The 51034-nt window shown below is 72.5% G+C and carries 43 protein-coding genes (1 of these 43 running past the window's edge); 18 read left to right on the top strand and 25 right to left on the bottom strand.

The features are described from left to right. Both ACFYYH_RS27275 and ACFYYH_RS27270 read right to left on the bottom strand, forming a co-directional pair. The coding region (locus ACFYYH_RS27275; RefSeq protein ID WP_388556179.1) for a cation transporter at positions 1-124 on the bottom strand (124 nt) is incomplete at its 3' end. 74 nt (positions 125-198) lie between these two features. Further along, positions 199-489, bottom strand: a complete 291-nt coding sequence (locus ACFYYH_RS27270; protein WP_388556150.1) for a heavy-metal-associated domain-containing protein — start codon at positions 487-489, stop codon at positions 199-201. Between the two features lie 180 nt (positions 490-669). Between ACFYYH_RS27270 and ACFYYH_RS27265 the strand changes: the two genes are divergently transcribed. Continuing rightward, positions 670-1677: a hypothetical protein gene (locus ACFYYH_RS27265; protein WP_388556147.1), complete on the top strand. Its 1008-nt coding sequence runs from the start codon at positions 670-672 to the stop codon at positions 1675-1677. A gap of 96 nt (positions 1678-1773) precedes the next feature. Here ACFYYH_RS27265 and ACFYYH_RS27260 read toward each other — a convergent pair whose 3' ends face one another. Then, positions 1774-3033: an MFS transporter gene (locus ACFYYH_RS27260; RefSeq protein WP_388556145.1), complete on the bottom strand. Its 1260-nt coding sequence runs from the start codon at positions 3031-3033 to the stop codon at positions 1774-1776. Positions 3034-3064: 31 nt separating this feature from the next. On the opposite strand from ACFYYH_RS27260, the gene ACFYYH_RS27255 reads away from it, so the two are divergent. The 3 genes from ACFYYH_RS27255 (at position 3065) to ACFYYH_RS27245 (ending at position 5740) form a co-directional block, all read left to right on the top strand. Next, on the top strand, positions 3065-3760 hold the full coding sequence (locus ACFYYH_RS27255; protein ID WP_388556143.1) for a DeoR/GlpR family DNA-binding transcription regulator: 696 nt from the start codon (positions 3065-3067) through the stop codon (positions 3758-3760). Between the two features lie 288 nt (positions 3761-4048). After that, the gene (locus tag ACFYYH_RS27250) at positions 4049-4495 is read left to right on the top strand and encodes an SRPBCC family protein (RefSeq protein WP_388556141.1); all 447 of its coding nucleotides are present in this window, start codon (positions 4049-4051) and stop codon (positions 4493-4495) included. A gap of 249 nt (positions 4496-4744) precedes the next feature. After that, positions 4745-5740, top strand: a complete 996-nt coding sequence (locus ACFYYH_RS27245; protein ID WP_388556138.1) for an aldo/keto reductase — start codon at positions 4745-4747, stop codon at positions 5738-5740. Between the two features lie 139 nt (positions 5741-5879). Here ACFYYH_RS27245 and ACFYYH_RS27240 read toward each other — a convergent pair whose 3' ends face one another. The 3 genes from ACFYYH_RS27240 to ACFYYH_RS27230 all read right to left on the bottom strand — a co-directional run bounded on the left by ACFYYH_RS27240 (position 5880) and on the right by ACFYYH_RS27230 (position 8094). Further along, positions 5880-6236 (bottom strand): DUF397 domain-containing protein, encoded by a 357-nt coding sequence (locus tag ACFYYH_RS27240; protein WP_388556135.1) that lies wholly within the window; start codon positions 6234-6236, stop codon positions 5880-5882. Next, the gene (locus tag ACFYYH_RS27235) at positions 6196-7044 is read right to left on the bottom strand and encodes a helix-turn-helix domain-containing protein (protein ID WP_388556132.1); all 849 of its coding nucleotides are present in this window, start codon (positions 7042-7044) and stop codon (positions 6196-6198) included. The genes ACFYYH_RS27240 and ACFYYH_RS27235 overlap by 41 nt, the downstream gene beginning before the upstream one ends. A gap of 246 nt (positions 7045-7290) precedes the next feature. After that, positions 7291-8094, bottom strand: coding sequence for an SDR family oxidoreductase (locus ACFYYH_RS27230; protein WP_388556177.1), 804 nt, complete (start codon positions 8092-8094; stop codon positions 7291-7293). A gap of 157 nt (positions 8095-8251) precedes the next feature. On the opposite strand from ACFYYH_RS27230, the gene ACFYYH_RS27225 reads away from it, so the two are divergent. Further along, a complete protein-coding gene (locus ACFYYH_RS27225; protein ID WP_388556130.1) occupies positions 8252-9904 on the top strand; it encodes an alkaline phosphatase D family protein in 1653 nt (550 codons plus the stop codon). A gap of 203 nt (positions 9905-10107) precedes the next feature. Here ACFYYH_RS27225 and ACFYYH_RS27220 read toward each other — a convergent pair whose 3' ends face one another. Beyond that, positions 10108-11136 carry a Gfo/Idh/MocA family protein gene (locus ACFYYH_RS27220; RefSeq protein WP_388556127.1) on the bottom strand — a complete coding sequence of 343 codons (1029 nt, stop codon included), beginning with the start codon at positions 11134-11136 and terminating at the stop codon, positions 10108-10110. Between the two features lie 79 nt (positions 11137-11215). Here ACFYYH_RS27220 and ACFYYH_RS27215 point away from each other — a divergent pair, with 79 nt between their 5' ends. Next, positions 11216-12628 carry a Bcr/CflA family multidrug efflux MFS transporter gene (locus ACFYYH_RS27215; protein ID WP_388556125.1) on the top strand — a complete coding sequence of 471 codons (1413 nt, stop codon included), beginning with the start codon at positions 11216-11218 and terminating at the stop codon, positions 12626-12628. A gap of 397 nt (positions 12629-13025) precedes the next feature. Here ACFYYH_RS27215 and ACFYYH_RS27210 read toward each other — a convergent pair whose 3' ends face one another. After that, entirely contained in the window at positions 13026-14339 is a 1314-nt protein-coding gene (locus ACFYYH_RS27210) for a hypothetical protein (protein ID WP_388556123.1), read from the bottom strand. A 194-nt stretch (positions 14340-14533) separates the two neighbouring features. Between ACFYYH_RS27210 and ACFYYH_RS27205 the strand changes: the two genes are divergently transcribed. Continuing rightward, positions 14534-15769: a small ribosomal subunit Rsm22 family protein gene (locus tag ACFYYH_RS27205; RefSeq protein WP_388556120.1), complete on the top strand. Its 1236-nt coding sequence runs from the start codon at positions 14534-14536 to the stop codon at positions 15767-15769. A gap of 115 nt (positions 15770-15884) precedes the next feature. Here ACFYYH_RS27205 and ddaH read toward each other — a convergent pair whose 3' ends face one another. Continuing rightward, complete coding sequence (ddaH, locus tag ACFYYH_RS27200) at positions 15885-16724, bottom strand: dimethylargininase (protein WP_388556174.1); 840 nt, start codon at positions 16722-16724, stop codon at positions 15885-15887. A gap of 151 nt (positions 16725-16875) precedes the next feature. On the opposite strand from ddaH, the gene ACFYYH_RS27195 reads away from it, so the two are divergent. Further along, complete coding sequence (locus ACFYYH_RS27195; RefSeq protein ID WP_388556117.1) at positions 16876-17577, top strand: TetR/AcrR family transcriptional regulator; 702 nt, start codon at positions 16876-16878, stop codon at positions 17575-17577. A 380-nt stretch (positions 17578-17957) separates the two neighbouring features. Further along, positions 17958-18710: a bifunctional DNA primase/polymerase gene (locus tag ACFYYH_RS27190; protein WP_388556114.1), complete on the top strand. Its 753-nt coding sequence runs from the start codon at positions 17958-17960 to the stop codon at positions 18708-18710. Positions 18711-18818: 108 nt separating this feature from the next. Here ACFYYH_RS27190 and ACFYYH_RS27185 read toward each other — a convergent pair whose 3' ends face one another. The 7 genes from ACFYYH_RS27185 to ACFYYH_RS27155 all read right to left on the bottom strand — a co-directional run bounded on the left by ACFYYH_RS27185 (position 18819) and on the right by ACFYYH_RS27155 (position 26539). Next, positions 18819-19763 (bottom strand): hypothetical protein, encoded by a 945-nt coding sequence (locus ACFYYH_RS27185; RefSeq protein WP_388556172.1) that lies wholly within the window; start codon positions 19761-19763, stop codon positions 18819-18821. After that, entirely contained in the window at positions 19684-20652 is a 969-nt protein-coding gene (gene efeU / locus ACFYYH_RS27180; protein WP_388556111.1) for an iron uptake transporter permease EfeU, read from the bottom strand. The genes ACFYYH_RS27185 and efeU overlap by 80 nt, the downstream gene beginning before the upstream one ends. Positions 20653-20702: 50 nt before the next feature. Continuing rightward, entirely contained in the window at positions 20703-22013 is a 1311-nt protein-coding gene (gene efeB / locus ACFYYH_RS27175; RefSeq protein ID WP_388556109.1) for an iron uptake transporter deferrochelatase/peroxidase subunit, read from the bottom strand. A gap of 26 nt (positions 22014-22039) precedes the next feature. Further along, complete coding sequence (efeO, locus tag ACFYYH_RS27170) at positions 22040-23179, bottom strand: iron uptake system protein EfeO (RefSeq protein ID WP_388556106.1); 1140 nt, start codon at positions 23177-23179, stop codon at positions 22040-22042. Between the two features lie 172 nt (positions 23180-23351). Continuing rightward, positions 23352-24224 (bottom strand): heme ABC transporter ATP-binding protein, encoded by an 873-nt coding sequence (locus ACFYYH_RS27165; RefSeq protein ID WP_388556103.1) that lies wholly within the window; start codon positions 24222-24224, stop codon positions 23352-23354. Positions 24225-24297: 73 nt separating this feature from the next. Continuing rightward, the gene (locus ACFYYH_RS27160; protein WP_388556100.1) at positions 24298-25467 is read right to left on the bottom strand and encodes a FecCD family ABC transporter permease; all 1170 of its coding nucleotides are present in this window, start codon (positions 25465-25467) and stop codon (positions 24298-24300) included. Between the two features lies 1 nt (position 25468). Further along, positions 25469-26539 carry a hemin ABC transporter substrate-binding protein gene (locus tag ACFYYH_RS27155; protein WP_388556097.1) on the bottom strand — a complete coding sequence of 357 codons (1071 nt, stop codon included), beginning with the start codon at positions 26537-26539 and terminating at the stop codon, positions 25469-25471. A gap of 243 nt (positions 26540-26782) precedes the next feature. On the opposite strand from ACFYYH_RS27155, the gene ACFYYH_RS27150 reads away from it, so the two are divergent. The 3 genes from ACFYYH_RS27150 (at position 26783) to ACFYYH_RS27140 (ending at position 30912) form a co-directional block, all read left to right on the top strand. Further along, complete coding sequence (locus ACFYYH_RS27150; RefSeq protein ID WP_388556095.1) at positions 26783-28261, top strand: HtaA domain-containing protein; 1479 nt, start codon at positions 26783-26785, stop codon at positions 28259-28261. Between the two features lie 162 nt (positions 28262-28423). Continuing rightward, the gene (locus ACFYYH_RS27145) at positions 28424-30067 is read left to right on the top strand and encodes an HtaA domain-containing protein (protein ID WP_388556092.1); all 1644 of its coding nucleotides are present in this window, start codon (positions 28424-28426) and stop codon (positions 30065-30067) included. Positions 30068-30258: 191 nt separating this feature from the next. Continuing rightward, the gene (locus ACFYYH_RS27140; protein ID WP_388556090.1) at positions 30259-30912 is read left to right on the top strand and encodes a PhzF family phenazine biosynthesis protein; all 654 of its coding nucleotides are present in this window, start codon (positions 30259-30261) and stop codon (positions 30910-30912) included. A 239-nt stretch (positions 30913-31151) separates the two neighbouring features. Here ACFYYH_RS27140 and ACFYYH_RS27135 read toward each other — a convergent pair whose 3' ends face one another. Beyond that, positions 31152-31283, bottom strand: a complete 132-nt coding sequence (locus ACFYYH_RS27135) for a hypothetical protein (protein WP_388556088.1) — start codon at positions 31281-31283, stop codon at positions 31152-31154. A 231-nt stretch (positions 31284-31514) separates the two neighbouring features. On the opposite strand from ACFYYH_RS27135, the gene ACFYYH_RS27130 reads away from it, so the two are divergent. Then, a complete protein-coding gene (locus tag ACFYYH_RS27130) occupies positions 31515-35789 on the top strand; it encodes a hypothetical protein (protein WP_388556085.1) in 4275 nt (1424 codons plus the stop codon). A gap of 78 nt (positions 35790-35867) precedes the next feature. On the opposite strand, the gene ACFYYH_RS27125 is transcribed toward ACFYYH_RS27130, so the two are convergent. Together ACFYYH_RS27125 and map are read right to left on the bottom strand one after the other, a co-directional pair. Continuing rightward, entirely contained in the window at positions 35868-36533 is a 666-nt protein-coding gene (locus tag ACFYYH_RS27125; RefSeq protein WP_388556083.1) for a heme oxygenase (biliverdin-producing), read from the bottom strand. A gap of 161 nt (positions 36534-36694) precedes the next feature. Continuing rightward, positions 36695-37552, bottom strand: coding sequence for a type I methionyl aminopeptidase (gene map, locus ACFYYH_RS27120; protein ID WP_388556081.1), 858 nt, complete (start codon positions 37550-37552; stop codon positions 36695-36697). 59 nt (positions 37553-37611) lie between these two features. On the opposite strand from map, the gene ACFYYH_RS27115 reads away from it, so the two are divergent. Then, a complete protein-coding gene (locus tag ACFYYH_RS27115; RefSeq protein ID WP_388556078.1) occupies positions 37612-37839 on the top strand; it encodes a hypothetical protein in 228 nt (75 codons plus the stop codon). Positions 37840-38616: 777 nt separating this feature from the next. Here the strand turns inward: ACFYYH_RS27115 and ACFYYH_RS27110 are convergent. Both ACFYYH_RS27110 and ACFYYH_RS27105 read right to left on the bottom strand, forming a co-directional pair. Continuing rightward, positions 38617-39933, bottom strand: coding sequence for an MFS transporter (locus ACFYYH_RS27110; RefSeq protein ID WP_388556076.1), 1317 nt, complete (start codon positions 39931-39933; stop codon positions 38617-38619). A 301-nt stretch (positions 39934-40234) separates the two neighbouring features. Next, on the bottom strand, positions 40235-40846 hold the full coding sequence (locus tag ACFYYH_RS27105; RefSeq protein ID WP_388556073.1) for a hypothetical protein: 612 nt from the start codon (positions 40844-40846) through the stop codon (positions 40235-40237). A 95-nt stretch (positions 40847-40941) separates the two neighbouring features. Between ACFYYH_RS27105 and npdG the strand changes: the two genes are divergently transcribed. Both npdG and ACFYYH_RS27095 read left to right on the top strand, forming a co-directional pair. Beyond that, entirely contained in the window at positions 40942-41664 is a 723-nt protein-coding gene (gene npdG / locus ACFYYH_RS27100; protein ID WP_388556071.1) for an NADPH-dependent F420 reductase, read from the top strand. 200 nt (positions 41665-41864) lie between these two features. Then, positions 41865-42065, top strand: coding sequence for a hypothetical protein (locus ACFYYH_RS27095; RefSeq protein ID WP_388556068.1), 201 nt, complete (start codon positions 41865-41867; stop codon positions 42063-42065). A 47-nt stretch (positions 42066-42112) separates the two neighbouring features. Here the strand turns inward: ACFYYH_RS27095 and ACFYYH_RS27090 are convergent, their stop codons facing one another. Further along, positions 42113-42919 carry a site-2 protease family protein gene (locus ACFYYH_RS27090; protein WP_388556066.1) on the bottom strand — a complete coding sequence of 269 codons (807 nt, stop codon included), beginning with the start codon at positions 42917-42919 and terminating at the stop codon, positions 42113-42115. Positions 42920-43123: 204 nt separating this feature from the next. Here ACFYYH_RS27090 and ACFYYH_RS27085 point away from each other — a divergent pair, with 204 nt between their 5' ends. Next, positions 43124-46666 carry a BTAD domain-containing putative transcriptional regulator gene (locus ACFYYH_RS27085; RefSeq protein ID WP_388556063.1) on the top strand — a complete coding sequence of 1181 codons (3543 nt, stop codon included), beginning with the start codon at positions 43124-43126 and terminating at the stop codon, positions 46664-46666. A gap of 52 nt (positions 46667-46718) precedes the next feature. On the opposite strand, the gene ACFYYH_RS27080 is transcribed toward ACFYYH_RS27085, so the two are convergent. From ACFYYH_RS27080 to panB, 3 genes are all read right to left on the bottom strand, one after another. Next, the gene (locus ACFYYH_RS27080) at positions 46719-47573 is read right to left on the bottom strand and encodes an ABC transporter permease (protein WP_388556060.1); all 855 of its coding nucleotides are present in this window, start codon (positions 47571-47573) and stop codon (positions 46719-46721) included. Next, positions 47570-48595, bottom strand: a complete 1026-nt coding sequence (locus ACFYYH_RS27075; RefSeq protein WP_388556059.1) for an ATP-binding cassette domain-containing protein — start codon at positions 48593-48595, stop codon at positions 47570-47572. Before ACFYYH_RS27075 ends, ACFYYH_RS27080 begins: the two co-directional genes overlap by 4 nt. Positions 48596-48914: 319 nt before the next feature. Next, complete coding sequence (gene panB, locus ACFYYH_RS27070; RefSeq protein ID WP_388556056.1) at positions 48915-49826, bottom strand: 3-methyl-2-oxobutanoate hydroxymethyltransferase; 912 nt, start codon at positions 49824-49826, stop codon at positions 48915-48917. A 249-nt stretch (positions 49827-50075) separates the two neighbouring features. On the opposite strand from panB, the gene ACFYYH_RS27065 reads away from it, so the two are divergent. Further along, on the top strand, positions 50076-51034 hold the 5' portion of the coding sequence (locus ACFYYH_RS27065) for an MFS transporter (RefSeq protein ID WP_388556054.1). It continues 655 nt past the right edge of the window; the window shows 959 of its 1614 coding nt (coding positions 1-959); the start codon lies at positions 50076-50078; the stop codon falls past the right edge of the window.

Here is a 51034-nt window from a genome sequence, read left to right as displayed (position 1 = left end):
TGACGGTGGCTACGACACCGTCCATCCGGTTGAGTTTCTTCTCGATCCGCGCGGCACACGAGGCACAGGTCATACCGCCGATGAGCAGCTCGACCACTCTGGATTCGGTGACGTCGGTCGTCATCACTGCTCCTGAACTGGGAGATGGATGCCGGGCCCGCCCGAGCGCACGGGCCCGGCTGGGGCGGGGCGGGAGAGTCAGGCGACCCGGCCGGTGAGTTCGTACCCGGCCTCGTCGACGGCCTTGGCGATCTCCGCGTCGTCCGGCACGCCACCGGTGGCGACGCTGACCTGGCCGGTCTCGATGTCGACATCGACGTTCAGCACACCGTCGACCTCGCCGATGGCCTTGGTGACCGTGCTCCGGCAGTGGCCGCAGGTCATCCCGGCCACCGTGTAGACCGTCGTCCGCCCGTCGGCCTCGGCCGCCGTTCCGCTCTCCGCCGCCTTGGTCGAGCAACTGCCGTCAGGCGTACAGCACTCGGACATGGTTCCTCCTGGAGCAATCTGGGATGATACCCCCTACGGGTACCACGAGCGGCTTGGAATGTATACCCCCACCCCCTATTTTCGGCAAGCTGCGCCACCCGTCGTGAATGTACCCCTGGGGGGTATAAGGTGAGAGGTGAGAGTGAGGCCCGCCGCGAGGAAAGTCCAGAGGAGAGCGCCATGCAGAACACGTTGAGGATCACCGCCTTCGCCGCCGTGCTCGCAGCGTCCTTCGGCGCCGCTTACGGTGTCGGGAACGCCATGGACCCCGTCATCGGGGATCCGGCCCCGGCGGCCCACACCGAACACCGCCCCGCGCAGGAGAAGGAGGACCGGCCCCGGGGGAGCGGTCGCGAGGTCCCCGACGCCCCGGCGGGCGGGCTCCAGATCTCGGAGGGCGGCTACACCCTCGATCTGCGGACCCCTCGCGTCCCCGCGGCCCGCACCACCGAACTGCGCTTCTCGATCCGTGACGACAACGGCCGTCCGGTCACCGGTTTCCAGCGCGAGCACGACAAGGAACTCCATCTGATCCTGGCCGCCCAGGACCTCGCCACCTTCCGTCATCTCCACCCGGCGCGCGCGGCCGACGGCACCTGGAGCATCCGGACCAAGCTGCCCGCCGCCGGTGGCTACCGCCTCTTCGCCGACTTCACACCGGAGGGCAAGGGCGCGAAGAACCTCATCCTGGGGGCGGACCTCGCCGTCTCGGGCGACTACCGGCCCGCCGCGCTCCCCAAGCCCGCCGCGACCACGACGGTGGACGGTTACGCGGTGACCCTGGAGGGCCCGCTGCGCCCGGGTGCGGCGGGCGAGCTGAAGCTGAAGGTCACCAGGGACGGCCGCCCGGTCACCGATCTGGAGCCCTATCTCGGGGCGTACGGCCACCTGATCGCGCTGCGCTCAGGCGATCTGGCCTATCTGCATGTCCACCCCAACGGCGAGCCCGGCGACGGCAGGACGAAGCCGGGCCCCGAGGTGTCCTTCACCGCCACCGCGCCGAGCGTGGGCACCTACCGGCTCTTCCTGGACTTCAAGCACAAGGGAACGGTCCGTACGGCGGCCTTCACCGTGACGGCCGGCGCCCCCGCCGCACCCGGCGAGGGTGGCAGCGACGGGCACGGCAGCGGCGACGGGGGTACGGCCGAGCCGTCGGGCGCCGAGCAGACCGGCGGCCACGGGCACTGAGTACGGCCCGCCCCGCCTCGCCCCGCCTCGTGGCGTGCGGCTCAGGCGGCTCAGATGGCTCAGATGGCTCAGATGGCGCGTACCGCTCGTACGGCCTCATGCGGCGGACGCTCTGACCTCCTGCTGGTCGCCGTCGCCGCTCGCGGGCGCGGGTGTGGTGCCGAGGATCGAGGCCGCGCAGGCCGCGACGGCGCAGAACGCGACGGGGAGGAAGAACGTGAGATTCAGCGGAATGAAGTGGGTCAGGGGCCCGATGACGGCGGGGCCGGCGAGCATGCCGAGATAGCCGAGGCCGGCGACCCGGGAGACATTGGTCCCCGCGCTGTCCCGGTCGGCGTGGCCCGCGGCGCTGAAGAGCTGGGGCACGCAGCCGGAGAGGCCGATGCCGAACACCGTCCAGCCCACCAGGGCCAGGTGGATCCACGGGGAGAGCGCGACCGCCGTCAGCCCGGCCGCGCCCAGGGCCGCGCCGTACCGTACGACGGCCACCGGGCCGAAGCGCGCCGCCACCCGGTCCGTGAGCAGCCGTCCCACGGTCATGGCCGTGGAGAAGGCGCCGTAGGCGAAGGCCGCGGTGGCCGCGGGCGCGTCGAGGATGTCGCGCATCGCCAGCACGCTCCAGTCGTTGGCGACCCCCTCGCACAGCATCAGCATCAGGGCGAGCGCGGCCAGGGCCCAGATACGGGGCGGTGTCCCGCGTCCGGCGGTCGCCTCCGTCCCCCGCCTGCCGTCGCCCGGCCCGGCCGCCGACCCGTCGGCCGCGTCCCGGCCCTTCGTGGCGTCGAGAGGCGGCGGCGTGCCCTGGACCTTCGCGGCGTCGTAAGGGGGCGGCGTCTCCTGCGCTTTCTCGGTAGCGGGACCGGGACGCACCTTCTCGGTATCGGGACGCAGCAGGGCCGGGGCGGCGAGCGCGGTGACGGCGAGGCCGAGCAGGCTCACCAGCGCCAGGGTCGTGGCCGCGCTCCATCCCCAGCTCAGCGTCCGTGCCCCGGCCAGCGCGGCGAGCACCCCGCCCACCGAGAAGAAGGCGTGGAAGGCGGACATGACGGGCCGCCGGTAGCCGCGCTCGACCTGGACGGCATGGGTGTTCATGCTGACGTCCAGACAGCCGTTGCCGAAGCCCAGCACCAGCAGGGCCGCGCCCAGGGTCCAGGCGTGGGTGGACAGCCCCGGCAGCATCACCGCCGCGCTGCACAGCGCCGCGCTCACCGGCACCACCGTGCGGGCGCCGAAGCGGTCGGTGAGCGGCCCGACGAGCTGCATCCCCGCGAACGCCCCGCCGCCGAGCAGCAGCAGGAGCCAGCCCAGCACGGCGTGGCTGATCCCGGCCCGCACAGACCGACTGCGGCGGATCACCGATGCCGTACGCGGGAGCGGACAACTGAGCGTGGCGGAGCTGGCGGCACTGACCGGCGCCTCGGAGATGACGGTCCGGCGCGATCTGGAGGTCCTGAGCGAGCAGGGCGTTCTGGAGCGCTACCGGGGAGGGGCCAGGAGCCTGCTGCTCCGCGGCGAGGAGCCGCCCTTCGCCCTCCGGGCCCAGGAGGGCATGGAGGCCAAGCGGCGTATCGCCGCCGCCGTCGCCGGACTCATCGCGGACGGCGAGTCGGTCGTCCTCGACAGCGGCACCACCTGTCTGGAAGTGGCCCGTGCCCTGGAGGACCGCCGACTGACCGTCATGCCGCTCTCCCTCCACGCCGCCAACGCGCTGACCGGCGCCCCCCGGCTGAAGCTGCTGCTGCCCGGCGGGGAGCCGCGTACGGGGGAACTCGCCCTGACCGGTCCGCTGACCGAGGCCTCACTCGCCGCGCTGCGTTTCGACACCGCCGTCATCGGCTGCTGCGGACTGACCGCCAAGGACGGTCTGACGGCGTACGACCTGGCCGACGCGGCGGTCAAGCGGGCCGCGATCGCCTCGGCGCGGCGTGTCATCGCCGTCGCGGACGCCGCCAAGTTCTCCCGTACCGCGCTCGCCTTCGTCTCGCCGGTCTCCGCGCTCCACGCCGTGGTGACCGACGAGGCGGCTCCGGAGGACGAGACGGGCGCGATGGCCGCGGCGGGCGTGACGGTACGAAAGGTATGACCGGGCGGGGACTGTGACCGGGCCAGGGCCAGGGCTGGCCGGGGGCTGTGACCGGGCCAGGGCCGGGACCGGGCGGGGACTGTGACCGGGCGAAAGGCGCGGCCGGGCGGGGACTGTGACCGGGCGAATGGTGTGACAGTACGAAAGGTATGGGCCTTCTCGGGTGGTGGGGGGAGGCGCCGACCCGTGACAATGGGTGCGCGGCGGTCGGCCCGGTCCGGGCGGCCGGCCCGCACGGCGGGTAGGTGTCCGCGTACCCGACGTCGGTTGACCGATCGAGGAGCGACCATGGCTGGACAGTTCGAGGCGACCACGGAGATCGACCGGCCCATCGAGGAGGTGTTCGCCTTCCTCGCCGATGGCACGAACGACGCGAAGTTCAGCCCCAGGGTCCAGGCGATCGAGAAGACCCCGGCCGGGCCCACGGCGGTCGGCACGGTCTTCCGCAGCACGGTCAAGGACGCCGGAATGACGACCAAGCGGGAGTTCCGTATCACCGAGCTGGAGGCACCCCGCAAGGTTCGTTGGGCCGAGGTCTCCAAGAACACCGTCACGGCGAGCGAAGGCGGCTACGACCTGGAGACCGTCGCGGACGGAAGGACCCGGGTGCGGATCTACAACGTTCTGGAGGGGCACGGCATCGGCAAGCTCCTCGTCCGGTTCGCCGTGGGCGCCGCCAGGAAGGACGCGCCGGCCTTCGGCGAGCGCATCAAGAAGGCCGTCGAAGCCTCCTGAGCCAGGCATACGGACCACGGTGGCCGTGAGCACGCGGAGGCCGTGCCCGCGCAATCCGGACCAGGGGCCCCGGGCGGTGGACACCGCCCGGGGCCCCTGCCGTCGGAAAACGACGCGGATCACGTCGGAAGACGCCCGACAGGAGAGGCGCGTCACGGAGCGTCGATCAGCTCGTGCGGCGGCATCCGGCTCGACGGCTTGTTCCGGGCGGTTGTGTTGGAGTGTGCTTCAACTCCTAGCGTGCGTCCCATGAACTCTCTTGAGAGCAGGACACTGGGGCGGAGCGGTATCACCGTCGGCGCGCTCGGCTTCGGCTGCTGGGCCATCGGCGGCGAATGGCAGGACAACGACGGCAATCCACTCGGCTGGGGCACGGTGGACGACGAGGAGTCCGTCGCCGCGCTCCACGCGGCCATCGACCTCGGCATCACCTTCTTCGACACGGCCGACGCGTACGGCACGGGCCACAGCGAACGCGTGCTCGGCCGCGCGGTGCGCGGGCGACGGGACGAGGTCGTCATCGCGACCAAGTGGGGCAACACCTTCGACGAGACGACGAAGACCCTGACCGGCGCCGACGCCACACCCGCATACGCGCGGCGGGCGCTGACCGCGTCGCTGGACCGCCTCGGCACCGACTACATCGACCTCTACCAGCTCCATCTGTCCGACGCCCCGCTGGACCAGGCCGCCGAACTCCGGGACGCCTGCGAGGAGTTCGTACGGGAAGGCCTGATCCGTAGTTACGCCTGGTCCACCGACGACCCCGAGCGCGCGGCGCTCTTCGCCGAGGGGGAGCACTGCGTGGCCGTGCAGCACGCCTGCAATGTGCTGGAGGACGCCCCGGAGATGCTCGCGCTCTGCGCGGAACGCGATCTCGCCAGCATCAACCGCAGCCCGCTCGCGATGGGGCTGCTCACCGAGAAGCACGGCTCGGGCAGCCGGGGCGCCACGGGCGACATCCGGGCCGTGCCGCCCGCGTGGCTGCGGTGGTTCGGCGAGGGCGGGGTGCCGGCGCCCGAGTGGGCGGCGCGGGTGGACGCGATACGGTCCGTCCTCACCAGCGACGGCCGCACGCTCGCCCAGGGCGCGCTGGCCTGGCTGTGGGCACGCAGCCCGCGCACGGTGCCGATCCCCGGGTTCCGCTCGGTCGCCCAGGCGGAGGAGAACGCGGGCGCACTCGCGTACGGGCCGCTGCGGGCGGACCAGTTGAAGGAGATCGCGGAGCTGACGACCGTCGGCTAGCGCGGCGACCTCAGGGCCACTCGCCCCGGCGATCGAAGGCCTTCCCTGCCGGGGCGGGGCATGCCGATGTGCGGGCCGCGACCGACCGTGGTCGCGACCCGCACGTGCGCGTTGTCGTCCTGGTCCCGGGCGGCCGGGGTCAGTTCGCCGGGGCGGGGGTGGTGCTGAGGTAGGTGGTGAAGGCCGTGAAGGCGTGCGCGGCGACGGTGAAGACCGGGCCTTCGGGGTTCTTCGAGTCGCGTACGGCTACGGCGGCGGCGCAGGCGGCGACCTCGACGCAGTCGCCGCCCGTGTCGGTGCTGTGGCTGGACTTGTGCCAGGCGGCGGTTCCGACGGGTACGCACTCGACGCAGTCGCCGCCGGTGCTGCTGCTGTAGCTCGACTTGTGCCAGGCGGCGGTCCCGACGGGTACGCACTCGACGCAGTCGCCGCCGGTGTCGCCGCTGTAGCTCGACTTACGCCACTGCGCCCCCGTCAGGTACGGCTTGCTCCTCATAGCGCTCCTCCATTACGCGGGCAATCAGTTCCGCCGAGTCCTTGACAGAGAGGGCGGCGGCCTGAAGGTGATGGTAACGGAGCGAACGGTCCCTGACAGCTTGAGGATCGGCCGTCGCGTGCGCTGTCTCGTAGTCCTCGCTATAGGTGATGTCCGGGTCATCGTCGAAGCGGAGAACGTTGAACGAGCCCATCAAGCCTGAGTGCTCTTCGGCCGTGAGGGGGAGGATCTGGATCTGGATCCACTTCGTGTCCTTGAAGGACAGAAGGTGGGCAAGTTGCCTCCGCATGACCTTGCGTCCGCCAATCGGTCGCAGCAACACCGCCTCGTCCAGCACGACCCAGACAAGCGGCGGAGACTTACGCTTCAGAACCTGCTTGCGGTTCATCCGTGCTGCGACCAACTCTTCGAGGTTGTCCTTCGCTACGGCGCCGAGCACGGCCCGCGCGTACTCCTCTGTCTGGAGCAGGCCGTACACGAGCTGTGCTTGGAAGGTGCTGATGTCTGTAGCCCCCGCTTCCATGTGCGCGTACTGCTGGAACCACGACGGCAGTTGGCTCCTCAGCACCAGCGGCAGCAGCCGCGTGAAGGTGCCTCCTGTCCCCAGCGCCGCGTCAATGGCCTCGGAGAACTGCCGAGTCGGCAGCTTGTGGGTCGTCTCGATCTGGCCGATCAGCGAGCCGGTGCAGTAGACGATCTCCCCGAGCTGCCGCTGATTGAGGCCGGCCGCCTCCCGCAGCCGCCGCAGCTCGCCGCCGTAGTAGTCGAGGGGCGAAGCGCTCGGGTCCAGGTCGCGAGTGTTCTTCAAGGCAGCCTCCAACAGCACGAAGAGTTCTCCGAGATTCGTAGCCCAGAGTAGTCATCCGGTTGCGCCGGGGGAGCTGAATCCCGGCGAACCATGCAACGTCCGCAGGAGTTGGGCCGTCAGAGCGCTAAGTGCCCGCCCGAGTACGTGGGTTGAACCTCACCCTCGGTGAGCACTCACCTCGTTCAGCTCCTCCGCCGAGCCCCAGCACCGCCCCCAGCCCCGCCCCCAACACCGTCCCCACACCCCTCAGCCCCGCCCCACGTACGGCATCGCCGTCGCCAGCACCGTCGCGAACTGGACGTTGGCCTCCAGCGGCAGTTCCGCCATGCGTAGAACCGTCGTGGCCACGTCCGCCACATTCATCACCGGCTCCACCGCCAGTTCGCCGTTCGCCTGCTTCACGCCCTGGCGCATGCGCTCCGTCATGTCGGTCGCCGCGTTGCCGATGTCGATCTGGCCGCAGGCGATGCGGTACCGACGGCCGTCCAGCGACAGTGACTTGGTGAGTCCGGTCATGCCGTGCTTCGTCGCGGTGTACGCGATCGAGTCCGGGCGGGGGGTGTGCGCCGAGATGGAGCCGTTGTTGATGATCCGGCCGCCCTGCGGGTCCTGCGTCTTCATCAGCCGGAACGCCGCCTGCGCACAAAGGAACGCGCCCGTGAGGTTCGTGTCCACCACCTTCCGCCAGGCCGACAGCGGGAGATCCTCCAGCGGGATGCCGCCGGGACCGAAGGTGCCCGCGTTGTTGAAGAGCAGATCGAGCCGTCCGTACCGCGCGCTCACCGCCGCGAACAGGGCGTCCACGTCGTCCGGTTGTGAAACATCGGTCCGTACCGTCAGTACGTCGCCGTCGCCGTCGCCGTCGCCGTCGCCGTCGCCGTCGCCGTCGTCGCTCATCGCCGCCGCCGTCTCCTCCAGCGCCTCCACGCGCCGCCCGGCGAGCACCACCGACCAGCCCGCGCCGTGCAATGCCACCGCGACGGCCCGGCCGATACCGGAACCCGCCCCGGTCACCACGGCTGTTCCCCGCTTCGTGTCCTTCTTCCGCATGGCGTCCATGGCCCGGCAGCGTACGTGAGGTAGAAGTAGGACCTTGGCGAGCACGGGGATCTCATCGCTCCGCCATGTGCATGTTGTGTACCCGACAACGGGGCGTCTTCGCCCCCGACTGGAATCTCAGGGACAGCCGCCGTCAGGGGAGGGGCACATGACACCCGTTCACCGCCGTACACAGGGATCCGGAACCCACGCACCCGAGCTGAGGGCCGCCGCCGCGCACCTCGGACGCCGCCGGTTCCTCACCGGTACCGCGGCCGCCGCCGCGCTGGCCTTCTCCGTCAACCTGCCGAGCGCGGGCGTCGCGAGCGCCGCCGCGCTCGACGCGAGGAAGATCGCCGAGAACCCGTTCACGCTCGGTGTCGCCTCCGGTGACCCGCGCCCCGACGGCGTCCTGCTCTGGACCCGCCTCGCGCCGCGCCCGTACGAGCCCGACGGCGGTCTGCCGCCCAACCGGGTCGCCGTACGGTGGGAGTTGGCGCACGACGCGCGCTTCACGAAGATCGTCAAGCGTGGGGAGACCGACGCGCACCCCGAGTTCCACCACAGTGTGCACGTCGACGTCCCGGGGCTGGCCGCCGACCGGGTCTACTACTTCCGCTTCCGCACCGGCACCTGGATCAGCCCGGTCGGCCGCACCCGTACCGCACCGGCCCGCAACGCCAAGGTCAGCTCGCTGAAGTTCGCCGCGGTCTCCTGCCAGGCGTACCACGACGGCTACTTCACCGCGTACAAGCATCTCGCGCAGGAGGACCTCGCCGTGGTCTTCCATCTCGGCGACTATCTGTACGAGTACGCCGTGTCCGCCGTCGGCGGCGCCCGCAACTACACCGAGCCGAGCCTGCCCGCCCACTTCAACCGCGAGACGATAACGCTGGAGGACTACCGCATGCGGTACGGCCTCTACAAGTCCGACCCGGATCTGCGGGCCGCGCACGCCGCGCATCCGTTCGTCGTCACCTGGGACGACCACGAGACAGAGAACAACTACGCGGGGGAGACCCCCGAGAACGACGTCCCGCCGGAGGAGTTCCTGCTGCGCAGGGCGTCGGCGTACCGCGCGTACTGGGAGAACCAGCCCCTGCGCACCCCGCAGCGGCCCACCGGCTCCGACATGAGGCTCTACCGCCGGCTGGAGTTCGGGCGGCTCGCGCAGTTCGACATCCTGGACACCCGGCAGTACCGCTCGGACCAGGCGTACGGCGACGGCTGGCAGGCGCCGGGCCCCGAGTCCGAGGACCCGTCGCGCACCCTGACCGGCCAGACCCAGGAGCGCTGGCTGCTGGACGGCTGGAAGAAGTCGAAGGCCACCTGGAACGTCGTACCGCAGCAGGTGACGTTCTCGCAGCGCCGCAATCTCACGACCCCCGACTTCAAGCTGTCGATGGACTCGTGGGACGGCTACCCGGCGTCGCGGCAGCGGCTGCTGAACGGGGTGCAGGCGGCCGGTCTCAAGAACTTCATGGTGCTGACCGGGGACGTGCACACGTCCTACGCGTACGACATCAAGAAGGACTGGAACAACCCGCAGTCCCGCACGCTCGGCACGGAGATCGTGACCACGTCCATCTCCAGCGGCAAGGACGGCGCGGAGCGGCCCTCCAACTGGTCCACGTTCATGGCGGCCAACCCGCACATGAAGTTCTACAACGGGCGCCGCGGCTATGTGACGGTGGCGCTCGGTGCCAAGCAGGCGCGGGCGGACTTCAGGACGGTCGACGCGGTCACGACGCCCGGTGCGCCGGTGACGACGGCGGCGTCCTTCGTCACCGAGGCGGGCGCCCCGGGCCTCAAGCCGGCCTGAGCCCCGGGCTCCGGGGGCCGGTTCTCCTCCCCGCACCGGCCGTGCCCCGTCCCGCCGGACGGGGCACGCGCCTGTGCGGCCCGTGCCGGCTCATCAGGAGGTCCGGGATCAGGAGGTCCGGGGTCAGGAGTTCAGGGGCCCGGGGTCCGGGGTCAGGAGATCCGGGGTCAGGAGATCCGGGCTCAGGGGTCCGGGGTCAGGGATCAGGAGGTGCGGGCGGCGGCCGGGAAGCGGACGCCGATGCGGTCGCGCACCGCGTCGAGCGTCCGCATCACCGCGAGGGTGCCGTCCAGCGGTACCAACGGGGATTCCGTCTCGCCCGCGCGCAGGCAGCGCATCACCTCGGCCGCCTCGTACTGGAGGCCGTACAGCCCGCCGTCCGCCGTGAACTCCTCGGGCTCGGCGCCGTTCCTGTGCAGAACGAACCGCTCCGCGGAGAAGAAGCCGGAGGGCAGCTCGATGCGTCCCGCCGTGCCGCTCACCGTCGCCGTCACCGGGGTGCCCGCCGCCAGCGAGCAGGACAGCAGTGCCGTCGCCCCCGAGTCCCAGCCCAGCAGCATGCCGGTGTTGAGGTCGACGCCCTCGGGCGAGAGCAGTGCCTCGGCCTGTACGCGGTCGGGCTCGCCCAGCAGGAGGTGTGCGAAGGAGACCGGATAGACACCGAGGTCGAGCAGGGCGCCGCCGCCGAGGGCGGGGTCGCGCAGCCGGTGGCGGGGGTCGGTGGGGCCGGGGAAGCCGAAGTCCGCCTGGACGGTACGGATCTCACCGATCGCGCCGTCCCGTACCAGCTCCACCAGCCGCCGGATCACCGGGTTGCAGTACGTCCACATGGCTTCCATGAGGAACAGGCCGCGCTCCCGGGCCAGCGCGACCAGTTCCTCCGCCTCCCGGACATCGAGCGTGAACGGCTTCTCGCACAGCACGGCCTTTCCGGCCGCGAGGGCGAGTCCCGCCGCCGTCCGGTGCGCGGAGTGCGGAGTCGCCACATACACGACGTCCACCTCCGGATCGGCGACGAGCGCGGCCCACTCCCCGTACGCGCGCGGGATGCCGAACCGGTCGGCGAACTCCTTCGCGGACGCGTCGCTGCGCGAGGCCACCGCGACGATCTCGGCGTCCGCCAGCTCCCGTACGTCCGAGGTGAAGCGCGCGGCGATCCCGCCCGTCGCCAGGACACCCCAGCGCACGGGAGCGTTTCGCGAGTCTGTCTGTGACGTCTGTCCCGTTGCCATACCTGCCCCAAAAAAGGTCTCGACCGCTCCGCCTGAGCTGAGAGCATAGGTAAGGATTCAACGACATGGAGAGACGACGATGCCGGACGGCGGTCAGACCACCGAAGGACGTAAAGGACACATACCGCCCGAGCAGCGTCGCTCGGCACCGATTCCGGAACAGCGGACCGCTCCCTCACAGGACCGGGTGATTGTTCCCACACCTCTGGCCGATCCCGCGCTGGTCCCCGCCCCCGTCGGCGCGCCCGCCGGCGCCCCCGTCGCCGCCGCGCGCCGGGCCGGGCTGCTGGTCACGCTGGTGCTTGGCGGGCTCACCGCGCTGCCCCCGCTCTCGATGGACATGTACCTCCCGGCCCTGCCGGAGGTCACCCGCTCGCTCGGCTCACCGGCGGCGACCGTCCAGCTCACCCTGACCGCCTGTCTGGCGGGGATGGCTCTCGGCCAGATCGTCGTGGGGCCCATGAGCGACAAGTGGGGACGACGGAAGCCCCTGCTGCTCGGCATGGTCGTCTATGTCCTCGCCACCGCGATCTGCGCCCTGGCGCCGACCACCGAACTCCTCATCGGCTTCCGTCTGCTGCAAGGTCTGGCGGGCGCGGCGGGCATCGTGATCGCCCGCGCGGTGGTGCGTGATCTCTACGACGGCGAGGAGATGGCCCGCTTCTTCTCCACCCTGATGCTGATCTCCGGGGTCGCGCCGATCATCGCGCCCGTCATCGGCGGGCAGGTGCTGCGGCTGACGGACTGGCGGGGCATCTTCGTCGTCCTCACCGTGGTCGGCATCCTGCTGACGCTCGTGGTGTGGAAGTGGCTGCACGAGACGCTGGCCCCGGAGCTGCGGCACAGCGGCGGGGTCGGCGCGGCGCTCCGTACGATGCGCGGGCTGCTTGCCGACCGGGTCTTCACCGGCTACATGCTGGCGGGCGGTCTCGCCTTCGCCGCGCTGTTCGCGTATGTCGCGGCCTCGCCGTTCGTGATGCAGGAGATCTACGGGGCCTCGCCGCAGACCTTCAGCCTGCTCTTCGGCGTCAACTCCGTCGGTCTGATCGCCGTCGGCCAGATCAACGGCAAGGTGCTGGTCGGCCGGGTCAGCATGGACCGGGTGCTGGGCTTCGGGCTGGTGGTCATCGCGTTCGCCGCGCTGGCGCTGCTGCTGATGACGTCCGGGCTCTTCGGGAACGTGGGGCTCTTCCCGGTGGCGGCGGGGCTGTTCGTGCTGATGTCCGCGATGGGGCTGGCGATGCCCAACACCAACGCGTCGGCGCTGATGCGGACCCCGTACGCGGCGGGTTCGGCCTCGGCCCTGATCGGTACGTCGTCGTTCCTGATCGGTGCCGTGGCCTCGCCGCTCGTCGGGATCGCGGGCGAGGAGACGGCGGTGCCGATGGCCGTCGTCCAGCTCGTGTGCGCGGTGGGCGCGCTCGGCTGCTTCGTGGGTCTCGTACGGCCCTGGAAGCACCAGCCGCCCGTTGGCCGTCCGGCCAGGGTCTGAGGGCTGTCCCGGGCCCCCGGTGTCCGGCCGGGGGCCCGGCGGCCCACCGGGTTCCGGGGGACGGCCCGACGGCCGTCCGGGCACGGTCCGAGGGCCCTCCGGGCACAGTCCCCGAGGGTTTCCCGCCAGGGCCCGGGGGCCCGAGAGCCCGGGGGCCGGTGTACGTCCGGGGCCCGGTGTCCGGCCACGGTTCGACGGCTGTCCGGCCGGTGGCCGGGGGTCCTCCGGGCTCCGGGGCACGGCCTGACGGCCGTCCGGGCACGGTCCGAGGGCCCTCCGGGCACAGTCCCCGAGGGTTTCCCGCCAGGGCCCGGGGGCCGTCCGGGCACGGTCCGAGGGCTTCCCGCCCCGGCCCCGGCGCCCGGGGCCGGGGTATCTCCGGGCCCCGGGTCGGTTGTCAGTAGCGGTGGGGATAGCCGATCAGGTGCGGGGTGTCCCGGCCGTCCGTCCAGCGGAAGAGACCGGCGCCGCCCGTCTCCCCGCTGGGCAGCCGCACATTGGGGGCCAGGTCCTCCGGCGTCGCGGTGGTGAGATCCACGACGACGGGGTTGCCGCCGCCCGCGAGGGCGTCCGTCGTGTTGCGGGCGCTCGACGCGCCGTACGCCGTGCCGTCGTCCCCCACGGTGGTCAGGGTCAGCGGCTGTGTGCCGTCCGGCTCCTCGAAGCAGTACGCGGTCTTCGCGTCCAGATCGAACGCGAGCCGCCCGGCGATCAGGAAGCGGCCGTCCGGGGAGGCGACGAGCTGCGGGTCCTCGACCGGCGCGATGGCCGGCCGGCGGCACCGCACCTGCGCCACGGCCTTTCCGGTCGCCGCCTCGTGCACCGCCCAGACATCGTGCGTGGCCGCGTCCTTGGCGCCCTTCTTCTTGCGCCACTTGGCGAGGATGTAGTCCCGCGCCACGGAGGCGGGCACCCCGGAGGCCGGGTCCGTGTCCTTCGGGGCGACCTTCCGGCTGAACCAGCCGCCGCGCACCCAGAACTCCTTGGCCCCGCTGACCAGCAGGCCCTTCTCGGTGACCGCGCGCACCTCGGTCAGCTTGCGGCAGTTGGGACAGCCCTTGGGATAGCCGAGCGACCCCGGCGGGACCTTGACCACATCCCCGTTCGCCGGGTCGACGACCGCGCTGACCGCCTTGCCGTCGCTGATCAGGATGCCGGGTCCGGCGGCGCTCACGGTCGGCGCGTCCACCCAGGGGACCTCGACGCGCCGACGGGAGCCGTCGGCCGCGCCGTAGATGTCCAGGGAGACGATGGAGTCCGAGGGGCGCATCGACTCCGGGTCGAGCTTCCCGTACGACCAGGTGACGAAGTACTCCACATCGTCCTTGGCGACGGAGAGCAGCCGGGGGAAGCGGTCCGGCGGGAACAGGGGCCGCCAGGGCGCGCCGTCCCAGTCGTGCCTGCCGGTCGACGGGTTGAGCGTACGGATACGGAACCGGGTCTCACCGACCCGCTCCAGATAGGCGATACGGCTGGTCGCCTCGGCGACCGCGTAGTCGGGGGAGGCGTTGTCTATCTCCCAGCCGCGCGCGGTGTCGTACGCGGAGGGAACGGTGAGCTGGTGCGCGGCGAAGGAGGTGCTCCGCGGCGGCTCCGGCGAGCGTCCGTCGTCCTCGGCGTCCTTCTTGCCGCCGAAGGCGGCGAGCAGGAGCAGCAGCGCCAGCACGATCACCCCGGACACCAGGGCCAGACGTACGACCCTCTGTCTCATGGTCCCCCCGTGCGAGCGGCTGCCGGACAACGGGCGTCAGCGTAGCAACAGAGTCTGAACGGCTCGCAGTTCGCTTCCCCCTTACGGTCACCGGCCCCGGCGGTACGGTCAGCCGCCGGGCCCCGAACGGGCAGCGGGCGCGGCCCGTACGGTCGCCGGTCGCCCCGATTCCGTCGCGCGCCTAGAATTCGGCGGTGAACGCCACTCTCCCCACCGCCGAAGCCCTGCGCGCCGCGCTCGCCGGGCTGCTCGACGGGCTGCCGTCCAAACAGGCCGCTCAGGCCGTCGAGCGGCTGATCGTCAACTACCGGGGGGCCACCCCGACGGACGCGCCGGTCCTCCGTGACCGCTCCGATGTGGCCGCGTACGCCGCGTACCGCATGCCGGCGACGTTCGAGGCCGTACGGGCAGCGCTGGAGGGGCTCGCGGACGCGGCTCCCGCCTGGGTGCCGGGCAGCCATGTGGATGTGGGCGGGGGCACCGGGGCGGCGGTCTGGGCGGCGGAGGCGGTCTGGGCCGACGGGCCGCCGGAGACCGCGGACGGCGAAGGCGGTGCCGGGGACGGGGAGCGGGACGCCGGGGACGAGCAGGGGGCGGGCCGGGAGGGCGGAGACGGTCAGGCCGCCGGGGCCGCCGGGGACGGCGGGGAGGGGCAGCCAGGTGGCCGGGGTGGCCGGGCCACCACGGTCCTGGACTGGGCCGAGCCCGCCCTCGCGCTCGGCCGGGAGCTGGCCGCCGCCTCCGGCGCCCGCGCGGTGCGCGCCGCAGACTGGCGCCAGGCGAGGATCGGCGCGGCGCTGAAGCTGCCGGAGAGCGATCTGGTGACGGTCTCGTACGTCCTGAAGGAACTCACCGAACGGGACCGCGCCGCCCTCGTCACGGAGGCGGCCCGGTCCGCCCAGGCCGTGGTCGTCGTGGAGCCCGGGACCCCCGACGGCTATCTGCGGATCATGGAGGCCCGTGACCGGCTGATCGCGGCCGGACTGCGGATCGCCGCGCCCTGTCCGCACAGCGGCGCCTGCCCGATCGAACGGGGCATGGACTGGTGCCACTTCGCGGCGCGGGTCAGCCGGTCCTCGCTGCACCGGCAGGTGAAGGGCGGCTCGCTGCCGTACGAGGACGAGAAGTTCAGCTATGTCGCGGCCGTGCGCTTCGGGACACGGCCCTCCGGAGCAGGGTCCTCCGGGGCCCGGCTCTCCGGGGCCGCCCGGCCGGTCCCCGCCCGGGTCGTCCGCAAGCCGCAGATCCGCAAGGGGCAGGTCCTGCTGGACCTCTGCACGGAGGACGAGGGCCTGCGGCGGGAGACGGTCACCAAGCGGCACGGCCCCCTCTACCGGGCGGCGCGGGACACGGACTGGGGCGACGCCTGGCCACCGCCCGGCGGCCCGGAGGCCACCGGCGGTGACGGCGGACCCGAAGCCACCGGGTGACGGCGGTGACGGCGATGACGGCGATGACGGCCGCACCGGATGTCCGGAACGTACCGGCGGCCCGGAACGTACCGGCGGCAGCGGAGGGGCGGGCGGTGGCGGCGCTCCGGGCGGCTCAGCGGCGCAGCTCCAGGGTGCAGCACTTCACACTGCCGCCGCCCTTGAGCAGCTCCCCGAGGTCCAGGCCGATCGGCTCGAACCCCCGCTCGCGCAGCGGTTCGAAGAGCCCGGCCGCCGCCTGCGGCAGCAGCACATGACGCCCGTCGCTCACCGCGTTCAGACCGAACGCCCCGGCGTCCGTCGCGTCGGCGAGGAGCGCGTCGGGGAAGAGCCGGGCCAGCACGGCCCGGCTGCCGGGGGAGAAGGCGTCGGGGTGGTACATGATCTCGTCGGTCCTGTCGTCCAGCACACAGAGCGCCGTGTCCAGGTGGTAGTAGCGCGGATCGACCAGATCCAGCCCGATCACCGGGCGGCCGAAGAACTCCTGTGCCTCGCCGTGGGAGAGCGGGCTGGACCGGAAGCCGCGCCCGGCCAGCAGCCAGGAGGCGGTGACCGCGAAATCCCCCTCCCCTTCGTTGATGTGCGTGGGCTCGCGGATGTCGGTGAAACCGTGGCCGCGGAACCACTCCAGATGCGCCTCGGCCTCACGGTGGCGTTCCTGATGGGCGAAGCGCGCGCCGAGCACCCGGCCGTCGATGACCGTGGCGCCGTTCGCGGAGAACACCATGTCGGGGAGGCCGGGCAGGGGGTCCAGCAGCGCGACGGAGTGGCCGAGCGCGACATAGCGGTCCCGGAGGTCCTCCCACTGGGCGAGGGCGACCGGCAGATCGACGGGCTTGGCCGGATCCATCCAGGGGTTGATCGAGTACGTCACCCCGAAGTGGTGGGGCGGGCACATGAGATAGCGGCGGGGCGAGGCGTCACGAGGCAACGGGGGCTCCTCACGAGCGGCGATGTGCACGACGTATGTCGGCAAAAGTCATATTCCGCCTCAAGGGGCCCGAGCGCTGTGATCCGTTCGGGTGATTCGCTCCGTGAGGCGCGTCGATTCGCCCCGGCAGATCAAGACGATACGTCTCGCCTTACGGGTTGATAGGTTCGGCGCCATGGCCGAGACCAGGGGACCCGACTCCGCGCGGCGCAGCGAACGGTCGCGCCGGGCGATCTACGACGCGGCGCTCGCGCTGGTGGGCGAGGCCGGGTACGCGCGGACGACGATCGAGGGCATCGCGGCCCGCGCCGGGGTCGGCAAGCAGACGATCTACCGCTGGTGGCCGTCGAAGGGCGCCGTCCTCCTGGAGGCCTTCCTCGATCTCGCCGACCGGGCGGCGCGGGCGGCGGGCGGCGGGGAGACGGGCGGCGGGGAGACGGAGTACGAGATCCCCGACACGGGCGATCTGGAGGCCGATCTCAAGACGGTCCTGCGGGCCACGGTGGACGAGATGAACGACCCGGTGTTCGAGGCGCCCAGCCGGGCGCTCGCCGCCGAGGGGATCGTCGACGCGGCCCTGGGCGCGGAGTTCACACGGAAGCTGCTCGAACCGCAGCTCCGGCTCTATGTGCGGCGGCTGGAGGCCGCGCGGGAGGCCGGGGGCGTACGGCAGGAGATCGACCTCCGTATCGCCCTGGAACTGCTCGTCGGGCCGGTCGCCCACCGCTGGCTGCTCCGAACGCTCCCGCTGACGCACGCGTACGCGGACGCGGTGGTCGAGTACGCGCTGTACGGTCTGGCCCCCCGGAGCACTCGGGACTCCCGGGACTCCCGGGACCCCCGGGACCCCCGGAGCCCTCGGGACCCCGGGAGCTGAGTCGCCGGAGCTGAGGCCCCAGGAGCTGAGGCCGCCGCGCGCCGCCCTCGGGCCGACGAGGGCCGCCGCGCGCCCCCCCCTCGGGGCCGATGAGGGCCCCGCCGAGAGCCGACGCCGGGCCGACGCCGGGCCGACGCCGGGCCGCCGCCGGGCCGAGGGGGGCGCGGCGGGGGCGCGTCGAGGCATACGGGGCGGGCGGTCCGTATTCCACCGGCTCCGCCCCGGCGAACCGCCCCCGCATACCCGCACATACGCCCCGAAGAGACCCGTGGCGGGGGCCCCGGACGGATACCCCGGTGGGGAAGCACGTCCACCCGAGGAGCAGGATGGTGGGACCATGGAACTGTCCACAGGGGCGAGCACGAGGTGTGAGGGGATAGATGGGCGACGATTTCGGCCGCTACCGCGGCACGGAGAGCAGGATTCCCCACTGGCTGCGCAGGCGTCCCAAGAGGGGTACGGACAGCTCCGCGCCCGACGGTGACACGGCCGGCCGGGAGGCGCTGCTCCTCGCCGTCGCCGACGCCGGTATGCCCGTCTCGCCCGCCGCGCATCCGGTCGGCTTCCGATGTTCGTGCGAACGCATCGGCTGTCCGACGCCCGCCCGCCACCCTCTCTCGTTCGCCTGGCACACCCAGTCCACGACGGACCGGGCCCAGATCGAACGCTGGGCGCGCAATCAGCCCCAGGCCAACTTCATCACCGCGACCGGCACGGTCCACGATGTGCTGGACGTCCCGCTGGAAGCGGGGAGCCGCGCGCTGGAACGGCTGCTGGAGCTGTCCATCGACGTGGGTCCGGTGGCCGACTCCGGCGAGGACCGGATGCTCTTCTTCACGGCCACCCGGGGCACGCCGGAGGACGAGGACGAGTGGTGGCCCTGTGAACTGGACTGTCACCCCGAGACGATGGACGAGCATCCCGGTCTGCGCTGGCACTGCCGGGGCAGCTATGTGCTCGTACCCCCCGCCCGGCTCCCCGGCGAGCTGTCCGTGCGGTGGCTGCGCGGGCCGGAACATCCGCTGCCCGACCCGCTGACCCTGCTGGAGACCCTCACCGACGCGTGCGCGCGGTACGCGGGGGAGAACCAGGAGATGGACCACCACGCGGTGGCCTGGCCCCTCGGCCGCTGAGCCCTCGGGCGCCGACCCCTCGGCCGCCGACGGATCCGCACGGCCCCCAGGCCCCGCACGGACCCTTCCTACGCTTTCCTACGCTTTCCCGCGCCTTCTCACGTCTTCCTACGACCCCTTCGCCGCGGTGACCCCCTGGAGACGCCCGGCCACCACCACCTCCGGGGTGGCGGCGTCGCTCCCCGGTACCAGCACCGTCTGGCTGGACAGCCACTCCTTGGTGATCGTGTTCTTCACGTCACCGGTCAGCAGCGCCCGCACATCGTCGTTCACCTGGAGCCGCACACCCTTCGCGGCCGTCTGGCGTTCGAAGAACCGCGTGGCGAAGAAGACCAGCGCGTCGCCGTCCTCGGTCCGCAGGCCCAGCGGCGCGAAGTCCCCCTCGGTCACCGGCTGGTCCACGTACTGCGTGGTGAGACCCGGCAGCCGGGACTTCGCCGCGCGCTCCTTGCGCCACTCGTCGGTGTGCTGCCCCGCCGCGAAGTGCTCCGGCTTGCCGCTCGACAGATACGAGGAGTACTCCTCGCTAAGATCCTCCGGCGCCACCGACACCGAGGTGCTGTCCGGCTCCACCTCCTCGGCCCAGCCGTCCTTGTCCTTCTTGAACTCGGGGACCTGGCCGGGGGAGAGGATCGTCAGATAGGCCGCTTCCCACCGCTTCTCCGGACCGCTCCGCAGAAAGACCACCAGCCACCGGAAGACCGGGCCGTCGGCCTGGTCGCGGTTGCTCCTGGTGTCCGCCACGAACCAGCGCGGCCAGCCGGCCTTCTTCGGGATCGTGAACTTGGCGTCGGTCAGCTCCAGCGGCTGGTGGTTCGCGTTGCCGTCCGGATTCGTGATGCTCCGGGCCTTCAGACCCGCCTGGTTGATCACGCCGAGCGCACCGGTCACATGATCCGCGTCGAGCGCCGGATCGTAGGCCTGGTCGGCCTTGTTGTACGCGTCGGTGAAGTCCTTGAGCGCCCGCGCGGCCTCACTCCGTTCCGCCGACGGTACGACCGCCAGCTCCCCGTGCACCGTCACGCACCCGCTCGCCGTCAGCGACAGCACCATCACCGTCGCGAGCCCCGCCGCTGCCCGAATCGGCCTTCTCAGCCTGCTCATCGGTCGCCTTCTGCTCCTTGACCCCCACTGACCGTCCGAACCCTACCGGGGCCAGGAACAGGGCGAGCGTCGGGATCAGATACAGGCACCAGACAATGACCTGAAGCACCGTCGGGTCCGGCTGGAAGTTGAAGACGCCCTTCAGCAGGGTGCCGTACCAACTGTCCGGCGGGACCGTCGTGCTGATGTCGAAGGCCTTGTCCGGCAGACCGCCCAGGAAGCGCGCCTCCTGGAGATCGTGGACGCCGTACGCGAGCACACCCGCGGCGACGATCACCAGCATTCCGCCGGTCCAGGTGAAGAACGTGGCCAGATCGATCCTGAGCGCGCCCCGGTAGAAGAGCCAGCCGAGCACCACCGCGCTGGCGATGCCGAGCAGCACCCCGATCAGCGGCGCGTGGGTGCCGTCCGAGGAGGCGCGGACCGACGCCCAGACGAACAGGGCCGTCTCCAGGCCCTCGCGGCCCACCGCCAGGAAGGCCGTGGCCACCAGGGCGCCCGTCCCCATGCGCAGCGCCGCGTCGAGCCTGCCGTGCAGCTCCGAGCGCAGATGCCGGGCCGTACGCCGCATCCAGAAGACCATCCAGGTCACCAGCACCACGGCGAGGATGGACAGCGAGCCGCCGAGGGCTTCCTGTGCCTCGAACGTCAGCTCGCGCGAGCCGAATTCGAGCCCGAAGCCGAAGGCGAGCGCGAGGGCCACCGCCACCCCGATACCGGTCCACACGGGCCGCAGCGCGTCACGGCGCTCCGTCTTCACCAGATACGCGACCAGGATGCAGACGACGAGACTGGCCTCCAGGCCCTCGCGCAGACCGATCAGATAGTTTCCGAACACGTCGGAACTCCTTTCCGAAATTTCCGGGGACTTCCGGGGATTTCCGAGAATCAGGAGAACAGGGACCGGCCCCACCAGTCGTCCTGGTCCCGGACGCCCGGCGGGATCGCGAAGACCGCTGAACCCACGTGCTGGATGTACTCGTTGAGCGCGTCGGAGCGCGCCAGGGAGCGCTGTACGGGGATGAACGCGTCCCGTACGTCACGCTGGTAGGCCAGGAAGAACAGCCCCGCGTCCAGCCGGCCCAGACCGTCCGTACCGTCGGTGAAGGAGTAGCCCCGGCGCAGCATCCGCGCCCCGTGGTGGGAGTCCGGGTGCGCCAGCCGTACGTGCGAGGTCGGCAGCATCGCCCGCAGATCGGGCTTGTCGTGCTCGCGCGCCCTGCCGACCGCCGCGCCCTCGCCCTTGTCCCGGCCGAAGACGTCCTCCTGCTCCTGGAGCGACGTACGGTCCCAGGACTCGATCCGCATCGAGATCCGGCGGGCGACCAGATAGGAACCGCCCGCCATCCAGGCGGGGCCGTCCTTCTCCGCCACCCAGACATGTTCGGCCAGGGCGGTCCCGTCGGCGCCGTCGATATTGCCGGTGCCGTCCTTGAAGCCGAAGAGATTGCGCGGGGTCTGGGCGTGCGGAGTGGTCGACGACGTCTTGCCGAAGCCGAGCTGCGACCAGCGCACCGCGGCCTTGCCGAAGCCGATCCTGGCCAGATTGCGGATCGCGTGCACGGCGACCTGGGGATCGTCCGCACACGCCTGGACACAGAGATCGCCCCCGCCGCGCGCGGGGTCGAGATGGTCGCCGGGGAACTTTGGCAGCTCGACCAGCGCGGCCGGGCGGCGCTCCGTCAGCCCGAACCGGTCCCCGGCGAAGAGCGACGGGCCGAAGCCGACCGTCAGGGTGAGCCGGGACGGCTTGAGGCCCAGGGCCTCACCCGTGTCGTCGGGCGGCGCCTCGGCGAGTCCGCCGTACGCGCCCTCGCCGACCGTGTGCCCCGCCGTCATCCGCTCGGCGGCCCGGGTCCAGTCCTTGAGCAGCCGGACCAGTTCCGCGCGGTCCTCGGTCGTCACATCGAACGCGGCGAAGTGGAGCCGGTCCTGGACGGCGGTGGCGATACCCGCCTGGTGCGGACCGTGGAAGGGGACCGCCGCACCGGAGTCCGCCGCGGCGGTGGAGCCGCCGCCCCGGACGGCCGCCACGGCGCCACCGGCCGCGGCGGCGCCGAGCGCGAGCCCGGCACCGCCCCAGCCGAGCAGCGAACGGCGGGACGGGCGGTCGCTCCCGTTCCCGCTCCCGTTCTTGTTTCCGCTCCCGTTCCTGTTCTTGCTGCTGTCCTTGTTCGTGTTCTGGTCGTTGTCCGTCATCGCACGCGAGCCCCTGGCCGACCCGACTACTTGACGACCGCGGCGGCGAGCTTGGAGAGCGGCTCCGCCAGCGCGTTGACACCGTCCGACAGCTCCTTGCGCTGCGCCTTGCCGACCTTCTCGTACGAGGTGAACTCGTAGGAGTCCGGGGCGTCCCGGTAGGTGTCGAGCAGTGTGTTCAGCGCGGCGAACCGCTTGTCCAGCTCGGTCACCAGCGCCGGGTCGTTCTTCGAGGCGACCGGCTTGAGCAGCTCGTACGACTGCTGGGCGCCCTCGACATTGGCCTTGAAGTCGACCAGGTCGGTGTGGCTGTAGCGCTCCTCCTCGCCGGTCACCTTGCCCGCGGCGACCTCGTCGAGCAGTTCCTTCGCACCGTTCGCCATGGAGGTCGGGGTGATCTCCGCCCTGCCGACCCGCTTCTGCCAGTCGGCCAGGTCCTTGTCGAGCGTGTCGGCGAGCGCGGTGGTCTCCGGGCCGAGCTTCCCGTCCTCCCAGAGCGCCTTCTCCAGCCGGTGCCAGCCGGTCCACTCCTGGCCCGGCTCCAGACCGTCGGCGCGCACATCGACCTTGGGGTCGATGTCACCGAAGGACTCGGCGACCGGCTCGGTGCGCTCCCAGCCGATCCGCGAGGGGGCGTACGCCTTCTTCGCCACCTCCAGATCGCCGGCGCGCACGGCGTCGGTGAAGGCCTTGACCTTCGGCAGCGTCTCGTCGGCCTGCGCCTGGACATAGGTGCGGTACCCGGCGACCGCGGCGTCCATCTCCGGGCTGCGCCTGACGGCCGTACCGCCCGTGACGGTCACCTTCTGGCGGATGCCGTCGCCCTTCATCCCGGGCTTGCAGACGATCTCGTACGAACCGGCCTTCACCTCGGCGGTGACCTTCGCCCGGGTGCCGGGGCCGATGTTCTCGCGCTCGGTGACGATCCGGTCGTCCGGGAAGAGGAGATAGACCTCGGTGACCTTGGAGCCCTTGTTCTCGACGGCCAGCTCCACATGTCCGGCCGGGAACTCGTTCCTGGAGATCTCGCAGGCGTCGTCCTCCGCGGTGACCCGGACGGCGCCGTCGCCGGCCGTGGCGTCGCTCTTCTCGGCGCAGCCCGTGACGGAGGCCAGGGCCGCCACCGCGGCGGCGGCGGTGACAACGGAGAGACGGACAGGTCGCATGCGGGACTCCACGATGACAGGGTCTGGAATGTAGGGTGAGGCGGCCCTAACTTAACTGAGCCTTACCTTCGTCATCCCCCTTCGTCCAGTGATTCCGCTCTCACTCCCGCTCCCCGTTCCTCGCCGGGATATGGGCAGGTCAAGGCGGTCTTTCGAGCTCCCCACGGGCGGGTCAAGAAACGGTCAAGGCGGCGGTGGCGCCCGGTCCCGGCCGCTTCGGCACGACCAGCGGGACGCCGGTGCGGGGGTGCGGGAACACCTCGACCCGCTGCCGGTAGACCCGGCTCAGCAGCCCGTCGCGGAAGACCTCGGCGGGCGGTCCCTCGGCCGCGACGACTCCGTCGTGCAGCACGGCCGCCCGGTCCGCGTGGGCCGCCGCGAGCCCGAGGTCGTGCAGGACGACCACGACCGCGTCCCCGGCCGCCGCGCGCTCCCGGCAGACCCGCAGGACCAGTTCCTGGTGGCGCAGATCGAGCGCGGCGGTCGGCTCGTCCAGGAGCAGCAGGGGGGCGCGCTGGGCGAGGACCCGGGCGAGTGCGACCCGGGCCCGCTCACCGCCGGAGAGCGCGGAGAAGGGCCGCCGGGCGAACTCCGTGACCTCGGTGGCCGCCATCGCCGCCGCGACGGCGCTCTCGTCCTCGTCCTCCAGCGGGGTGCCGGCCCAGGGCGCCCGGCCCATCCGTACGACCTCCTCGACCGGGAAGGGGAAGGCGAGCGCGGCGGCCTGGGGCAGCACGGCACGGCGCAGGGCGAGTTCGGGCGCGGACCACGCGTGCGCGGGGCGCCCGTCGATCCGTACCTCACCCCGGTCGGGCCGCAGATCGGCGGCGAGCGCGGCGAGAAGGCTCGACTTCCCGGCCCCGTTGGGCCCGACGAGCGCGAGCACCTCCCCGGCGCGCGCGGCGAGACCGACGCCGGCCAGCACCTCGCGCTGCCCGAGCCGGACATGGAGCCCGTGGACCTCGGCGAGGGGAGTCCCGGGCACGGCGGGCGCGGGCAGGGCGCGCCCCCGCCCGCGCACGGCGAGGAGTTCCTTGAGCTTCATACGCGACTGCCTCGATTCGGGCGGGGTGCGGGGGTGGCACGGTGTGCGGGGAGGCGCCCGGGGCGCGGGCCGGTCATGCCCAACCTCCTTGTCTCCGGCGCGTTCTGCGCAGCAGCCAGAAGAAGAACGGGCTGCCGAAGAGCGCGGTCAGGACGCCGAGGGGGAGTTCCGCCGGGGCGGCGACCGTACGGGCCGCCAGATCGCCCGCGACCAGGACCACCGCACCGCCGAGCGCGCTGCCCGGGACCAGGAAACGATGGCCGGGACCGTTCGCCATGCGCAGCAGATGCGGGACGAGCAGACCCACGAACGTGATGATCCCCGCCACCGCGACCGCCGCCGCCGTGAGCAGCGCGACGACCAGCACCAGCACGATCCGCAGCCGTTCCACATCCACCCCGAGATGGCGGGCCGGCCGCTCACCGAGCGCGAGCAGGTCCAGCTTGCGGGCGTAGAAGGGCGCCACCGCCAGACCGGCCAGCGCGCACGGCAGTACGGCGAGCACCTTCGGCCAGGTCGCCTGCGCCAGCGAACCGAGCTGCCAGAAGGTGATCTGGGTGATCTGCGCGTTGTCCGCGAAGAAGATGAAGAGCCCGATCAGCGCCCCGGCGAACGCGTTGACCGCGATGCCGGTGAGGATCAGCGTGACCACTTCCGTACGGCCGCCCGAGCGGGACAGCGCGTACACCAGCAGGACGGTCGCCAGCCCGGAGACGAACGCGCAGACCGTCACCGTCCAGTTGCCGAAGAAGCTCAGCCCCAGCGCGATCGAGGCGACCGCGCCGACCGCCGCGCCCGACGAGATCCCGATGACCCCCGGCTCGGCGAGCGGATTGCCGAACACGCCCTGCATCAGCGCGCCCGCGCAGCCGAGCGAGGCGCCGACGAGCAGCGCGAGCACGACCCGGGGCAGCCGTACGTTCCACAGGACGCTCTCGCCCACGCGGTCGAGCGCGGCGCCGCCGAGTCCCGTCCGGTGCCGGACGGAGGCGAGGACATCGCCCAGGGGGATGTCGTACGCGCCGATGCCCGCGGAGAGCAGACAGAGCAGGACCAGCGCCCCGAGCAGCCCGGCGGTCAGCAGGGCGGTGTTCCCGGGACGGCGCTTCCGGCGGCCCGGATCCGGGCCCGGGCTCGGATTCGGATTCGGATTCGGACCCGGGCTCGGTCCCGGATCCGGGCTCGGTCCCGGGGCGCGGTCCCGGGCCTCGTCGTGATCGCGCGCGGCGGGTGACGTCGTCATGTCACCTCCCGTTCGGGTAGAGCTGCTTGACGATCGACCTCAGCACCTCGTCGGTGCGCGGACCGTAGTTCAGCAGCACCCCGTCGTCGACCGAGACGATCCTGCGGTCCATCCCCGCCGGTGTCTCCGCGACCCCCGGGATCCTCACCAGCCCGTCCGGACCGCCCACGGACGCGAGGCCCTTGGTCATCACCAGGATCGCGTCGGGCGCGGCCTTCGCCAGCGCCTCGCTCGTGATCGCCGTGAAGTCCTTGCGCAGTCCCGACTCCTTGCCCGCGTCGACCGCGCCCGCCGCCTCCAGCAGGGAACCCGCCCCCGAGTCGGCGCCGCCGAGCAGATAGACGGAGGCCGAGCCCCGCAGATAGAGGAACGCGACGCGCGGCTTGCGCGCCCCCTCGCGCGCCGGAATGTCCTTCTGTACGGCGGCGATCCGCGCGTCCGTACGCTCCTTCAGCCTGGCCCCCGCCGCCTCGACCCCCAGCGCGCCCGCCACCGCGTCGATCCGGCTGCCGACATCGGCGAGGCTCTTGGCCGGCGCGACGACGACGAGCGGGATGCCCGCGTCCCGTATCTGGCCGATGGCCTCGGCGGGGCCCGTGGTGGTGTCGGCGATGACGACGGTCGGTCTGAGCGAGAGGACGCCCTCCGCCGAGACGTCGTGGGCCCGGGTCACCACCGGCAGTTCCGCGGCCTGTTCGAAGGTGGCGGTGATATCGCGGGCCACGACCCGGTCACCGAGGCCGAGCGTGAAGACGATCTCGCTGAGCGAGCCGGTCAGCGGCACGATCCGGTCCGTGGAGGTGACCGTCACCTCGCGGCCGTCCGCCGAGTCCACCGTGACCGGCAGCCGGGGCTCCGGGGTGCCCGCGAGGGGTTCGACCCGGTCGGCCGCGGCCGTCGCCGCGGACCGCTCGCGCCCGGCCGTCCCCGTACCGCCGGGGTCGCCGTCACCGTCCCCGCCACCCCCGCCGCAGCCGGTGGCGGTGGCGGATACGGCGAGGGCGAGGGCGAGCGCGGAGAGAAGCGCACTCGTCAGGCGTGATCTGCGCACGGAGTGCACCGTCCTGTTCATTCTGTTTGTCGCGATGTCGCGATGTCGCGTTGTCGTGTCGCCCGCGCTGTGTCGCCCGCGCTGTGGCGTGGGTTCCGGGGCATGGCATGGCCTCCGGGGGGCCTGGGTTCTGTGACGTTTTGCCGTGGTTCCCGCCGTCGAGGGGTTCCAGTCCGGACCGGAGATAGCTTAGGTTAGCCTTACCTCGCTTGCCAGACCCGGGCTGTTCTGTATCCGGGTCCGTTCACCTGTGGGAGTGACCCGATGCTGTCCTTCAGACCCGTGCGCGTCCTCGCCGCCGCGCTTCTTCTGGCGCTGCCGGTGGCCCTGCTGCCGGCCGCCGGCGCACAGGCGGCGAGCCGTACGGTGCAGGGCGGCAGACTCGACTGGGGCATCAAGTCCTCGTTCCTCGGCTATGTCACCGGGCCGATCGCACAGGGCGGCTGGGCGCTCACCGGAGGCACGGCCACCGTGGGCAGCCGGTTCCGTTTCCACTCGGCCACCGGCTCGTACGACCCGGAGACCGGAGCCTTCAGGTCGGGCTTCTCCGGCGGGGTCCGCTTCACCGGCCACCAGAAGGCCGACGGAACGTATGAACTCGATCTCACGATCAGCCGGCCCACCGTACGGATCTCCGGTGGCGTCGGCACGCTCCACGCCGACATGACCAGCAAGGCGAAGGGGTCGGGCAGGCTCACCAGGGCATCGCAGGTCCCGCTCGCCTCGCTCGATCTGTCCGGGATCAGCATGGTCGGCGGCGGCAGTCCGGTGGCGCTCGACAACGTCCCGGCGAGGCTCACTTCGCAGGGGGCCACCGCCTTCGCGGGCTACTACACGGCGGGGACGCCGCTCGACCCGGTCAGCCTCTCCGTGGATGTCGCGGGGGCCGGAAAGCCCGCGAGCCCGTCCACGGGCGGGCCCGCCACCGGGCCCGCCACCGGGCCGACCGGCAGGACACCGGAGAAGAAGCCGGAGCGGCGCGAAGCGGGACGGTTCCGTACCGCCGTCGTCGACTGGGGCGTGCGCCGCACCTACCGCGAGTACGTCACCGGGCCCATCGCCAACGGGAAATGGACCCTGAGCGACGGCGCCCAGGACGGCGGCGCGCTCTTCCGCTTCCCACGCGGCACGGGCTCGTACGACGCCAGGAGCGGGACGCTCGACGCGGACTTCGCGGGCACCCTCCGCTTCACCGGCACCGGCCTCGATCTGACCCTGACCGGGGTGGCGGTCCGGGTGAAGGCGGGCAAGGGCACGCTCTTCGCCGATGTCACCGACGCGGCCGAGGGCAGCCCGCCCAGGAAAGCCGTGCCCCTGGTGACCTTCCCCGCCCGGGACTTCACCCCGGAGAAGGGCCTCGCCTCGGTCACCGAGGTGCCCGCCACGCTGACGTCACAGGGCGCCGAGGCCTTCGGCTCCCTCTACACGGCGGGCACGGCGATGGATCCCGTCTCGCTCGCGGTCGCCGTGGACGAGAAGGCGCGGGTGCCCGCCCTGCCGGACCTGGGCAGCGGGGCCTCGGCCGCGCCGGAGCCCTCGGCGTCCGGCGGCGCCTCCCCGAGCCCCACCGGGGCCGCCGCCGGAACGGGGGACTCGGCCGCCGCGTCCTCGGCGGCGTCGTCCTCGGGGGCCGGGACGTACACGGCGATCGGCGCGGGAGCGCTCGTCGCCGCGGGAGCCGCCGCACTCGCGGTCCTCATGATCCGCAGGCGCCGGGGCGCCACGGCCTCCGACGAGAGCTGACCCTCCTCCCCCCCCACACGTACACACACGTACGCGCACACGCACACACGTGGCCACACGCGTACACGCACACACCGCTCGCGCACCACACGCGCCCCGCACGGAACCCGTGCGCCCCCCATACCACTTCACCGCACCACACCATCGAGGAGAACCCCGACCATGGCAGCCACACGCCGCCCCATCACACTCGCCGCCGCCATAGCGACGGCGGCAGCCCTCGGCGCCTGCGCCTTCGCGATCCCGGCGCTCGCGGCCGGTGTCCCCGCCGCCGCGCCCCTCGCCGCGCCCGCAGCGCCCGCCGCGCCCGGCGCGGCCCCGGTGCTGGAGCTGAAGGACGGCACCCTGGAATGGGGGCTGAAGGAGTCGTTCCGCAGGTATGTGACGGGCATCGCCGGAGGCACCATCTCGGCCGCCGACGGCGCCACCCAGGCCGCGGGCAACGGCCCCTTCACCTTCTCCGGCGGCACGGGTACGTACGACCCCGCCACACACAATGTGACCACGGACTTCGACGGCACCGTCCGGTTCTCCTCCACGGCCCACGGCTTCGACATCAAGCTCGCCGACGTCAAGCTGGTCACGGAGGGCACGGCCGGGGCGATCGAGGCGGACGTCACCCTCAACGGCGCGACGCAGGACGACATCGAACTCGCCTCGATCGATCTGGCGGGCATCCGCCCGGAGACGGGCAGCGGCTCGATGGTCTTCAGGGACATCCCGGCCACCCTGACCGCCGACGGCGCGAAGGCCTTCAACGGGATGTACGCGGAAGGCACGGTGCTGGACAGGGCGACGCTCGCCGTCGGGTACTCCACGGGCGGTGGCACCCCGACCCCGACCCCGCCGGTGAGCCCCACCCCCACCCCGACCCCGTCCAGCCCGACCCCCACGCCCAGCACGACCCCGCCCACCCAGCCGCCGACCGGCGAGCCGACCCCGACCCCGACGGCCTCCGCGCCCACGACGCCTCCGGCGGCCGAGGACGGGGCGATCGTCGACGGCAATCTCGACTGGGGCGTCAAGGAGTCCTTCCGCTCGTACATCACCGGCCCGATCGCCCGGGGCAAGGTCGAACTCGGCGACGGCGCCGCCCCGTCGGGGGCGGCCTACCGCTTCCCCGAGGGCACCGGTTCGTTCGACGCCGACGCGCAGACCCTCTCCGCGTCCTTCGGCGGCACGGTCCGCTTCCTCGGCCACGAGGAGGCCGGGGAGTATGTCCTCGACCTCAGGCTCAGCGGTCTGCGCGTCGAGGTGGCGGGCGGCAGGGGCACGCTCGTCGCCGATGTCGCCACCAAGGACCGCGAGACGCACGAGGTCGCCACGTACCAGGACCTGACCGTCGCCACGCTGGACCTCCCGGCCGGTGAACTGGCCGCCGAGGACGGTGTGGTGCCCCTGAGCGGCGTACCCGCGACCCTCACGGCCGACGGCACCAAGGCCTTCGGCGGGATGTATCCGGCGGGCACGGGCCTGGACCCGCTGACTCTCGCGGTCTCGCTCGACGAGGACGCGGATCTGCCGGGCGGCACGGGCGGTACGGGCGGCGGCTCGGGCGGCACCGGTGGTACGGGCGGTGCGGGCGGTACGGGTGGTTCCGGCACGGCCGGCGCCGGCGGCTCGGGAACGGTGGGCGGCGGCACGGTCGGTGGCGGTACGGTCGGCGGCTCCGGCGCCCTCGCCTCCACCGGCTCCGACCTTCCGGCCGGCTCGCTGCTGGGCGCCGCGGCGGCCATCGCCGCGGGGGGCGCGGCCGCGGTGTTCGTGGCCAGGCGCCGCCGTACGGCGCAGGAGGAGATCGCGTAACTCGCGCCGCGCCGCGCGTGCGTGACGCGCGCGCCGCTGCCGGACGGGGCCGTACCGCCGACGGGGCCGTACTGCCGACGGGGCCGTACCGCCGAGAGGGCCGTGCCGCCGAGGGGGCGGTACGGCCCGCTCCGTGTGGCTCCGCGCCGGTCCGGGTCCGTACCGGTGCCCCGTGATGCTTGAATGCCGGGGTGACTGACATCGACGTACTCAGCGTCTTCTGCGGTGCCGACGGCCGACACGGCAATACGCTCGGCGTCGTCCGCGAAGGGCGGCGCCACCCCGACCGGGCGGCGCGGCAGGCGCTCGCCGCCCGGCTCGGTTACAGCGAGACCGTGTTCGTCGACGACCCCGAGCGCGGAGTGGTCGACATCTACACCCCGGGGCTGCGGCTGCCGTTCGCCGGACATCCGCTCGTGGGCGCCGCCTGGCTGCTCGATCTGGAGACCGTGAACCCGCCCGCGGGCGAGGTGTGGGTCCGTCAGGACGGCGAGTTCACCTGGATCACGGCGCGGCCCGAGTGGGCCCCGCCGCGCACCCTGCGCCAGTACGCCACCGCCGCCGAGGTCGACGCGCTGCCCGCCCCGCCGCCCGGCGAGGGCTGGCTCTACGCGTGGGCCTGGCAGGACGAGGCGGCGGGCCGGATCAGGGCCCGCGCGTTCCCCCGCCGTGACGACGGCATCGTGGAGGACGAGGCGACCGGCGCGGCGGCCCTGCTGCTCACGGCCCAACTGGGCCGGGCCCTCAACATCATCCAGGGCCGGGGATCGCAGTTGATCACGGCTCCCGGCCCCGACGGCACGATCGAGATAGGCGGCCGCGTACGGCTGCTGACGGCGCACTGAACCACGGCCGCCGACCGAACTCGGCCCCGAACGCGGCCCCGAGCGTGGCTCCGTGTGTCGGCCCCGGGCACGGCCCCGAACTCGGCCCCAATCACGGCCCCGAACGCGGCCCCGAGCGTGGCTCCGTGTGTCGGCCCCGGGCACGGCCCCGAACTCGGCCCCAATCACGGTCCCAATCACGGCCCCGGGGCCGAGTCGCGCCCCCGGGCCGTCCCGTCGTCCGACGGCTCCGGACCCGCTCAACGGCTCCGCACCCACCAGACGACCCCCGTCAGGACCGCGGCCCCCGCCGCCGAGGCCAGTCCGCGTACCGCGCTGAACATGGCCGCCCGTCCGAGCCTGCGCACCGTGCCGCGCTTGTTCTTCCTCATGGGAACCCCCAGATCCGTGGCCCGGCCCGGCGCCGGGGCACGGAATGAAGACTCCGGGGACGGCCCACCGCCCGTCAGGAAGGCGGGGCACTACGGGCGAACCCGCTCTAAGCTGCTGGCCACGACGTTGCCCGCAGCCGCCCGCTGCGGGCGCTTCCGGGCTCGGGGAGAGGCACGAGGAGGCCCGTCATCACCACGGGGGACGCACGCAGGCTGTACGACGAACTGTCCGTGCTCAAGAAACGGGCCCAGGACGCCAGGCGAGCCGCTCGGCTGCCGTACTCGCACCACGAGATGGCGAGTGCGCTGGCCAAGCCGCCCTATCTGAGCGTCATCCACAACCAGGCCATCAGCCGTTGGCTGCCCGAGGACCCGGCGAAGGCCCAGGTGCCCCGCGATCCCGACGTGGTCTGGGCCCTGGTGCGCCTGTGGTGCGACTGGGCCGGGGAGAAGCAAGCGGACGAGCGGTACTGGCGGACCCTCGTCGACCGGGCACAGCCCGCCCGGAACACCGGGGGACCCACCGGCCGCGCCCACGCCGTCGAGCGGGACGGACCGGTCACCGAACCGGACGACCCATGGGCCCGTCTGGTCGAGACCTCCCCGGTCTGGGGCTACGCGTCCGAGGACTTCGACCATCTGCCGCTCAAGGAACAGGCCGTGACGGCCGCCCTCCGGCTGGCCGCTCTGCGCGACGAGGCGGAGAGCGAGCTGACCGAGGACCCGTGGTGGGACGGCCAACTCGCCCAGCGGATCGGCAAGTCCCTGCTGCTCGCCCTGAAGACGGCGCGCAAGCCGCAGGACAGCACGCCCGTCGCCCTCCTGCCCGGGGAGGCCGCGCTGCTCGCCCTGCTGCCGCTGCTCCACCATGTGTCCACGGCCCTGCTGGCGGCCCGGCTGCGGACCGTGGGGCCCACGGACCTCGGGCGGCCCGCGTCCGACACCACACCCGAGCATGACGACACCCCCGAACGCGGGGCGTTCGCCGGCTTCGTGCGGAGACAGGGATACGACCGGCTGGTGCGCCGGGCGGAGCTGCCCGCTCTCCGGGGCCGGAACAGGGGCAGGGCGCAGATCGGCTGGTGGCTTTACCACCAGTGGCTGGTCCAGGACGGTCTGCTCGATCACACGAAGACCGTCAGGGCCATGCTGTCGGCGGCCGGCCGGGGAGACGACTCCGCGATCTGGCAGGTGCTCGGTGAACGCCGGGTGGCCAGGCTGCTCGGTGCCCCCCGCCTCAAACTCAACGAACTGTGTGACAGCACGTCGGGTTCCTCGCTGTACCGGTACGACCCGGTCTTCAGCGGTGATCTCGACGAACAGCCCCTGCGGGGCGGGCTGGTGGGCGTCCTGTACGCCGTCGCCCACGCCTTCGCGATCGAGATCACGGACCTCTCACCGGTCGTCGTCAAGCATGTCGGCATTCCCGGCCCCGTGGACCTGGACGATCTGCACGGCATCCTCCGGAAGGCGGAGTGGCGGCTGCAACCGGACGGCCGGGAGCTGAACGCGGACTGCCGGCACCCCGCCGTGGTGGCGGCGCTCCGGGAACATGTCACACGGGTGGACACCCTGCTGCGCGCCGTGCGCCACGCGGCCGAGACCCAGGGGCCGCAGGAGGCACTGCGGGGAGTGCCCGGACACGCGTGGGCCGACGGGGTGCGCCACGTCAACGACGAGGGACACCGTGTCTCCGGGAGCGAGGTGCCCCGCTTCCGGCTCGACGACGAGAGCGTCCAGGAACTCCTGATGGGCGAGAACCTCTACGGAGATCGCGCGCTGGCCATCAGGGAGCTGTACCAGAACGCCCTCGACGCCTGCCGCTTCCGGCAGGCCCGCCAGCTCGCCCTCCTCCAGACCGATGACAGGGACTCCTCCTACAACGGCCGGATCAGGCTCGTACAGGGCAGGGACGAGTCCGGCCGTGCCTACCTCGACTGCCGTGACAACGGGGTCGGTATGCGCGAGGAGGATCTGATGGGGGTCTTCTCCCAGGCCGGGGCGCGCTTCACCCAGCAACCGGACTTCCTCAAGGAGGAAGCGGGCTGGAGCGTGCTCGACGAGCCGGTGCGCTTCAGGGCCAACAGCCGCTTCGGCATCGGGGTGCTGAGCTACTTCATGCTCGCCGACGAGATCCGGGTCACCACGCGGTACACGAACGCCGAGGGCGGCAAGGGCCGGGAACTGACCGCCGTCATCACCGGACCCGGTCACTTCTTCCGGATCGACGAGTCCGCGCTGATGGGACGGGAGAGCGGCACCTGGGTGCGGCTCTATCTGCGCGACGGCGCGACGGCGCCGTCCTGTGTGAAGGTGCTGCGGCGGCTGCTGGGCATCGCCGAGTTCACCACCGTCGCGGAACACGAGGGCGAGAAGGAGAGGTGGAAGCCCTGGGTGCTGAAGCCCAGGGTTCGCCCCTCCTGGGAGCAGGAGCCCGGGATCAACGCGCACGGGGGCCTCGTCCAGTGGCGCGGGGACGCCCAGGACGGCCAGGTGGTGTGGTGCGAGCACGGCGGCGGTCTGCTGGTGGACGGTCTGCTGGCCCGCCCGGCGGTACGGCAGGGAGTCCTCGCGGGCAACGCCGGTGACGGTCTGCGCGGTGCGGTGGTCAATCTCGCCGGTGCCACGTCCCCACCGCGGCTGTCGGTGGACCGCACCCAGATCCTGGACGACATCTCCGCGTCCGTGAAGGGCCTTCTGGCTACGGCGGCGGGGCAGTTGGTCTCCTCCGCGGAACCGCTGCTGGACTTCGAGTGGATCAGCGCGGTGGGGGAGGAGAGCCCCCAGGCGGCCGATCTCGTCGCCCGGGAGGCCACCGCGCGGGGATACGTGCTGCGCCTGAACGGCCGGCGCTTCGAGACCGCCGTGGCCGGCTGCTTCCCACCGGACGCTCACATAACCATGGAGGAGGAGCGCAAGGACGCGCCACGGCTGGGCTCCGCCCATGTGCGTTCCGTGGGCGGCGACGCGCCGGACCATGTCCTGCTGTGGCGGCTGCTCGCCCACGGCCCCGGCGCCGAGACCGACGCGTTGGCGGAGGTGGTGCCGGAGGTCACCGATACGGGAGGGTTGCTGACGGCCGTCCCGTCGGATCTCAAACTGCTCAGCGACAGTGAGCGAGGCCCCGGGACACGATGGGCCCCGGTGGACGAGCGGGATGAACCGGGCCGGATTCTCTGGGCCGCGATGCAGACCGGCTTGACGTGCCGTCAGGTCGCCCACCGCATGTCCGGCCTCGGGATCCCGCCCTCGCGGCCCGCCGCCGACTTCGCAGACGACCCGGTTCCCGATCCGCTGGATCTCGCCCTGCTCAGCCGGGCCATGGACGGCCGGCCCCGATGGCTGGACACGGGTGTCCCGGTGCCACCGGGGCATCTCGTGCGCGCGCACGTCCAACTGGGCATCAGCACCCGTGAGGCCGCGGGCCGGATGAAGCGCTACGGCTTCGACGTGTCCTGCGCCGACCGGATGCCGCAGGCGCCGGATCCGGACGATCTGCCGCTCCTCGACCACAACTGGGAAGCGCTGGTGCCCAGGTGGCTGTCCGCTACGGAGCCGGTGGGCCCCGAGCATCTGATCCAGGCCGCCACCCGGCTCGGAAAGCCGGTCGCCTTCCTGCGCGGGGTACTGGCCTCCTACGGGCTGACCGCCCGGCTCGGAGCGATTCCCGAACAGCCCGACGACGACGATCAGCGGCTCCTCAGCCACGACCCGGCCGCCATTGACCGGTTCTGGCTCGATCTCGATGAGCCGGTGCCTCCCGGCCATCTGGTGCGGGCGGCCGCTGTGCTGGGCTGGCCCCTGTCCAGAGCGGCGGCTCGCCTCCGTGCCCTTGGGCTGACCGTGCCCGGCGTCCTGCCCGAGCGCCCTTTTGACGACGGGGATCAGGTGCTGCTCAGCCAGGACGCCGGAGGGCCGCGGTGGTTCGCGAGCGGCAGCCGGATTCCCGTCGGCCATCTGATGAGGGCGGCGGAACAGCTCGGGATCTCACCCGACGAGGCGGCCGAGCGCCTCGCCGCCTACGGGCTGGGTGTCCCCGACGGGCCGCTGCCGTGGCACACCGAGCGCCACGACCTCGCGATACTGAGCGCCGATCAGGACGAGAGATGGCCCTGGCACGACAGCGATCGCCTGGTCACGCCGTACCTGCTGATCCAGGCCGCCGATGGACTGCGTGTCCCGGTCTCGTATGTGGCGGAACGGCTCGCCGTCTACGGGCTGGGCGTCTCCGGCGCTCTCCCGCCGGACCGGATCGAGACGGACGCCATGAGACTGCTGAAAAGCGACTTCGTGGCCGACGGCCCCTGGCTGGGCGCCGAGGAGCCCGTCCCGCTGAGGCATATCCTGCGGGCCCGCGTCGTCCTCGGCGTTCCGGTCCTGGAGGCGGCCGCCCGGCTTCGAGCCCTGGGGCTGGAGGTGCCCGACCCCGCCGCCACGATCAGGACGGCGCTGGAGCGGGTGCCGCGCACCGCCCCGGCCGTGCCGCAGCCGGGCCGGCCGCGTTGACGCACCGGTGCCGGTGCCGGTGCCGGTGCCAGTGCCGGTTCCAGTGCCAGTACCGGCACCGGCACTGGAACCGGAGGCCTACGCGCTCAGCGGAAAGCTCGCGCCCAGTTCGCGGAAGACCGCTCCGTTGAAGTCGAACGCGCGCTTGCACTCGTCGACGATCCGCTGCTTCTCCAGATCGTCCGCCGCCACCCGGTCCAGCAGCTCGCGGTAACCCCGCTTGAACGCCGCCGGGTTGGGGATCTCCTCGAAGACATAGAACCGGACGCCGTCGCCCTTGCGGGAGAAGCCCCAGGTCTTCTCCGCCTTGTCCCGGATGATCTGCCCACCGGAGAGATCCCCGAGATAGCGGGTGTAGTGGTGGGCCACATATCCGCCGGGCCAGGTGCGCGCGCACTCCTCGACCCGGGCGGCATACGCGGCGGTCGCGGGCAGTGGTTCGAGACCCTCGCGCCAGCCGGGACCCCGCAGATGCGCGAGATCGCGCTCCAGCTCCGGCGTACGGGCCAGCTCCGGCTGGATGAAGGGCCCGGCGACCGGGTCCGTTCTCAGTGTGTCCATGGCGCCCTCCAGCGCCCGGTACACGAACCAGAGCTGTTCCGTGTAGCGCGTATAGGCCTCCACACCGAGCCGGCCGCCGAGCAGATCGCTCATGAACGTCGAGGTCTCCGCCTCGGTGTGCTGTTGGTGCGAGGCGACGCGGATGAGCGTGGAGAAGGGCGTGGCGCTGGTGGTTGCGTCCAAGGCGGGCCTCCGGAGACCAAAAGGGGACGGGAGCGGGCGAATGCCGTCGTGGCAGCGTGCGCCGCCGCCACAAGCGATACTCTTACTTAGGTTTACCTAAGTCAATGGTTCCCGACGTCCTGTCGGTAAAAACGCTACCCCGCCTCGCGCCGACGGCAACCTCACGGGAGAGTGAGGATCTCCGCTCCCGTCTCCGTCACCACCAGCGTGTGTTCGAACTGCGCGGTCCGCTTCCTGTCCTTGGTGACCACGGTCCAGCCGTCGTCCCACATGTCGTGCTCATAGGTGCCGAGCGTCAGCATCGGCTCGATGGTGAAGGTCATGCCCGGCTCGATGAGGGTGGTGGCGTGCGGGCTGTCGTAGTGCGGGACGATCAGCCCGGAGTGGAAGGACGAGTTGATCCCGTGGCCGGTGAAGTCCCTGACGACGCCGTAGCCGAACCGCTTGGCGTACGACTCGATGACCCGCCCGATCACATTGAGCCGGCGTCCGGGGCGTACGGCCTTGATGGCGCGGTTCAGGGCCTCGCGGGTGCGTTCGACCAGGAGCTTGGACTCCTCGTCGACATTCCCGCAGAAATAGGTGGCGTTGTTGTCGCCGTGGACGCCGTTGATGTACGCCGTGACGTCCAGATTCACGATGTCCCCGTCACGGAGCACCGTGGAGTCGGGGATCCCGTGGCAGATCACCTCGTTGACCGAGGTGCAGAGCGACTTGGGGAAGCCGCGGTAGCCGAGTGTCGACGGATAGGCGCCGTGGTCGCACATGAACTCGTGCGCGACCCGGTCCAGCTCGTCCGTGGTGACGCCGGGGGCGATGTGCTTGGCGGCTTCCTCCATCGCCTGGGCGGCGATACGCCCCGCGATCCGCATCAGCTCGACCGTCTCGGCGGTCTGCACCTCGGGCCCGGTGTACGGGGCGGGCGCGGGCTTCCCGACATATTCGGGGCGCCGGATTTTTCCGGGTACGGAACGAAGGGGGGAGATCTCCCCGGGGATGAGCAGTGACTGGCCAGACATGCCAGCGAGTCTAACCAGCGTGTCTGGGGCAGCATGGCGGACAGAGGAAGGAGCCGACGATGGCCCTGTTCAAGAAGCGTACGGTCGGCAAGCCCGGCGAGTGGTACTACTGCCTGCGCCACCAGAAGGTCGAGGAGGGCCCGCAGTGCTCGGCGGCGGACCGCTTCGGCCCGTACGCGAGTTTGGAGGAGGCGGCGCACGCGATGGACATCGCGCGGGAGCGGAACACGGAGTGGGAGACGGACCCGAAGTGGCACGACAAGCCGGACGGCCCACGGGAAGACTGACCCCGGCCCTGTCCGGGCCCCCGGAAGGACCCCGGCGCGGCCCGACGCCCACGCCGACCGAGGCCGTGCGGCCGTCCGCCCGGGGCGCTGCCCGGCCCGGCGGCTTCGCCGGATGGTGGTCGGGCCGGCGCTGTCCGGCCGTGCGGCGCCGGGTGGTTGCCCGGCACCGCCGCCCCGGACGGGCCGGGCGCGACCTGGCGGTCTCGCCGGCCGGCGGTCGGCCGGGGTGCCCGGTTGGCCCAGGGCCGATGGGGCGGCGGGTGACTGCCCGGCCGCCCGGCCGGGGCTGTCCGGCCTTGGCGCCGCGCGCCCGGACCGGGGCGCTGCCCGCAACTGCTGCCCCGGGCGGGCCCGGCTCGACCTGGGGGTCTCACCGGCCGGTGGCCGGACTGTCCGGCTGGCCGGAGCCGGGCCCGGCGGCTTCGCCGGATGGTGGTCGGGCCGGCGCTGCCCGGCCGCGCGGGCGGGGCGATTGTCCGGCCCCCGGCCGCCGGGCGCCCTGGTCCGGGGCGTTGCCCAGCGCCGCGCCCCCGGACGGGCCGGGCCCGGCCTGGCGGTCTCACCGGCCGATGGCGGGCGGGAGTTAGTTCGGCGGCCTGGCTGCCGGGTGGGTGCCCGGCCCTCCGGCCGGGGCGCCCGGTTGGTCCGGGCCGATGGGCACGGCGGGTGACTGCCCGGCCGCTTGGCGCCGCGCGCCCGCTGCTGGGGCGCTGCCCGGAACCGCTGTCCCGGTCCGGTCCGACCGGGGGTCTCGCCGGACGGTGGTCGGCCGGGGCGTCAGGGGGTCGTGGTCGGGGTTGCTTCCCGCGGCGCCTCGCGCGCCTCGCGCGCCTCCTTCGCCGCGCGGCGCCGTCGCGCGTCCTCGTCGGTGGCCGCGTCGTACGTCACCAGCTTCGGCAGGACGGCCGCCAGCAGGCCCACCGAGGCCACACACGCCACACCGCCGCCCCAGATCGCGTTACGGGTGCCCGTCCAGCCCGCCATCGCGCCCGCCCGTACCTGGCCGAGCTGGGGGCCGACGCTGTACGAGAGCACCTCGATCCCCGCGAGCCGGCCGCGCAGCTCCTCCGGGATGGTCTGGTTCCAGATGGTCGAGCGGCCCAGCCCGCTGAGCATGTCGCCCGCGCCCGCGAACGCCAGGCACACCAGCACCGCCCAGACGTTCGAGAACCAGCCCGCGGCCGTGATCGCCAGCCCCCATCCCGCCGCGCCGAACACCACGAAGAGCCCGTGCCGCCGCACCCGCGAGGTCCAGCCGCTGGTCAGGGCGAGCACCGCCGAGCCGACCGACCCCGCCGCGTACATCAGCCCCAGCGACCACTCCGCGTCCAGCTCGTCCGCGAGGAACGGGAAGATCGTGTTCGGGAAGGCGAAGAACATGGCGGCCAGATCGATCGCGTACGTCCCCAGCAGCACCGGTCTGCTCCAGGCGTACCGCGCGCCCTCGGCTATGCCCCGCAGGGACGGCTTCTCCGCGTCGTGCGCCGCGGGCGCCGCCGACAGCCGGGTGCAGAGCAGTACGGAGGCGACGAAGCACAGGATGGTCAGCCCGTACGCCGTCGCGTGACCGGCGAACGCCACGACGAGCCCCGCCAGCGACGGCCCCGCGATCGAGCCGGCCTGCCAGCGCACGGCGTTGAGCGCCGCGGCGGCGGTGAGCTGGTCGTGCGGAACGATCCTGGCCATCATCGAGTCCAGCGCCGGGCGCTGGAGACCCGCCAGCGCGGACACCCCGCCCGCGACGACGTACAGGGGCCACAGCATCGGCCGCGGCAGCAGCGCGTTCACCAGGAGGACGGCCGCCAGCAGCCCGAGGCCCGCCTCGGTGAGCAGGATGACCTTGCGCCGGTCGACGGCGTCGGCGAGGGCACCCCCGTACAGCCCGAAGACGATCAGGGGGACCAGTTCCACCAGACCCATCGCGCCGACGGCGAGCGGGGAGCCGGTCAGATCCTTGATCTGGAGCGGCAGCGCGACCATCGCCATGAAACTGCCGACGGTCGTCACCAGCCCCTGCACCCAGAGCAGCCGGAAATCCCGGGAGGAACGCAGAGGGGAGAGATCCGGCAGGATCGCGCCGAGCTTCTTGGTCACGAGCGGCCATGTTCCGTGCTGGTGGAGGACGAGGGCAACCGGATTTTACGGGGCCGCCCCGCGGAACCGGCCGACGACCGAAACCCGGGCCCCGGACCCCGCGCCACCCCGGAACCCGGACCGCGCGCCACCCCGAATCCCGGGCCCCGGACCCCGCGCCACCCCGGGCCCCCGGCCACGCGCCACCCCGGGCCCCCGGCCACGCGCCACCCCGGGCCCCGGACCGCGCGCCACCCCGAGCCCCGGATCCCGGCCCCCGGAACCTCGGCCCCGGGCCCCCGGCCGCGCGGCCCCCCACCGCTCACCAGCGGGCCGGTGGCGGCTCCGTGAGTTGGTCGGCCAGCCAGGACAGCCGGTCCCGGAAGCGGCGCCGGCCGCGTGCCGTCGGCAGGCTGTTCTCCCCGGCCGCCGCGCTCACCAGATGCTGCACGGTGTCGAGATCCACCCCCTGCGCCGCGTCCCGCGCGCCCACCGTCAGCGCGTCGTGCGCCAGCCCGCGCAGCTCCGTGTCGCCGCCGTCCAGCGACAGCACCGTCGCCCCCGCCCGCCGCGCGTCCAGCACCCGTTCGAGCAGTCCGTCGTCCGGCCGCCCCGGTGCCACCATCAGCAGCGTCTCACCCCGTCCCGCCGCTTCGAGCCGTCCCAGCCCGACGGCGAGATGCGCCGGATCACCCGGCCGCACCCGGTGCCGTACGAGCGTGGGATTCAGCTCCGGCTGTCCGGACCACGCCGCCTCGTCCACGAGATGCGCCGTGAGATGCCACGGTTCGTACTCCTCCGTACCGACCAGCAGCAGCCCGCCGCCCTGCGGTACGACGGCGGAGCGCAGGGCCCCCGCGAACCGGCGGGCCGCGGCCGGCCACTCCGTACCGGCGAGGACCTCACGCAGCAGTGCGACGCGTACGGCATCCATGGGCCCGCATCCTGCCGCAGTCCGCCGGGGCGTCGTGGCCGATCCCGGACGGCTCACCCGAACGTGATCCTCTACCCCCCAGTAGGGTCGGCGTCATGACTTCAACGGACAGTGGCAGCACCCCCAAGCCCCCCGCCCGGGACCCCTGGGACCTCCCCGACGTCACCGGGCTCGTCGTCGGTGTGCTCGGCGGCACCGGCGACCAGGGGCGTGGCCTCGCCTACCGGCTGGCCAGGGCCGGACAGAAAGTGATCATCGGATCCCGGGTGGCCGAGCGCGCCGAGTCGGCGGCCGCCGGGCTCGTCGACCTCGGGGCCGAGGGGATCGAGGGCGCCGACAACGCCGCGTGCGCGCGGCGCAGCGATGTGGTGATCGTCGCCGTGCCGTGGGAAGGGCACGCGAAGACCCTGGCGTCCCTCAAGGACGACCTGGCGGGCAAGCTCGTCATCGACTGCGTCAACCCGCTCGGCTTCGACAAGAAGGGCGCGTACGCCCTGACCCCCGAGGAGGGCAGCGCGGCCGAGCAGGCCGCCGCCCTGCTGCCGGAGTCCCGGGTCACCGCGGCGTTCCACCATCTCTCCGCCGTGCTGCTCCAGGACCCGTCCGTCGAGCGGATCGACACCGATGTGATGGTGCTGGGCGAGGTGCGCGCGGACACGGACCTCGTCCAGGCGCTGGCGGCCCGTATCCCGGGCATGCGCGGGGTCTTCGCGGGCCGGCTGCGCAACGCCCACCAGGTGGAGTCGCTCGTGGCCAACCTGATCTCGGTCAACCGCCGTTACAAGGCACACGCCGGACTGCGCGTGACGGACGTCTGACGGGCGGGTCCGACGGACGGGTCCGACGGACGTCCGACAGGCGGGCCCGACGGGCGGGTCCGGCGGGCGTCCGACGGGCGGGTCCGACGGGCGTCCGACGGGCGGGCGGCGTGGCCGGCCGCCGGGCGCGCCCCGGGCATGGGGGAGACTGGGGCGCGTACACCCGCGCCCAGGAAGCCCCCGGACAGGAGCCGACCCCCATGCCCCGCCTCGCTCTCTACGCCCTCGTCGTCTGTGCCCTGGCCGCCGTCGCGGCCGTGGTCTCCTTCGTCCAGGGCAATCTGCTCGGCATCGTCTGGGTGCTGCTCGCCGGCCTCTCGTCCAACATGGCCTGGTACTACCTGCGCCGGGCGAGGTCCGAGCGCGCGGCGGCCACGGCCTCCCGGGGTGCCACGGGCTGACCCGGCCGTAGCGGGCCGCCGGGGCCGCCGTACGTGCGTGGCGGCGGCTACGAGCCGACGGGACCGCAGACGAACTCGTTCCTGGACTCCCAGAAGGTGAAGAGGTTCCGGCCGCAGTACGTCTCCAGCTCGGTCACCCCGAGGCCGCGCAAAATCGCGTCGATCGCGTCGAAGAAGACCGCGTTCACCCCCGGGATGAGGATGATCACGAACACGGCGAGCAGCCCGAACGGGGCGTACGGCTCGACCTGACGGCGGATCCTGTACGAGAGCCAGGGCTCGATCACGCCGTAGCCGTCCAGCCCCGGCACCGGCAGGAAGTTCAGGATCGCCGCGGTGACCTGGAGCAGGGCGAGGAAACCGAGCGCGTAACGGAATTCCGTCGGCACCCCGGAGAGTGCGCCCAGCCAGAACGGGGCGGTGCAGACGATCGCGAACAGCACGTTCGTGAGGGGACCCGCGGCGGAGATCAGACTGTGCTTCCAGCGGCCCTGGACGCGGTTCCGCTCGATGAAGACCGCGCCGCCCGGCAGACCGATGCCGCCCATGATCACAAAGATCACCGGCAGGACGATGCTCAGCATGCCATGGGTGTATTTGAGGGGATTGAGGGTGAGATATCCCTTCGCGCCGATCGAGATGTCCCCGCCGTGCAGCGCGGTGCGCGCGTGCGCGTACTCGTGCAGACAGAGCGAGACGACCCAGGCGCCGGTGACGAACAGGAAGACGGCGATCCGGACGTCCGCCGCGAAGTCCGTCCACACGGCCCAGGCCGCGACGGCCGTGACGGCGGCGATGCCCAGGAAGACCGGGGAGATCCGCCGGTCGCTGTTGCGGGAGATGGCGGTGGTCATGGGCGGGGCTCCCCGGGAGGGTGGGTGTCGGCGGTCGGGCGTGCCCGACCGTATAGCGGCCGTGGCCGCGGCGACAGCCGCGGGGGCCGCCGCGTCGAGAACGTCTCGCCGGGCGGCTTTGGTTCCGGGGCGTCCGGACCGGCGATTCACGGGCGACCGGGGCTCCGGGCGAGCGGCCCCGGCGGCGTCACGGACAATGGGCGGATGCGCTATCGCGTCCTCGGGACCACTCGGGCTCTGCACGACGACGGCACGGCCGTCGCCCTCGGTGGCGCGCGACTGCGTGCGCTGCTGACGGTCCTCGCGCTGCGGCCCGGACGCACGGTGCTGGTCGGGACGCTCGTCGCCGAGGTCTGGGACGGCGATCCCCCCGCCGATGCCGTGGGGGCCCTCCAGGCCCTCGTCGGCCGGCTGCGGCGGGCGCTCGGGCCCGCGGCGGTCCTGTCGTCGGACGGCGGGTACGCGCTCCACGCGGACGAGGACGAGGTGGACCTCCACCGCTTCGGCCGGCTCGCGGCGGAGGGGACGCGGGCCCTGGGGGAGGGGGACCCGGCCAAGGCGGCGAGCCTCCTCGACGACGCGCTCGCGCTCTGGCGCGGTCCGGCGCTGGCCGACCTCCCCGACCGCAGGCCCGAGGCGGCCCGCTGGGAGGCCCGTCGGCTGGAGGCCCGCAGAGCCCGGCTCACGGCCGTGCTCGCCCTGGGCCGCGCGGAGGAGGCCCTGCCCGAACTGGCCGCCCTCTGCGGTGAGTTCCCTTTGGACGAACCTCTCCAGGCCCTCCGTATCCGGGCCCTGCGGGACGCCGCGCGCCCGGCGGAGGCGCTGGCGGCGTACGACGGTGTGCGCCGCGCGCTCGCGGACCGCCTGGGGACGACCCCCGGCCCGGAACTCCGCGCGCTGCACGGGGAACTGCTGCACGAAGAGGGTCCTGGCGCCCGAGCCGGTGCCGGTCGCGGTCCGGGGGCCGGTGGTGGCTCCGGTCCCAGCGGTGGCACCGGCACAGACACCGGCACCGGCACCGGCACAGACACCGACGTTGGTGGCGGTGGCGGGGTGCCGCGTCCGCGCGGCGCGGGACAGGGCAACCTCCGGGCGCGGCTGACCAGTTTCGTCGGGCGGGAGGGGGACATCGAGGCGATCCGGGGGGATCTGGGGCGCGCCCGTCTGGTGACGCTGCTGGGGCCGGGCGGGGCCGGGAAGACCCGGCTCTCCCAGGAGGCCGCCGAGCGGGCCGCCGAGGCCTGGCCCGACGGTGTGTGGTTCGCCGAACTGGCGCCCGTGGACGACCCGGAGACCGTTCCCGAGGCCGTCCTGAGCGCGCTCGGGGCGCGCGAGACCGTACTGCGCGGGGCCGGCGGCGAGGAGCTGCGGGCGGTGGACCGGCAGGGCGGCGAGCCGCTCGTACGACTGGCCGAGCACTGCGCGCGGCGGCGCATGCTGCTCCTGCTCGACAACTGCGAACACGTCGTGGACGCCGCCGCGACCCTCGCCGACGAGTTGCTCGCACGCTGCCCCGAGCTGACGATCCTGGCGACGAGCCGTGAGCCGCTGGGGGTGCCGGGCGAGGTGGTGCGTCCGGTGGAGCCGCTGCCGCCGGATCCGGCGCACCGGCTGTTCGCGGAGCGCGGGCGCGCGGTGCGGCCGGACTTCGATCCGGGGGAGGACCCGGACGCGGTGGCGGAGATCTGCCGCCGGCTGGACGGACTGCCGCTGGCCATCGAACTGGCCGCGGCGCGGCTAAGGATGCTGACGCCACGTCAGATCGCGGACCGGCTGGACGACCGGTTCCGGCTGCTGACCAGCGGGAGCAGAACCGTACTTCCCCGTCAGCAGACCCTGCGTGCCGTCGTCGACTGGTCCTGGGACCTTCTCACCGCACCGGAACGGGCCGTGCTGCGCCGCCTGTCCGTCTTCGCGGGCGGCTGCGCGCTGACGGCCGCGGAGTCGGTCTGCGCGGACGCCGACGCGGGCGCCCACGCGGACGCCGCCCACGCGGCGCACGCCGGAGAGCCCGCGCACGCCGGAGAGCCCGCGGGCGCGGGAGACGGCACGGCGGCCGGGGACACCGGCGCGGCGGGACCGGCCGAGGCCGTCGGTTCGCGCGAGGTCGCCGGGATCCTCGGCTCACTCATCGACAAGTCCCTGGTCGTCGCCGCGCCCTCGCCGCACGGCGGTATGCGCTACCGGCTGCTGGAGACCGTCGCCGAGTACACCGCGGAGCGGCTCGACCAGGCCGGTGAGCGCGCGGACGCGGAGCGCCGGCATCTCGTCCACTACCGGGAGCTGGCCCGTACCACCGACCCCGTGCTGCGCGGCCACGGCCAGCGCGCCGCGATGGCCCTGCTGCGGCAGGAGTACGAGAATCTGCGCACCGCGCTGCGCCGTGCCCACGCCGCCCGCGACGAGCAGGAGACGCTCTGTCTCGTCCTCTCGCTCGCGTGGTTCTGGCAGATGCTCGATCTGCGTGCCGACGCCCGGCAGTGGTCGCGGGCCGCCGCGGGGCTGGGCCCCGACCCGTTCGCCCCGCCCGTCGCCCCCGCTCCGCCGATCCCCCAGCGGTGTACGGACACGCCCCCGCCGATGGCCCCCGACCTCCTCCAGGAGGCCCGGCGCGAGGTACGGCTGATCGAGGTGGTCAGCATGGATCACGAGGCCGAGGACTGGACCACCCCCGAACGGCTCGCCTGGCTGGGCCGGGTGGCCACCGTCTACGGGCCCGACCTGCCGCAGACCTGCCGCTTCCCGGGCACCCTGACCTTCTTCGCGGTCATGTTCACCGGCGACGCCGACCGGCTGCGCGTGGTCCTCGACGAGACCATACGGGCCTGCGAGGCGTTCGGTTACGAGTGGGAGCTGGCCGGCACGCTCCATCTGCGGGCCAATGTCCTGGCCAACCGCAGCGCCTGGGCGGGCGACGCGAGCCGGGACGCCGACCGCAGCCTGGCGATCTACGAACGGCTCGGCGACACCTGGGGCGCCGCCGAGGCGCTCGCCGCCCGTGCCGAGGCCCGGGACAAGCGCGGTGAGTACGCGCTCGCCGCCGAGGACTACGTGGCCGCCGTCCGCCATGCCGAGGGGCTCGGCGCGCAGAGCCAGGTCGCGCTGCTGCGCTCCCGGCTCGCGGCGACCATGTTCGAGATGGGCCGGGGCGAGGAGGGCGAACGGATCCTCCGCGAGGTGATCGCCCAGGGCCGGGAGGCGGCGCACGAGGCGATGCCGGCCGCCCGTCTCTTTCTCGCCATGTGGCTGGGCCGTACCGGACGCGAGGCCGAGGCACGGGAACAACTGGAGCTGCTGCTCGAAGTGTTCCACTCCCACACCCTGGCCATCTTCGAAGGCTTCGTGAAGGGGGCCGTCGCCTGGCTGGACTGTGCCCAGGGCCGCTGGGCGCAGGGGCTGGCGGCGTCCCGGGAGGCCCTGGAGATGGCGCTGTCCCCGCTCTCGCAGATGGTCGCGCCGGAGATGGTCGCGATCCATATGCTCACGACCGCCTGGGCACTGGGCGGTCTGGCCGGACAGGCGGACGGGGAGGCGGACCCGCGGGCGCGGGACGGGGCCCGGCTCATCGGCGCGTACGAAGGCCTGCTCCCTGCGGGCCACTTCATCACCTCCACCGAGCGGGAGGTGATGGCCCGTGCCCGCGAGGCCGTGACGGCGGCCCTCGGCGACACCGTGTTCGAGTCGGCGTACGCCGAGGGCCGCGGGCTCGCCCTGGAGGAGGCCGTCGCCCTCGCACGGTCCGCCTGACCCGGGTCCGGCGGACCGTACCTCCCGGGTCCGGCGGACCGTACGTCCCGGGTCAGGACTTCTTACGGAACTTCGCCACCGCCAGCGGAGCCGTCACGGCCGTGATCCCCGCCGCCCACGCCAGCGTCACCCACACCGAGTGCGCGACCGGACCGCCGTTGATCAGACTCCGCGCCGCGTCCGCCAGATTGGAGAGCGGGTTGTAGTCGGTGAAGGTCTGGAGCCAGCCGGGCATCGTCGACGGCGGTGCGAAGATCGACGAGCCGAACTGGAGGGGCATCAGCACGAGCATGGCGACCCCCTGGACCGCCTGAGCCGTCTTCATCGTCAGGCCCAGCAGGATGAAGATCCACATCAGCGAGGCCCCGAACGCCAGGGACAGACCGACGGCGCCCAGCAGCTCCAGCACCGATGTCTTGATCTCCATGCCGAGCAGAAAACCCATGCCGAGCAGAATGGCGGTGGCGACCAGCATCCGGCCGATCTCGACGACGATCTTCGCGATCAGTACGGAGGACCGGGCTATCGGCATCGTACGGAACCGGTCCATGACCCCCTTGCGGAAGTCGTCGTTCATGCCGGTCCCGACGGCCATCGCGATGTTCATGCCCATCATCGCCATCAGGCCGGGGATCACATAGTTCACATAGGCGTCCCGGCTGCCGCCGAGGCTCGCGCCGACCGAGCCGCCGAAGACGTACACGAACAGCAGCGTGAAGACGACCGGCATCAGCAGGACGTCGAACATCGACTCCGGATCCTGCTTGATCTGGAGGGCGTTACGGCGCACCAGCGCGCCGGTGTGGCGCAGATTGGCGCGCAGGCCGATCCGGCCCTCGCCGGTCTGGACCGGGGCCGGCCCGGATGTCCGCTCGGGCGCGGAGGTGGGCAGTGTGGTCGCGCTCATACCGCGATCTCCTCGGGTGCGATGTCGGACACGGAGGTCTTCTGGCCGGTGATCGCCAGGAACACCTCGTCCAGGCTGGGCAGATGGGTGCCGATGTGGGCGATGCCGAAGCCGCGCTCGCCCAGCAGGCCGACGACCGCGGTGAGCTGCTCGTCGCTCAGGATCGGTACGTACAGCAGTCCCTCGTCGGGGACGGCCTGGGTGCCCGAGACACCGTCGAGCCCGGTCTCGGCGATCGCCCGTGCCATCGCGGGCAGTTGCGCGCGATCCGTCGGCCGGATCTGGAGGGTGCGGCCGCCGACCTTCGCCTTCAGCTCGTCCACCCCGCCATTGGCGATGACCCGGCCGCGGTCGATGACCGTCAGTTCGCTCGCGAGCTGCTCGGCCTCTTCCATGTACTGCGTGGTGAGCAGGACGGTGGCCCCCTCGGCGACCATCCGCTGCACCTCGTCCCACACTTCGTTACGGGTACGGGGATCGAGTCCCGTCGTCGGCTCGTCCAGATAGAGCACCGACGGCCGGCCGATCATGGACGCGGCCAGGTCGAGCCTGCGCCGCATACCGCCCGAGTACTGCATGGCGGGCTTCTTCGCCGCGTCGGTGAGGGAGAAGCGCTCCAGCAGCTCGTCGGAGCGGCGGCGGGCGTCCTTGCGGGAGAGATCGAGGAGCCGGCCGATCATATAGAGGTTCTCCCAGCCGGAGAGCTTCTCGTCGACCGAGGCGTACTGGCCGGTGAGGCCTATCGTGCGGCGGAGCTGGCGCGGCTGGCGCAGCACGTCGTACCCGGCGACCACGGCGGTCCCCGCGTCCGGCTGGACGAGGGTGGAGAGAATACGGACGAGCGTCGTCTTGCCGGCGCCGTTGGGTCCGAGGACACCGAGGACGGTGCCCTCCCGCACATCGAGGTCGACTCCGTCGAGTGCCCGGGTGCCCTGCGGTCCGCCGTAGTGCTTGACCAGCCCCCGCACCTCGACGGCGTTGCCCGTGCGGCCGCCGTTGGGGTTCTTGTCGATTCGCGTCATGACCTCAGTGGACCAGCCGCCACCGACAATCCACCGACACCCCATCGACACACGGCTGACAGGCGGCCGACAAGGAACCGACAGACCGCCGACAGGGAACCGACCGAGCCCGGCGGGGAACCGGCGGGAGCCCGGCAACCGGGTGCGGGCGCCGGGCATGCGACAGCCCGCCGACGGGGGATGATCGGCGGGCTGTCGCTCGTGCGGGCAGTGGCTTGAAGGGCGTGCTGTGCTGCCGTGCGCGGGGCCTGACCCCGGCCGTGCCGTGGGCCCGAGCGGGCCCCCGCGCGTACGGCCTGGTGGCCCCCGCGCGTGCGGCCTAGTGGAAGGTGTGCTCCTCCTGCGGGAACGTTCCGCCTACGACCTCGTCGGCGAACGCCTTCGCCGCGTCACCGAGCGTCCGGCGGAGGTTCGCGTACTGCTTGGTGAAGCGCGGGACCTTGCCGCCGGTCAGCCCGACCATGTCGGTGTACACGAGGACCTGCGCGTCCGTCTCGGCACCCGCGCCGATCCCGATGGTGGGGATGTGCAGAATCCGGGTGACCTCGGCGGCCAGCTCGGCCGGGACCAGTTCGAGCACGACCGCGAAGGCGCCCGCGTCCTGGACCGCCTTGGCGTCGCGGAGGAGCTGCTGCGCGGCCTCCTCGCCCCGCCCCTGCACCCGGTAGCCCAGGGTGTTGACCGACTGCGGGGTGAGCCCGATGTGTCCCATCACCGGGATACCGGCCTGCACCAGCAGTTCGATCTGGGTGTGCGAGCGCTCGCCGCCCTCCAGCTTGATCGCGCCGACGCCCGCGTCCTTCACCAGCCGGGTGGCGCTGCGCAGGGCCTGGACAGGACCTTCCTGGTACGAGCCGAAGGGGAGGTCGCCCACGATCAGGGCGCGCCTGGTGCCCCGTACCACCGCGGCGGAGAGCATCGTCATCTCGTCCAGCGTGACGGGCACCGTGGTCTCGTAGCCGAGGTGGCAGTTGCCCATGGAGTCGCCGACGAGCATCACCGGGATACCGGCCTCGTCGAAGACGGACGCGGTCATCGCGTCGTAGGCGGTGAGCATCGGCCACTTCTCGCCGCGCTCCTTGGCCGCCGCGATGTCATGGACGGTGACGCGGCGGGAACTCCTGCCGCCGTACAGTGCCTTCGTGTTCTCCGCCTTCGCGCCGCCGTGGCTGGGGTCGCTCGTGCCGGCGGGGCTTCCCGCGGGAGGCTTCTGCGCAGCCTGAAGAGTCATGGCCGATGGCCCTTTCGTCATCTCGAGGCGCCCTGACGGCGTCCCCGGACCATGTCCATGGTGGCATCCCGAGGCCGTCCTCGGGAAGTGGGTCCCCGCCCCGGCCCCCCAGCGCCCGTACCCGCCCTGTTCGTGGAGCGCCCGCCGCGTCCTCGCGCCGCCCGCCGCGCCCGTACGGCGCGCGCCCCCTCCGTAAAGTTTTTCCAATACGAGACGGTCTCGTATCGAAACGCGGTTAGCCTGTGCGTCATGTCCACACCGTCCGGCGGCGCCGCCGCCGCACCCCGCATACCCGAAGCCGTCCACCGCCGCCGCTGGGCGATCCTGGGCGTGCTCATGTTCAGCCTGCTCATTGTTGTTCTCGACAACTCGATCCTGAACGTGGCGGTCAAGACGATCGCCGCCCCCGAACCCACCGGCATCGGCGCCACCCAGAGCGAGCTGGAGTGGGCGATCAACTCCTACACGCTCGTCTTCGCGGGGCTGCTCTTCACCTCGGGCCTGCTGGGCGACCGTATCGGCCGCAAGAAGGTGCTGCTCTTCGGCATCTTCGTCTTCGGGGCCGGTTCGGCGCTCGCCGCCCTGTCCGGATCCCCCGCCGAACTCATCGGCTACCGGGCCCTGATGGGCTTCGGCGCCGCCTTTGTGATGCCCGCCACCCTCGCCGTGCTGATGAATGTCTTCGAGCGCGAGGAGCAGCCCAAGGCGATCGGCATCTGGGCGGGCAGCGTGGGTCTCGGGATCGCCATCGGCCCGATCACCGGCGGGCTGCTGCTCGAACACTTCTGGTGGGGCTCCATCTTCCTGGTCAATGTCCCCGTGGCCGTCGTCGCGCTGATCGCGATGGTGCTGCTGGTGCCGGACTCCAGGGACCCCAGCCCCGGCCGGGTCGACCCGCTGGGTGTCGCGCTCTCCATCGTCGGACTGGTCCTGCTCGTCTACGGCATCATCCGCGGCGGTGAACTGGCCGACTTCACCGATGCCTCGGTGCTTCTGCCGCTGCTCGGCGGTATCGCCGTTCTGGCCGCGTTCGTCTGGCACGAGAAGCGCAGCAGCCATCCGGCCATCGACGTCTCGTACTTCAGGAAGCCGGCCTTCGCCGCCGCCGTCGCCGCCATCGCGCTGGTCTTCTTCGCGCTGATGGGGGTGACGTTCTTCTCGGCCTTCTACCTCCAGAGCGTGCGCGGCTACAGCGCGCTCCAGTCGGG

The sequence above is a fragment of the Streptomyces sp. NPDC002018 genome, assembly GCF_042890865.1.
Classification (GTDB): Bacteria; Actinomycetota; Actinomycetes; order Streptomycetales; family Streptomycetaceae; genus Streptomyces.
This window is presented reverse-complemented; position numbering and strand designations above follow the sequence as displayed.

Excerpts from the sequence above, each read along its gene's own strand:
- ACFYYH_RS27270 (WP_388556150.1), bottom strand. The coding sequence starts at position 489 with ATGTCCGAGTGCTGTACGCCTGACGGCAGTTGCTCGACCAAGGCGGCG.
- ACFYYH_RS27265 (WP_388556147.1), top strand. The coding sequence starts at position 670 with ATGCAGAACACGTTGAGGATCACCGCCTTCGCCGCCGTGCTCGCAGCG.
- ACFYYH_RS27250 (WP_388556141.1), top strand. The coding sequence starts at position 4,049 with ATGGCTGGACAGTTCGAGGCGACCACGGAGATCGACCGGCCCATCGAG.
- ACFYYH_RS27245 (WP_388556138.1), top strand. The coding sequence starts at position 4,745 with ATGAACTCTCTTGAGAGCAGGACACTGGGGCGGAGCGGTATCACCGTC.
- ACFYYH_RS27240 (WP_388556135.1), bottom strand. The coding sequence starts at position 6,236 with ATGAGGAGCAAGCCGTACCTGACGGGGGCGCAGTGGCGTAAGTCGAGC.
- ACFYYH_RS27230 (WP_388556177.1), bottom strand. The coding sequence starts at position 8,094 with ATGCGGAAGAAGGACACGAAGCGGGGAACAGCCGTGGTGACCGGGGCG.
- ACFYYH_RS27225 (WP_388556130.1), top strand. The coding sequence starts at position 8,252 with ATGACACCCGTTCACCGCCGTACACAGGGATCCGGAACCCACGCACCC.
- ACFYYH_RS27220 (WP_388556127.1), bottom strand. The coding sequence starts at position 11,136 with ATGGCAACGGGACAGACGTCACAGACAGACTCGCGAAACGCTCCCGTG.
- ACFYYH_RS27215 (WP_388556125.1), top strand. The coding sequence starts at position 11,216 with ATGCCGGACGGCGGTCAGACCACCGAAGGACGTAAAGGACACATACCG.
- ACFYYH_RS27210 (WP_388556123.1), bottom strand. The coding sequence starts at position 14,339 with ATGAGACAGAGGGTCGTACGTCTGGCCCTGGTGTCCGGGGTGATCGTG.
- ACFYYH_RS27195 (WP_388556117.1), top strand. The coding sequence starts at position 16,876 with ATGGCCGAGACCAGGGGACCCGACTCCGCGCGGCGCAGCGAACGGTCG.
- ACFYYH_RS27190 (WP_388556114.1), top strand. The coding sequence starts at position 17,958 with ATGGGCGACGATTTCGGCCGCTACCGCGGCACGGAGAGCAGGATTCCC.
- ACFYYH_RS27185 (WP_388556172.1), bottom strand. The coding sequence starts at position 19,763 with ATGGTGCTGTCGCTGACGGCGAGCGGGTGCGTGACGGTGCACGGGGAG.
- efeB (WP_388556109.1), bottom strand. The coding sequence starts at position 22,013 with ATGACGGACAACGACCAGAACACGAACAAGGACAGCAGCAAGAACAGG.
- efeO (WP_388556106.1), bottom strand. The coding sequence starts at position 23,179 with ATGCGACCTGTCCGTCTCTCCGTTGTCACCGCCGCCGCCGCGGTGGCG.
- ACFYYH_RS27165 (WP_388556103.1), bottom strand. The coding sequence starts at position 24,224 with ATGAAGCTCAAGGAACTCCTCGCCGTGCGCGGGCGGGGGCGCGCCCTG.
- ACFYYH_RS27160 (WP_388556100.1), bottom strand. The coding sequence starts at position 25,467 with ATGACGACGTCACCCGCCGCGCGCGATCACGACGAGGCCCGGGACCGC.
- ACFYYH_RS27155 (WP_388556097.1), bottom strand. The coding sequence starts at position 26,539 with ATGAACAGGACGGTGCACTCCGTGCGCAGATCACGCCTGACGAGTGCG.
- ACFYYH_RS27150 (WP_388556095.1), top strand. The coding sequence starts at position 26,783 with ATGCTGTCCTTCAGACCCGTGCGCGTCCTCGCCGCCGCGCTTCTTCTG.
- ACFYYH_RS27145 (WP_388556092.1), top strand. The coding sequence starts at position 28,424 with ATGGCAGCCACACGCCGCCCCATCACACTCGCCGCCGCCATAGCGACG.
- ACFYYH_RS27135 (WP_388556088.1), bottom strand. The coding sequence starts at position 31,283 with ATGAGGAAGAACAAGCGCGGCACGGTGCGCAGGCTCGGACGGGCGGCC.
- map (WP_388556081.1), bottom strand. The coding sequence starts at position 37,552 with ATGTCTGGCCAGTCACTGCTCATCCCCGGGGAGATCTCCCCCCTTCGT.
- ACFYYH_RS27115 (WP_388556078.1), top strand. The coding sequence starts at position 37,612 with ATGGCCCTGTTCAAGAAGCGTACGGTCGGCAAGCCCGGCGAGTGGTAC.
- ACFYYH_RS27105 (WP_388556073.1), bottom strand. The coding sequence starts at position 40,846 with ATGGATGCCGTACGCGTCGCACTGCTGCGTGAGGTCCTCGCCGGTACG.
- npdG (WP_388556071.1), top strand. The coding sequence starts at position 40,942 with ATGACTTCAACGGACAGTGGCAGCACCCCCAAGCCCCCCGCCCGGGAC.
- ACFYYH_RS27095 (WP_388556068.1), top strand. The coding sequence starts at position 41,865 with ATGCCCCGCCTCGCTCTCTACGCCCTCGTCGTCTGTGCCCTGGCCGCC.
- ACFYYH_RS27090 (WP_388556066.1), bottom strand. The coding sequence starts at position 42,919 with ATGACCACCGCCATCTCCCGCAACAGCGACCGGCGGATCTCCCCGGTC.
- ACFYYH_RS27085 (WP_388556063.1), top strand. The coding sequence starts at position 43,124 with ATGCGCTATCGCGTCCTCGGGACCACTCGGGCTCTGCACGACGACGGC.
- ACFYYH_RS27080 (WP_388556060.1), bottom strand. The coding sequence starts at position 47,573 with ATGAGCGCGACCACACTGCCCACCTCCGCGCCCGAGCGGACATCCGGG.
- ACFYYH_RS27075 (WP_388556059.1), bottom strand. The coding sequence starts at position 48,595 with ATGACGCGAATCGACAAGAACCCCAACGGCGGCCGCACGGGCAACGCC.
- panB (WP_388556056.1), bottom strand. The coding sequence starts at position 49,826 with ATGACTCTTCAGGCTGCGCAGAAGCCTCCCGCGGGAAGCCCCGCCGGC.